Raw genomic sequence first — 57,671 nt, 5'->3', positions numbered from 1 at the left:
TCCTTAGGGGTCCGAGACGTAATAAAGTTACCGTCCACAACCGCCTCTCGATCCTCAAAATGAGCACCCGCATTAATTAAGTCATCTTTCAACGGAGGATAAGCAGTAATCGTCCGGCCTTGTAACAAATCGGCACTCGCCAAAATTTGTGGCCCGTGACAGATAGCGCCAATCGTTTTTTTGGCCTCGTTAATTTCAGTCACAAATTTCAGAACATGTGCATCCAATCGCAGATTTTCCGGGGAGGATCCGCCGGGAATAACAACTGCATCATAGTCACTTGATTTCACATCTGCAATGGCTTTTTCAATAGTGTAGCTTGCTTTACCTTGCTTACCGCTCACTTTCTCACCTTGCTTCAGCCCAACAATATCTGCCTCATGTCCAGCCTTTTTTAATTCATCATAAGGTACCTTCATTTCAGAATCTTCAAATTGGTCAGCTAATAAAAATGCAATTTTACTCATTAATGTTCAGATCTCCTTTCCGGTTATCCTCGAAAAAGTTAAAATTAAGTTTGTTTGTCTACCACGATTTGTTATTACCCGCTTGATCTGTTTTTATAACAATCGCAGCGGCGGAAAAGAAAAAGGAGCCTTTCGGCTCCTGCACTAATTCAATGCTACATATTTTATTTTTGGCCTCTTTGTGCTACTTTCGGGTAGCACCTCATAACGGTACAATTAACCCGATGTTACCTGCGTGGCAAAGCACCGCGTCCCGGCTTGTCGATGGCTGCTGCAACATGCTGTAATAACGTATCAGCATTACGAGTAAGGCTGATTGCCTCCTGCATGCTACCGGGAAAAAGCAGCACAGTGCTTCGAGGCCCGTCCATTTTTGGGGTTTGACGCATAGCTTCGTCTCTCCTGTCACCCTTAGGCTATCCGCCTGGCTAATCACCAATCGGGATGACATTATGGTCCCTCTGAACAGCTATTTTATTCTACTCAGATCACGCCATCAACGCATAGCTACGAACGTTCGGTATCCAAAATCAGTGTCACTGGGCCCCAATTCGTCAATGAAACATCCATCATAGCCCCAAAAATTCCCGTTTCGACCTCCAAGCCCTTGGCTCGAAGCTGACTGTTGAAGAAATCATACAGCTTTTCCGCTTCCTCAGGTTTGGCCGCCCCCATAAAGTTAGGCCTTCTCCCTTTACGGCAGTCACCATACAACGTAAATTGAGAGACAGACAAAATGGCTCCACCGACATCCAGAACGCTGTCATTCATTTTACCTTCAGCATCCTCAAATATACGTAATCCCGCTGTTTTATCCGCCAAATAGACGGCATCGGCTGCAGTATCTCCCTGACCAATACCAACCAGCAGCATTAATCCGGTTCCAATCTTGCCGACCACCTTTTGATTCACCGTTACCTGAGCGTCTTTACAGCGCTGAATAATGATCTTCATCGCCTATCCGATATCTCCTTTAACCTTCCCTTTTAAAAGGTGCTCACAGCCGTATTATGGCTCTTTTAGCAACCCATGGGTCTTTCTACCCAAGATGTGTTACAAAGGCTATAAACCTATCTGTACGCTTAATAAGGTTATTGCATAATCCGATGCACAGTGTATACATCCTTCACCCGTTTGATCCGTTCGACAACAGAATGCAAATGATCCGTGTTGCGAATGAGAATCGTGATGTGAATCATCGCCATTTTATTTTTATCTGTACGACCTGTAACGGCCGAGAAGCTGGTTTTGTTCTCAGAAATGGCCTGAAGCACTTCATTCAGCAAACCGTTGCGATCATGCCCCGTAATCTCAATATCGACACTGTAGTTGACTTCCGCTGCTTCTTCCCACTCTACTTCAATCACACGTGCCTGGTCTTCGCCCGTACCCGAAGGAATATTCGGGCAATCCGTCCGGTGAACGGATACGCCGCGTCCACGTGTTACATAGCCAATGATGTCATCTCCCGGTACGGGATTACAACATCGTGCAAAACGAACGAGTAAATTATCGACGCCTCTGACGCTGACACCGTTGGTCGGTGTTTTTTTCCGTTCGCCCTGCGGCTTGTACTCCTTGACCTCGGTCGTCAATTCGATCAACCGGGCCTCTTCTTGTTCCTTACGCAGCTTCTCTGTCAAACGTGTACAGACCTGCGCTGCGGTTATACCACCAAAGCCAATCGCAGACAGCATATCTTCGGAATCGTTAAAAGAGAACTTCTGTGCCACTTCCTGAAGCTTGTCGTCGCTCATCCACACCGATGGCTCGATATCACGTTTTCTCAGTTCGCGTTCCAGATTTTCGCGGCCTTTTTCAACATTCTCCTCACGCTTTTCTTTCTTGAACCATTGTTTGATTTTACTGCGCGCATGAGAGGACTGAGCAATTTTGAGCCAGTCCTGACTAGGTCCATAAGAGTGCTTGGACGTCATAATTTCGACAATATCACCGGTTTTAAGCCGATAATCCAAAGGTACGATTCTTCCATTTACCTTAGAGCCAATCGTTCGATTGCCAACTTCGGTATGAATACGGAAAGCAAAGTCCAGCGGAACGGATCCGGCCGGCAACTCAATGACCTCTCCCTTAGGAGTAAACACAAACACAAGGTCTGAGAAAAAGTCCATTTTGAGCGATTCCACAAATTCCGACGCATCCTTCGCTTCATTTTGCAGCTCCAGAATTTCTCGAAAAAAGGTGATTTTATCCTCAAAGTTAGTGTTGTTTGCTCCGTTGCCTTCTTTATAGGCCCAATGGGCCGCAATCCCGAATTCAGCGGTACGGTGCATATCCACTGTGCGAATTTGTACCTCGGTAGGCTCCCCGTTGGGACCTACTACTGTCGTATGAAGGGACTGATACATATTGGCCTTAGGCATAGCGATATAATCCTTAAACCGCCCCGGCATCGGCTTCCACAATGTATGGATAATCCCCAGTGTGGCGTAACAGTCTTTAATGTTATCCACAATAATTCGAATCGCCAGCAAATCATATATTTCATTGAATTGCTTGTTCTTCGTCGTCATTTTTTTAAACACACTGTAAATATGTTTAGGGCGTCCGGACAGATCAGCCTGAATGCCCATCTCTTCCAGCTTTTCTCTGATACGCTGTATGACATTATCAATAAACTGCTCCCGCTCTGCCCGCTTTTTATGCATCAAATTAGCGATGCGATAATACTGCTGAGGATTCAGATAGCGTAAAGCAATATCTTCCATTTCCCATTTAATGGCCGAAATACCCAGTCGGTTTGCAACCGGACAGAAAATCTCTAACGTTTCATAAGCAATCCGACGCTGGCTTTCCTCTGACTGATATTTCAAAGTACGCATGTTATGCAGACGATCTGCTAACTTAATGACGATGACACGAATGTCCTGCGCCATAGCAATAAACATTTTTCGATAATTTTCGTTCTGTTGTTCTTCCTTGGAACGGAACTGAATACGCTCCAGCTTCGTCAGACCATCGACAAGCATCGCACATGTATCGCCAAAATGCTCGCGAATCTGCGCCAAAGACACCGTCGTATCCTCCACAACGTCATGTAAAAGAGCGGCGATAATGGAGATGGTATCCATCTGCATATTAACGACGATATCAGCAACCGCAAGCGGATGCAGAATATAAGGTTCACCGGACTTACGAGTCTGGCCGGAATGGGCCTGCTCGGCAAAATCATAGGCGTCCCTGATGCGGATAAGATCTGCTTCTCTGGTATAGGCCCCGGCCTTTTTAAGTAATTGCTCTATCCCCATTCTGCTCTATTCCGTGTCCTTTCTATGCAAAATGGAACCCGCCGATCAATGTCGCGCAAAGGTTCCCTTTTAAAAGTGATTTCCTACAATTATGACGGTTAACACGTCACACGTCAACTATTACAGGTTTGGCATTGTCGCATTATTCTGTCACACATGGTAAGTAAAATCAGGATTGTTGACGAAATGAAACGAATTATATTGAAAAAATTACGAAAAGTAATTAATGTATATAAGAATAATTGAAAGAACTAAGGAGTGAACTGCGTTGCAACGCGAAATTCAAGTTAATGAAAAGCTTCCGGCAGGACCTGGGTTCCTGCTCAGCGTACAGCATTTGTTTGCCATGTTTGGCAGCACTGTGCTGGTGCCGAATATTTTCGGCGTCGATCCCGGCATGATTTTGCTAATGAACGGTATTGGCACATTGTTGTACATATGGATCTGCCGCGGCAAAATTCCCGCCTATCTCGGCTCCAGCTTCGCTTTTATCGCTCCCGTCAGTCTTGTGCTTAAAAACAATCCCGGCGGCAACGGCTATGCTATGGCCCTCGGTGCTTTCATCGTTACAGGTATTATTTTCTGCCTCGTCGCACTGGTGATCAAATATGCCGGAACCCGTTGGCTGGACGTCGTTTTTCCTCCAGCTGTTATGGGCTCCATCGTAGCCTTAATCGGTCTGGAACTGGTTCCGGTTGCAGCAGGCATGGCAGGCATTATCAATGCCGATCCTACTAAGGCCTGGACTCCAGATCCCAAAACGATTACTCTTTCGCTCGTTACACTCGGGGTCACTGTTCTGGGTGCGGTATTGTTTCGCGGGTTTGCCAAAATCATTCATATTCTGATTGGTATCGTAGTGGGCTATGTACTTGCTTATTTTATGGGCATGGTCAATACACAAGCCATTGCAGACGCTCCTTTTTTCGGACATCCTGCAATTACCACTCCAGTTTTTAATACCTCTGCTATGCTGACGATTCTTCCTGTTGCTCTGGTCGTCATCGTAGAGCATATTGGTCACTTGCTTGTGACTAGCAACATTGTCGGGCGCGAACTGTCCAAAGATCCTGGTCTCCATCGCTCTCTGCTAGGTAACGGTATTTCCACCGTCATTTCCGGTTTTGTGGGTTCTACACCTAATACGACTTATGGTGAAAATATTGGTGTCATGGCATTAACTAAAGTGTACTCTGTATGGGTCATTGGCGGAGCGGCTGTCATTGCCATCCTATTGTCCTTCTCAGGCACGTTCTCAGCGATTGTTTCTAATATTCCAGCTCCAGTTATGGGTGGCGTATCCTTACTATTATTCGGTGTCATCGCTGCCTCCGGTCTAAGAATCTTCGTTGAGCAAAAGGTTGATTTCGCCAAGCCAACCAACATGCTGCTTGCGACCATCGTGCTTGTTGTCGGAATCAGCGGTACTACGCTCACTTGGGGCGCTGTAACCTTGAAAGGTATGGCATTGGCTACAATCATCGGCATCATCCTCAGCTTGTTCTTTAAGCTGATTGACGTGCTCGGCTGGTCCAACGATAAATCGCAGGAACCTTTAACCGAGAAAACACCAGATTGATGTCTTTTTTTCAACTTTAAAACGCCGCTCCATGTAAGTTATGGGTCAACACGCTCAGAATGTATAGACAAGCGTGTAAAGATCCATATCTCATGGAGCGGCGTTTTTTTATGCACGGCCTTTTTTTCTAAAGATATCACACACGAAAGCGAGATACGACCTGATTAAGCGTATCAGAAACACCTGTAAGCGTCTTGACAGAGCTGTCCATACCTTCCAGATCCTTAAGTTGCCGTTCGGATCGTTCCGCGGCTTGCCCTGTACGTTTAGCTGAAGCTTTCGCAATGTCTGCAAGATATCCAATAGAGGCTGCAACTTCCTCTGAACCTGCCGACATTTCTTCTGAGGCAGATGAAACCTCCTGCACTTCTATCGCCACCTGCTGAATATCTTGATTCATCGCAATAAAACGTTCTTCCACCTCAAGCAAAATAGATACTCCTTCATCCATCTCCAGAGCACCCTGCTGCATTCCTTCCAAAGCTAATTTGGTTTCTTCCTGCATGGATCGGATTCGACTCGTAATTTGTTCCGCAGACTCGCTCACGTTTACAGCCAGCTTGCCGATTTCTGAAGCCACCACAGCGAACCCTCGGCCATGCTCCCCTGCACGTGCGGCTTCAATGGAAGCATTCAGTGATAGCAACTTGGTCTGCCCACTAATTTCCTGAATCATTCCAATTATGCTGCCAATTTGGACGGACCGCTCATTCAATGAGCTTACTACCCTGCCTGCCTCATCCATAGACATTTTCGCTTTATGCATTCCTTGGTTGACCACGGTCAACCGTTCATTTCCTTGTTGTGCCTTATGTTCAATCTCAGTGGTAGCCTCGGATACATGCTGGATAGATTCAGCAATACGCTGTATGCCAACTGCCATCTCCTCCATCGCTGTCGCACTCTCGGCTGCGGCAGCCAACTGAAGCTCGGCCCCTTCCTTCACCTTAGCCAGTTCTCCTGCATTGTGCTGGGCATCTTTAGTCGTCCCAGAAATCTCTTGGGAAATTTTTATAGATACGCCTGAGATAACATCTGACTCTTCGCTCAAACGTGATGCCATTCCTCTGGTTGCCGCAATCACCTTATTGATCCCGTCAGCCATTTGGCCAAATTCATCCTTACGTTGATGTGTTAGTTCAAGGTTATAATCCCCAAGAGCCATACGATTGGTTATCTGCATAATTTTTTTAATCTCTTTGATCATACCTGAATTGTTAAGTAATAACGCTCCCATAATTAGCAAGATGCCTATAACACTAACAATAAGAAGAAGTTTAAGCATTTCGTTCGCAGAGCGGTTCAAATCGGATTCTGGCAGTAATACGCCGATTTTCCATCCGGTTTGCGGGAGTGTTTCGTACATTATCCGGTAGTCCTCACTATCAATGGGTACGGATAGTTGTCCGGACGTACCAATTTGAATAGATTGTGCTGCTTCCGCATTCATCGTGTTTGTTAACGGCTCGCCTGCTTTTAAGGACGGAAGACCGGATGACAAAATGGCTCCATTCTTATCCATCAAGATCGCACTACCGTTAGCACCAAACTTCATTTTTTCAATAAACGTTTGAATGTTTGTCATGTTCAGGTCGCCAGTAATGACACCTAACAGCTTCCCTTCCCTATCATAAAATGCTTTCCCTGCAGTAATCATATTGATTTTCAGTCTGCTATCGTAAAAAGGCTCCGTAAAATTTATATCCTTACCACGTTCCACGGCTTCTGTATACCATGGCTGTGTTAAGTAGTCATATTGTGGATCATCATATTCAATCGTTTGCTTCACTAGCTGGCCATCTCTATGCACATATATGGAACGGTAAGTCACTCCCGGATCATACGCACCTTTAGCAAAATAAATGCCCAACCCGTATGACATATCATTTAAAGCCAGCTCTTGTTCAAAATAACGTCCATAACCCTCAATGTTCATTCCTGCTCCCAGTTGTTCCGCGCTCTTAGTCAGCATCGAAACAAGTAAAGCATGACGATCTACGTTAGCTGCAATATCCGCTTTAACCCTCGACAAGGAATGAGCAGCATTTTGGCTTATTTCCGTATCCAGCTTCTGCTTGGCAAAAAAATAAGACAAAAAGCTGATTAAAATCAGCGTTATAAGTACAAGCGGAATCAAGGTAGAAAATGTCCGTGCCTGTAAACTCTTAAATCGAAATAAACCCAATATAACCACCCCTGTTCCCTTTTAACTATTTATCGACAGTTATTTTTAGATTTTTTATTACTATTTCCAATAAAATGCATGGTAGTTTGAACCAATTAAACAAAGCCCAAACTTAAAACACTGCTAAACAAAATAGTCCGATGGAGCAACTCTTTAGATAAAGAGATGTTCCATCGGACTATTTAGGCGATCCGTTCATAATTATTTCCCGGGAAACCCAGGTTTCGAAATACTTAATACGTAATCAGAGTGAATACATCTACATCAGGCAGTTTCGCCCGACCGTTTAGATCAGACAGCTCGATAAGAAAAGCAGCCCCTGCCACATTGCCACCAAGCTGGCGTACCAAGTTCACGGATGTAGCAATAGTTCCACCTGTAGCAAGCAGGTCATCAGCAATCAGAACATTTTGGCCTGGCTCTATAGCATCCTTATGCATCGCCAGTGTATCTTTACCATACTCCAAACCGTATGCTTCCTCAATGGTTTCCCCAGGGAGCTTGCCACTTTTACGGATGGGAATAAAACCAACACCAAGCGCATAAGCCAAAGGAGCACCAACAACGAACCCACGTGCTTCTGGCCCTGCAATCAAATCAATTTTCAAATCCGATACCAGTTCCTTCATATCGTTGATAGCCTTGCGGTACAGTTCACCATTTTTCATCAGGGTCGTAATGTCCTTAAAACTAATCCCTGGTTGTGGAAAATCGGAAATCACCCGAATATATTCTTTGTAGTCCAACTTAGTTCCTCCTACTGTAACTTCAAATTAGTATATACATTTTACAACATAAATTGCGAAATAGTATCTCAAGACGCACCCTTCATAAGCGACATAATCCAGCTCGTCATCTGGGTAGTGTCCGCATCCAGCAAATACTTCTCCATTTCAGCCATATTATACAATTCCTGATAGCGTGGAGAAGCGGTTAAATCCCGCTTAGGCGGATTGGATACAAAACGGAATTGACCATCTGTACGCGTCATAAACTCAAGCTCTTCGAAGATGTCCAATACTTTGGATAACATGCGTACTGAACAGGAACACTGTCGGCTAAGAGCAGGCAGCATTGCCTTTTCATCAATAGGCTGTGTTCCCATTCGGGAAAGCACAACGTAAATGCGCTTGAACAGCTCTCTGTCGGGGCTTACGAGTCGACCGCCACGCTCACTGACCGAATGAAGGAGAAATACGTTCTCTACATTCTCAAAGGTAGACCATAATGCCTGAAACTGATCCGGTGTATCCGGCGGCTCCAGTACGAACAGCGACTTTACAGAGTGCTGTGCACCTCTTTGACCATCACTGGGAATAACACTGCCATCTTTATCGTATAACCAAAAGGATTCAGCATCCACGGAGCTCGATGGACGAAGCCTGGATGACGGATGAATCAACACCGCAACGTCTTTCTTTCTTTCCTCAATACGTGGATGAAAAATCTTCAGTCCCCGCTCTAATTCGGCAAAAGGGTCCGACACTCCACGATAATCAAAAATTTGTGGCGCCTGCACTCGAATGTCCTGCATCATTAGCTGAAGAGACCTTTTACCGTTCCATTCGTTAATTGACAATTCACCCAGCAGATCTATCTCCGTTTGTTGCTGTAAAAAATCAGCCAAATCGCCACGACGGAAGGCAATCGCGTCCAGCGATAAACCGTTCTGCTCCAGCAGGAGCTTCACATGATTTTTCTCACGTCCCATTTTACGAGCCTCGCGCAATTGCAGACCCTGTAATACGAATCGTGGAGAAGGATTCCCCATACCAAAAGGCTGAAGCAATTCCAGTTCTTCAACCACTTGCAAAGATACCTCGTCCAAACGACAGACCATATCAGCTTCAGCTACAGGAATGAGATCTTCTGGTGTCAGAATGGAACCCGCATAGCGGTTCAGCTGTTCTTCAAACAATTTCAGATTGTCACGGCACAGCGTCATACCCGCAGCCGAAGGATGACCACCAAAATGCTCCATAAGCTCATGGCTGTCCGTAAGAGCACTGTAGATATCCAATGCAGGAATAGACCGGGCAGAACCTTTGCACGTGCCTGTCTCAGCATCTATACCAAGAATAATGGTCGGTCGATAATAGCGATCCAGTAGCTTGGATGCCACAATTCCGACAACGCCGACATTCCAGCCTTCACCAGCCAACACAATAACTGACGGTAGCTTGCCTCCATTCAGTTTGGATGCTAATTGTTGCTCGGCTTGCTCCACAATACGTTCGACCACCTGTTGACGCTCACGATTGAGCAGATCCAGCGCATGCGCAAGTTGGTCTGCTTCTTCCTCTTTTTCTGTCGTCAGCAGAGAAACTGCTCGTCCCGCATGATCCAGGCGCCCGCTGGCATTAATCCGCGGAGCCAATGCAAATGCGATGTTGACTGAAGTCACTGTAGATATATCCACGCCCGCTACATGGAGCAACGCACGGATACCCGGAAATGCAGAGTTTCTCATGGATTGAATGCCTCTGCGTACCATCGTCCGATTTTCACCATGTAGTGGCATCAGATCGGCTACCGTGCCGATAGCGGCGATTTCAAACCATTCCTCTGGCACCTCACCCAACAGCGCCTGAGCGAGCTTCAGGGCAACACCAACACCTGCAAGACCTTTAAATGGGTATGGGCAACCAGGTAGCTTTGGATTAATCAAAGTATATGCCTCGGGAAGTACAGCAGGCGGCTCATGATGATCCGTCACAATAACATCTATCCCCAAGGAAGTTGCATAAGCAATTTGCTCGACTGCACTAATTCCCGTATCTACCGTAATGACCAGTGTAACTCCCTGCTGATGAGCCCAATCAAGGGCATGGTTATGCAGACCATATCCCTCATTAGAACGATGGGGAATATAAATATCATAAGAAGCCTTCAGAAAACGCATGAGCTGAATCATCAATGATGTACTGGACACGCCGTCCGCATCATAATCGCCATAGATTAATATATGCTCGCCACGTTCCAAAGCCTGGCGAATTCTCGGTACGGCCTCTTTCATACCAAGAAGCAGATAAGGGTCGTGTACATCGTCCACACTTCCGTACAAAAAGCGGTTTGCTTCCCCGGCGGTAGTGACGCCCCGGTTCACTAAAAGCCGGGACAACAATGGTGAAATCCCCAGCTCTTCTGTCAACAGCTGAGCCGCTTCCAGGTTAGCCTCTGGGGTCTTCCATCTGTACTGCGAATGAAGCAATCCTGTTCACCTTTCTTTCATAGTCGTCCTACTCTATTGAAGCAACGACGACACATCATTATCTGGCAGTTCATGATTGGATTTGTAAGGATACCCGGCTTGATAAGAAATGAACTGCATTTGTACATGGGTCACCTGTGGAAAACGGGCTAACAGTAAATTTTTTGCTCGATCGGCGATTTCCTGCGCTTCCTGTACCGTAATCCGCGGGTTCACACTTATCGTTACATCCACTGTTATGAAATGGCCTGTTTCCTGGGCATGTAAGTGCTCAACCGTTACAATACCATACACCCGTTGAATCGTCTCCATAAAGCGTCGGGAGTCTTCCTCCTGCAAGGGCTGTGCAGGAACCTGGTAAGCGGTATTCATTACCATCAAATATCCTTTGCGCAGCACCAGACAGGCTACCAGCAAAGCTGCGGTTGGATCAAGATATAATAATGCAGGCCATTCCATTGCTTCGCCAGTCATTGCACCGATCATGCCGATCAATGCAATCAACGATGCATACAGCGAGTAACGTTCATGGTTAGCGTACCGATCTGCTTCCGCTTTATGACCATGTTTAATCGAGTAGCGATATTGAAACTGAAATAACGCCTCTCTCAACACCAACGCAATAAATACGGTAATTAATGCATACAGACCGGGAGCCTGCGGTTCCGAACTGCTTAATGAACGAACCGCCGAAATAGCTAGCTGAAGACCACTCATCAGCACTAAAATAGCCAGCACCACAGATATGACCGTCCGAACTTTTTCACCGTTCCGCAACCGTGCCAGCATTCCGTGCCCTGTAGCACCCTTGGAAAACAGAAGCTCCTGCAAACGGGAAGCACTATCCGCAGCCGTGTGCAGTGCATCCCCCAACAACGCCTTGCTGTTTGCCGCATAACCGACGGTTCCCTTTAGAACAGCCAGCGCGAGATTGCCTACAATCCCGCTCAACGCCGCAGTTTCCAATGATCGGCTGCGTTCGCTATTCACAACGTTTCCCCCTCAATCCTGAACTAACCCTTTCCTAATAAAGCTCCATTCTAAAATAACCGAAATTTCTCAAAACAAAAAACCATTCACATTAAGTGTCCACTATTGTGCCCTTACTCAAGGTAAATCTCAAAACCTTAGAAAACCGCGCCCAAGCAGACGCGGCTTTCTCTTTAATTTATACTACTGGTATTTGCGTAACTTAAGACTTTGCAGTTTTGACCGCGCCCCCGCCAGCTGTCGGGGATTTTTGTTTTCCTTTCAATGCCACCCACAGCGGGCTGGCAATGAAAATGGAGGAATAAGCACCAAACAACAAACCAATGACCATTGCAAGTGAGAACATACGGATCGATTCGCCGCCAAATATGAACAAACATACGGAGGCAATAAACACCGTAAACACGGTTGCAAGTGAACGAGTCATTGTCTGCGCAATACTGTGATCAACTACCTGCTCTAAGTCGTCTCTGGACTTCTTCTTCGCAAATCGTAGATTTTCCCGAATACGGTCAAAAATAACGACGGTATCATTAATGGAGAAACCAACAATCGTTAGAATTGCCGTAATAAAGGTCAAATCCACCTCAAGCCGGAAAATCGAGAAAATACTGATAACGAGGAAGGCATCATGCAACAACGAAACGATGGCTGCAATGGCAAACCGCCATTCAAACCGGATCGAAATATAGACCGCGATGGCTACACATGCTAGCAAAATCGCCCATATTGCATTCCGCTCCAGTTCTTGTGCCATTTCCGTATCTACTGTATTGACCTCAAAGGAAGCCTTTGGATCAAGCTCTTTATTAAAGGAAGTCTTAAAGTCATTCACTTGCTGATCCGTCAAAACTTGTGAGAAGCGAATGCCGAAACGCTCTTTCCCCGGTGTATAATCCACCTCTTTACCGATCTTCTGCTTGTCCAGCAAAGTTTGAATCTGTTCCTGCGTAACGACTTTAGTCAAATTGACATCCACATTGGAACCGGAACGAAAGTCTACCCCGTAATTCAAGCCGAATATCGACAAGCTCAGAATACCAAGCAGTGTGATAATAATCGAGAACGTGTAAAACCACTTGCTCATCTTGATATATTTATAGTCCCAATTAAAGCGCACTAATATCACTCTCCTTCACACCAAAATACTTGGGCTTCTTCACAGCATCCGCTTTAACCAGCAGATTGAGCAAGAAGCGGGAGAAGAAGATATTCGTCAAGATACTGGTGACAATATCAACGATAAGCACCAGAGCGAAACCTCTAACGGAGCCTGTTCCGAGACCAAACATAACCGCTGCCGCTATAATTGTCGTAATATTGGCATCCATAACGGTACGGAACGAAGCCTTACTACCTGCGATAACGGAAGAACGAATCGTTTTGCCCGTCTTGATTTCTTCTTTAATCCGTTCATACGTAATAATATTGGCATCGACTGCCATCCCGATCCCGAGCACGAAGGCGGCGATACCTGGGAGCGTGAGCACGAATCCACCCAAGTAGAAGATCGCAAGCACCAGCCAAGTATGAACGATGAGACAAAAACTGGCCACTAATCCTGGTATACGGAACATCGCAATCATAAATACCAGAATAATGATTGAGCCGATCAACCCAGCACGAATCGTCTGATCCAGTGACAATTGACCCAGCGTAGCACCTACACTCTGAGAATATTTTTCCGTCAGTTTGAGCGGAAGGGCACCCAGATTAATCGTATCCGCCAGTTTATTCGCTTCATCACGAGTGTAGCTACCTGTGATTGACGCGCTACCGTCCGTTAATTCCCCACGTACTGTAGGTGCAGACAGCAATTCCTGATCCAGGAAAATAGCTAATTCTTTATTCAGAAGTCGCTTTGTGATTTCTGCAAATTTAGCTTTGTCCTTCACTTTGATACTAATCTCAGGTTGATTCAGCTGGTCATAGCCTACAACAGCGCCATTCTCCACAAAATCATTACCGCGGAGCTCAATTTTGCTGTATTGGCCTGGCTTTTTAGCATCTGCTGCCGTTGCACTGCGGAACGTTAATTCTGCAGGCTTTTTCAGCATGGAGCGGACTTCTGCCTCATTAGTGACACCAGCAAGCCGCACGCGAATTCGGTTGCTTCCCTCTGTTGTTACTTCCGGCTCAGTCGTACCGAGCGCATTAATCCGTCTCTCCAGACTTTGAGCTGTTTGTATAAGAGACTGTCTGGTTACACTCTGCCCGGCTTCCAAAGGCTGGGCTTCATATAAAATCTCAAAGCCTCCCTTTAAATCGAGGCCTAATTTTAAACTGTTCAGTAGGCCCGGGCTTGTCCCGATCATAACACCAGTAGTTATGAGCACGACCACGATGAAACTTAGAATTCTCTTCATTCCGTCCCATGTTCCCCTTTCATTCTCAATATTCCTATTATAGCTACCCCTCAAAAAGCAGTCAATTTGAACGCAAAAAAAGACCCCCTTCTATTCGAAAGTGGAGCCCCGTAATGCGGACATAGTCAAATAGTTCATAAAGCTCGTCGCTTTAAGGGAAAGTATATCGTTAACGAGCTTGTGCAGCGGAGGGATACCCTCCTTTTCATATTTATGGCTGACGCAATTCCACACGTCCTTACTTGTGACATGCTCATAGCCTACGAGAATCAACTCGTCCGCCTTACTTTGACAGAGCATCTCAATTGCGTCATCCCAATCCTGCTCATCCAGCTCTTCCATACCCACGATGGCCGTTCCTCCTCCCAGCGACTACCGGTTCCGCAGATCAGCAATTAGCGGGGTTATTGACTGCTTTGTAGAACATTTCTGTCCTGATCCTGGAAAACCCTTCTTTTCGTTGAAAATAGCCTTAAATCAACAATATATGCATTCATTTCGCTCGTCAATAGCAGAATTCACCACTCTCCCTCTTGTTGTCTAAATCACTTTGTTTCTGAACGGAAAAGCTTGTCATGAAGATGGACAGGTCCAGCATATCTTCTAAAGTAATGTATAGACGCAGAATTACATTTTGGGGAAGAGGGAGTTGCGATTGAAAAAGCAGACATTCATCCATGGAGCAATTATTTTATTGGCAGCGGGAATTATCAACCGGATACTAGGTTTTATTCCCCGAATCGCACTCCCGCGTATCATCGGCCCCGAAGGAGTTGGCTTGTACCAACAGGGGTATCCCTTTTTTATCGTTCTGGTGACGCTTATTACAGGGGGAATCCCTCTTGCGGTAGCCAAGCTAGTAGCCGAAGCCGAAACGGCGGGACAGCCCGAAATGTCGCGGCGTATTTTGCACACCAGCCTGCGCTTCACCATTACACTCAGTCTGATCGCCATGGTGCTCTGTCTTGTGTTCGCGCCTTGGATCACAAGCCATCTCCTGACCGACAGCCGCGTGTATTATACATTCGTGAGCATGAGCCCAATGATAGTCATTGTAGCTGTTTCCTCGGCTTATAGGGGCTATTTTCAGGGAAAGCAAAATATGATTCCTTCTGCCACCTCCTCCATTGCGGAGACCGTTATGCGCATTTTTTGTGTCATTTGGTTTGCTTACTTGTTACTTCCTCATGGGGTAGCCTACGCTGCTGCAGGTGCCATGCTCGGTGCTCTGGCGGGCGAATTCATTGGCATGATTGTGCTGCTATGGCAATACGTGTGTAACCATCGAAAAGATCGCATCCTTCAGCCGAAGTCGCCTATCCCCTCCTCTGAGGTTCAACCCGAGCAATCATCCGTTTTGTCACGTCTTATGTCTATATCCGTTCCCGTTACTGCTGGAAGGCTTGTTGGTTCCTTATCCTATTTGCTCGAATCTATCTTGTGCATGCGTAGCCTCGCCGTAGCAGGCATTGCAACTGGCGTGGCAACCGCACAATATGGAGCCATGCAGGGCATGGTCATTCCTGTATTATTACTACCTGGAGTTCTTACCAGTTCGCTAGCAGTTTCACTCGTTCCTTCGTTATCCGAAGCAGCAGCCAAGGGGCATATCACAGCCATTCACAAACGTTTACATCAATCGCTTCGGCTCGCTTTGGTTGCAGGAGCCCCATTTGCCGTTATCATGTATGTATTGGCAGAACCTCTGTGTCTGCTACTCTACAATAATGGCGATATTGCAGGCATGCTTAAGCTCATGGCACCTTTTGCAATTTTTATGTACATTCAGGCCCCGCTTCAGGCAGCACTTCAGGCGTTAGACCGTCCTGGAAGTGCCTTATTAAATACCTTTATCGGAGCCGTTTTCAAAATTGTACTGATTGTCTGGCTTGCTTCCCAACCTCAGTATGGTATCTATGGAGCTGTCATCGCCATTTGTATTAACAGTGCCATTGTTACTCTTCTTCACGGCTTCAGTGTCAGCAGACTGCTTCGCTTCCGCGTACGTTTGCTCGATTTCTGGAAGACTGGGATAGGCATGATCATCATGGCAGCAGCAGTATTATATACCTACAGACATCTAACGATGTTCAACCAAATGTGGCTTCAGTTTATTTTTGCTGCAGGCTTGGGAATTATACTGTACCTTTTCCTGATGACCTTGATCAAAATGATTGATTGGGACAACCTTACACGCATTCCAATCCTGAGAAGATGGTTTAAAGCATAAAAATCTAATCCAAAGATTTTCCATAGGCCGGTGGTGTAATGTACACATCACCTCTATGGTTAACCGAGCATAAAAAAACATCCTTAAAATCTTTGTGTCCCTTCGCTTGAATCTGATTTTTAAGCCAAAAACGGTTCATATCCATCCGTTCCAAATTTCGATCCAGCACCTTGCCATCCATGATTAATGGAATAGGCAGTCCCTCATATCTAAACTTTCCACCGATTTGTGGAGAAGGATGGACTTTATTCACCTGTTGCTCTTTGTTTGTCAAATCTGTTCCGTTTAATTCTTGCTTCATTTTTTCGTGTTCCACTCCATCGTTATCATCCTTACCTATAACCGTTAGCTTACCTGTCGTTTCCAAAATAACATATTCAACTTCGTCCAGACTTTCTATATTTTGTTCGCGAAGTTGTAACAGTAAGTCATCTAAATTGTAACGTTGTTTTACCATTTCATCCTTGTTTAATTGTCCATTAGAGTACAATACACTGGGCCTACCATCAAATAGTAAGCGCAGTCGCCGACTTTTCAGACTGAAAAATGAAATCCCGATTTGCAAAATTAACAGCACTCCTAAAGGAATCAACCCTTCATAAAGTGGACGTTTTATATCCTCCAGGCTAAATACAGCAATTTCTGCAATCATAATGGATATGACGAGATCGAAAACAGACAATTTGCCGATCTCCCTTTTACCCATCAAGCGCATCACCAGATATACAATAAAATACATGAGCAGCGTCCGAAAAATATGAGCAAAAATATCGTGACTCAATATGTTCGCCTCCTCTCCTGTACTTGCAATAAGACATTAGTCGTTCATTGTACACGTATTCTGACCGTTCCTCACTTGGCTCATACAAAAAACAAAAGGCTAAATTATTGAAATAAAGAGAAAGACTGCTTGCGACTTGGTACTAAGCCGGGAGGCTTGGCCATAGAATGATAATAGTTCAAACCTTGGTACAGGAGGAATTATCAATGGAGCTCATTCGCCGCTGGTGTTCGTTTCGTCTGGCCCATCCCATTTTATCCGGTTTATTTTATGCTTTTGCATGGATGCTGCTTGGCGCATTGATTCTTTCATTACTCTTGTGGCTGACACAGATGCAGGAACAGGACTTATCATTGTATACGTACATCGTCCATGCATTCGCCATGCTATCTGGCGGCTTCGTCGCCGGTAAAAGATCCACAAACAAAGGCTGGTATCAAGGCGGTATGACAGGCATCCTGTATGGACTAATCGTTCTTCTGGTCGGTTTTCTGGCATTGGATGCGGGCATGAACGGCAAGGACCTGTTACACTTAGGTTTCGCGTTTGTCATAGGCGCAGGTGGTGGGATGTTTGGCATTAATCTCAACAAGTAATCACAATGTTTGTATCCATGTAATAAAACAACACAAAAAAACCGAGCCTCCTCAAAGGCTCGGTTTTTGCATAACGGTCACCAGCATTTTACGATTTGGAAACAACTTCCTCAGATGCCGTGTCTTTTGCAATCGCGTTGCTGATTGCACTGCGGTCAAAGGTCAGCTTCGTGACATCATTCACACGCAAAACTACTACATCATCCGTAATCTCCATAATTGTACCGTGAAGACCTCCGATTGTAATTACTTTATCTCCCTTTTTCAAAGCTTGAAGCATCGTTTGACGCTGCTTTTGTTTTTTCTGATTCGGGCGAATCAGCAAGAAATAGAAGATTACAAACATCAGAGCCAGTGGCCAGATCATTTGGAAAAGTCCGCCAGTTCCACCGGGTGCAGCAGCGGCTGTAGCAAAATGAAACATGTTAAATCCCCCTTTCGTATACTCTCCCTAAAACTTAAAAGCCTTTATCATTATCATGAAGACCGTACTGCTCAAAAAATTCATCTCGGAAATCAAGCAGCCTGTCATCCATAATCGCTTGTCTGACATTACGCATCAATTGTATTAAGAAATGCAAGTTATGATACGTTGTCAGTCGGAGCCCGAAGGTTTCATCCGCTTTAATCAAATGTCGCAAGTAAGCACGTGAATAATTGCGACAAGTATAACAATCACAAGCGGGATCAAGCGGGCCAAAATCACTTGCATATTGGGCATTGCGAACGACAAGACGACCTTGGCTGGTCATCGTTGTCCCGTTGCGAGCAATTCGGGTTGGAAGTACACAATCGAACATATCCACACCACGGATGGAGCCTTCAATCAAAGCATCAGGCGAACCCACGCCCATCAAATAACGTGGCTTGTTGGTGGGAAGCAGAGGAACCGTATAATCGAGCACTTCATACATCAAATGTTTCGGTTCACCTACGCTCAGTCCACCAATAGCATACCCCGGGAAATCCATGGAAGTCAAATCCGCAGCGCTTTGCTTGCGCAGATCTTCATGCATGCCTCCCTGAACAATGGCAAACAGACCTTGATCATGAGGACGCGCGTGTGCCTCTAGACAACGCTCAGCCCAACGACTGGTGCGTTCCAGTGACTTTTTCACATACTCATATTCAGCCGGAAACGGCGGGCATTCATCGAAGGCCATCATAATATCTGAGCCAAGCGAGTTTTGAATTTCCATCGCCACTTCTGGTGAAAGAAACTTCTTATCTCCATTTAAATGAGAGCGAAAATGAACACCCTCCTCTGAAATTTTACGCATTTCACTTAAAGAAAACACCTGGAATCCGCCGCTGTCTGTTAAAATAGGGCGATCCCAATTCATAAACTTGTGCAGCCCACCCGCTTCACGAATAATATCGTGGCCGGGACGAAGAAACAAATGGTACGTGTTACTCAAAATAATTTGAGCATCCATCGCTTTCAGTTCCTCAGGACTCATCGTTTTAACAGTCGCTTGAGTTCCCACCGGCATAAAGGTTGGTGTCTCAATAACTCCGTGAGGTGTGTGTACACGCCCGAGACGAGCTCCCGATTGCTTGCAGGTTTTAATATGTTCGTATCTTATTGCTGGTGCCATATTTTCTCTACCATCCTTAATTAATAAATGAACATTGCGTCCCCGAAGCTGAAGAACCGATATTGTCGGTCAATCGCCTCCTGGTAAGCATGCATAATATTCTCCCTGCCCGCCAGTGCGCTGACCAGCATAACCAAGGTGGATTTAGGCAAATGGAAATTCGTAATCATCGCATCCACCACACGGAATTCGTAGCCTGGATAAATAAAAATCTGTGTCCAGCCACTGCTGGCCTGCAGCACTCCATCTGCGAATGTATTGCCCACCGTCTCCAGCGTTCGACAACTGGTTGTTCCCACTGCCACGATTCTCCCACCGCGCGCCTTGGTTGCATTAAGTACATCTGCCGTTTCCTGTGATAATGAATAATACTCTTCGTGCATGACATGCTCTTCAATCGTATCCACAGACATCGGTCTGAACGTCCCTAAGCCAACATGAAGTGTGATAAAGGCAACGGTAACGCCCTTCTTTTTAATCTGGTCCAGCAATTCTTCTGTAAAATGCAGCCCTGCCGTTGGAGCCGCAGCCGAACCTTCATGTCGAGCATAAACGGTCTGATAACGCTCGCGGTCATCCAGTTGTTCCTTGATATACGGCGGAAGCGGCATCTGCCCCAGACGGTCCAAGATCTCCTGAAAAATACCGTCATATGAAAATGAAAGCACCCTTCCGCCCATATCTCCTTCTTCCTCAATTACTGCTTTCAGCTCATCACCGAAAACAATAACAGCACCCTTTTTTAGCTTTTTACCGGGTTTCACCAATGCTTCCCATCGGTCCCCTTGCAGTTGCTTAAGCAACAAAACCTCAGCCTTAGCTCCCGTGTCTTCCTTGATGCCAAACAAGCGTGCAGGAATCACTCTCGTATCGTTTAATACCAGCGTATCCCCTGGGTGGAGATACTGCACAATATCCGAAAACGTATGATGACCCACTTCACCGTTATTTTTGTTTAACGTCAGTAATCTGGAAGCGCTCCGATCAAGCAAAGGTGTCTGTGCAATTAATGTTTCAGGCAGTTCAAAATCGTAGTCGTTTACATTCATATATTGGTCAGTCCTTAACTATATCCACATTTTTGTAATAGTGTTGCAAAATTTTCTTGTAATCATACCCCTGCTCGGCCAAACCGTTGGCACCCCATTGGGATAAGCCCAAACCATGACCATTCCCTTTACCTGTAAAAATAAAGCTTTGTGTTTTGTCAATGACTCGTGCATGACGATCTTCATTCATGACGATCACCCCGTTACCATTTGAAGTACTGCTGCCAGATGCGGACAGGATTTGAGTGCCTTGTGTACCACTTACATGAGAAGTAGCCCCATCAGCGCCTAATACAGTATAACTTCCGGTACTCGCAATATCAAACAGTGTGCTCGGGAGTCCGCCCATTGCTGAGCGAAACATATCCGGATATTTCACTTTCAAAGGGGATCCGTTCGCTTCAACCTCCAACACTCGCCCTGATGGACCACGTTTGGTGACATCGAGGTGATTAATAGAGGAAGGCACTGTGCCCGTTACTTTCCCTTGCAGGGATCTAGCAAGCTGAGCTGACGTAAAGGGCCCCCGCACCCATGCATAGTCTCCGGACTGAGGCACCTTTTCTAATACAATTATCTCTTCGCCCGGCTGCGCCTTAGCTATTGGTGTAACCGTCGATTGAATTTGGGGAATAGGACGCACATTTGTATTTTCCGCAGTGACGGTGATTTTGTCTAACCCCGCTTCTGTGACACCCTCCAGTTCCTTAGCATTATCCTCACGAATATACCCTGTCTTGCCACTGGAGAGAAGTACATGATACCACTCCTGTGCTCCTTTTTGCGCCGAAGTATCTCCCGAGCTGTCTACGCTGGCAAAGGCTTCGCCACCACTGTTCCACACCTCGGAAGCATCTGCTGTCACACCGCCCGCATTAGATGAAAATACAGCTTCGATCACTTTGCCGCCACTTTTAATGACTTCACCAGCTGTTGCATCTACAGCCTCATTGACATTTGCATGTTCCGAGCTCTTACCGTTGTAAGCCTGGCTTAACGTGCCATCTACTACATTGCCGATCTGAAACCGATTGCCTTGGGCAAGCGCGTAGCTGCGAGCCGCTACCGCTTGAGCCTTGAGCGCTTCATCTGGCCATGAGGAATAGACCTCTGCTCCTACCACGGAATACAAATACTGCTCCAAAGGAACTTCATTCACAAGCGCCAGCTGGCCTGACGTCATGCCAATCTCCATCTCGCCGCGATATGTACGCTGTGATCTTTCCATCACTTGTATTCCATCATTACCGCCGTTGACAATTACCTTGCTATTATCAGAACCACTTAGCATGTAATGAGACATCACCTGCGAGCCAGTCGTGACTCCTGCTTCCTGTCTTATAATGAGGCCGGTTTGAGTAGTATTAACTTTAGACAACGTGAGTCTCGGCTGCTTGCTCTCCAGCTCTGTTTTCAAAGCCGACAGCTTGCTGTCATTACTTTCTTCTCCAACCCATACAGCATACTGGCCTCTTGATTGAATTACAGTAAAAGCATCAAAGCCTGCCGCAGCAATTGTCGTTCGAACGAGATTAGCTTCCTGCTCGCTTCCGTAGCTACCTGTGGACCAATGCTTGTTTCCCTTAACCTCGGCCTGCGCTCCGGTTGCGGAGGAAATCCGCTGTACAGCAGCCTGCGCAGACTGTTCACTAGCATATATTCCCGCGTACACTTGATAGACAGAGCTACCGTTTTTTGAACCGATAAAAACCGTAGGTTTATCATTAGTCTTTTGCAGGGCTTGAGCCGCTTTTATCGCCGCTGCTTCATTTCCTTCAAGTACCTTCACCCGATAGCTGTCTACACTAAAACGAGCCGTACTGTCTGGCAGTCCCATCCAAGTTTGAAAACTGCCCCCACTGTTCTGTCCAACACTCAGACCTCCTGATGATTTCAAGGTTACAGCGGGGACTGTCGCTTTATATTTGCTACCTAGATCCGCAAAAATCACTACACGAATATCCTCTTGGGCGGCAGCAGCGTGAACGCCCGAAGACCAAGGTATGCACACTGTGGCTAATACCATAATCGCTGCTGCTCGTTTGGCCCGGCCCATCCATGCACCGAAATTACTTTTTCGGTTAAATGCTTCTCCACTCATTTCTGGCTCCCCCAATCTAGCTGTCTAGCACTTATATTGCGTAATTTATCGGGATCTCGACCCTTGTCTATCCCTTTAAATACATCGGCGGAATAAACCAAAATATGAACCCGCTCGAATCTTACTTACACTCTCACTTCCCTCAATCATCCGTCAGCCGATATCGTATTCACCATACTTGCGTGTAATCATGCAATGATTTTTTGAAAAGTGCATCATGTTTCCTAATCACCGTGGATCCGTTGGCATTGGGATTCCAAGGTGGCCATATGCCGCCGGAGTCACTGTTCGTCCCCGAGGTGTTCTTTGTAAAAGGCCAATTTGTAACAAATAGGGCTCGTACACATCCTCAATTGTCTGGCTCTCCTCACCAATGGTTGCAGCAATGGTGTCCAATCCTACAGGCCCGCCCCGGAATGAATGAATCATGGCCTTAAGCATTTTATGATCAATTTCATCCAGTCCGAGTGGATCTATTTGAAGTCTCTTTAGCGCCTCTGCAGCCAACTCAGAATGAATAATACCGTCTCCGGCAACCTGGGCAAAATCACGCACCCTTTTTAACAGTCGGTTAGCAATACGCGGGGTCCCCCGTGAACGCAATGCGATTTCCTCCGCCGCATCCCCAACAATCTCAATCTCCATAATATCCGCATTCCTGGACACGATGTAAGCCAGCTCGTCTGTCGTATAAAACTCTAATCGACTAATAACACCAAACCGGTCACGCAATGGCGCAGAGAGCAGCCCAGCGCGCGTAGTGGCCCCTATAAGGGTAAAGGGTGGCAAATCCAGACGGACCGAACGTGCACTCGGGCCTTTACCAATCATAATGTCCAGCGCAAAATCCTCCATCGCCGGATACATGACTTCTTCCACCGTACGATGAAGGCGATGAATCTCATCAATGAACAAAACATCACCCTCTTGAAGATTGGTCAGCAATGCTGCCAAATCTCCCGGCCTTTCAATTGCAGGACCTGAAGTCGTACGCAGATTAACCCCCAGCTCATTAGCGATAATATTAGCAAGAGTTGTTTTACCCAACCCAGGCGGTCCGTACAACAGTACATGGTCCAACGCTTCTTTACGCATTTTGGCCGCTTCAATATATACTTTCAGATTTTCCTTAACCTGATTTTGCCCGATATATTCATTTAGATAACGGGGGCGAAGGCTCAGCTCCGCCGTCTGGTCTTCCATCATCAAATTGGCGGAAATAATCCGGTCATCCATATTCCATCGCTCCTCTTTTCACCAGACATTTGTTAACGGACATCATCGTCCTATCCGGCAAACAACAGTTGCAAAGCCCGCTTCATCAAAATATCGGCAGATTCATCAGGTTTCGCATCTTTTTTCATTCTGCTCCATACCTTATCCAACTCAGCATCAGTGTAACCCAGCGCCTTGAGCGCCTCACGGGCCTCGCCCCAATATGAACCTTCGCCTTCTTCTACAACAGGCTCAGCAAACAATCCGGTTGCCATCCCCAACGAGCCAATACCGTCCAGCTTGTCTTTCAAATCCAGAATCATACGTTGTGCCGTCTTTTTACCGATCCCCGGTAACTTGGTGAGAAATGTGATATTCTCCTGATAAATCGCCGTTACCACATGAGCAGGCGTACCGCCTCCTAAAATACCAAGCGCAACACGCGGTCCAATACCAGATACATCAATCAGTTTCCGGAAAAGCTGCTGCTCCTCACGGGTCGCAAAACCGAACAGTAAAATAGCATCTTCCCTTACATGATGATGAATGTAAATAACCACTGGACCTTCAGTTTTGGCGAACGCGTAAGGATTCGGACAAAATACCCGGTACCCTACACCCTGCACATCTAAAACGACATATTCATTTTCCAAATGGGCCACAGAACCACGCAAGAAATCTATCATTTTCGCAATACCTCATTTAATTTTGAATTTAGTCCATAGGAGTGCGCATGACAAATAGCCACCGCCAAAGCATCCGCTACATCGTCCGGTTTGGGCACAACTTGAAGCTTTAGGAACATTCTAACCATTTCTTGTACCTGCTTCTTCTCAGCCTTACCATACCCTACAATAGCCTGCTTTACCTGCATCGGCGTGTATTCACCTATAGGCAAATTACGTTGTTTTGCAGCTAATACCAGCACCCCACGTGCCTGACTTACAGACATAGCGGTTGTAACGTTGCGATTAAAAAAGAGCTTTTCCAGTGCTACCGCATCAGGCTTATATTTATCTATTAATTGCAACATGCCTTCGTACACATGAAGCAGCCTTTCTTCTTCCGGTGTATGAGCCTCCGTCTGGATACAGCCATACTGCACAGGAACTACTTTACTGCCAATCTTGTCTACAAACCCGAAGCCCACAATGGCAATACCCGGATCAATTCCTAAAAAACGCAAAAAAATCTCTCCCCTATCGCTCAAACATGGCGTACCCAACCAAAAGCCAGCGTTATCCTGAATATAATCATGGTCAAATACCATATAAAGCGAACATATGTGTCGTTCTTTTCATTATAACAAAACTTTGTATCTAATAGAGGAAAAAATTTAAACGTGAGTAAAAACATAAAAAGAGACGCTTCAAGCCTCACCACATGGGCAATGCCTAACGTCTCGTAGTTGTAATCAATAGTGCTGCTTTAATACCCTTTGTGTTCGCTCCAGGGCAAAGTCACTAAAAGTGGAGATTACACTGTTATACTCATTTATATCCTGTACACGTATTCCCTGCTGAAGTTGTTTATATACCCCTTCTGGTAAGGCCGTCTCCATGGAACCCACATCCAATTGAAAAAAAGTGCGGATAACTTTTTCCTTTTTAGGTAGCCCTTCATACAATGTAAGCTGCCCGTCAGTGCTTAACCCCATGTATCCATGCTCTTTGCATGACTCTGACAAGTCTTCCACCCTGCGCTCCAGCCACACCTCTCCTTTGGTATTAAGTCGTCCCTTCCAATCGGGATGTTGCTTCAGTAAGGTCTCTAGCTGCTGTGAACTTAGCGTTCCCAAGGAAAGTGTTTCCGTACCACACACGTAGGTGGTTAACAGACGGGTCTTCCTGCTTATACCGGAAGCACGAATACTTTGCAATAGTTGCATCTGTGAGGAGTGATCTTCAGTTGGACTCAGATGTGGAGCCTCCTCCATGCTCTCCTCTGCCATGACGGTAGTAGCGAGTGGCTGTGACAACATAGCCTGCAAATAATTCGAAAACAGAATACCCAACCCTGCCAGCAAACAAGCCGCACCAAAAATGCTACAAGCCCACACTGTTCTTCTCCACTGTTTCCAGCGCCGTTTCATCTGTTTTTTCCAACTTAATCGCTTCACAGTAATCCCTTCCGTCCCACTTTTTGTGTTAGTGTGACCTGAGGATTACTGATTTATACAAAAAGATATGAATATAAAAAAAAGCCGCTGCTTCCAACGACTTTCCTTTTGAATCGGGATGACACGATTTGAACATGCGACCCCCTGGTCCCAAACCAGGTGCTCTACCAAGCTGAGCTACATCCCGAAATAGATGCCGGTGAGAGGACTCGAACCTCCACGGTTTCCCTCACGATTTTGAGTCGCGCGCGTCTGCCAATTCCGCCACACCGGCTTATGAAGTTAATGGCGCGCCCTGAGAGATTCGAACTCCCGGCCTTTTGATTCGTAGTCAAACGCTCTATCCAGCTGAGCTAAGGGCGCAAATATGGAGCGGACGACGGGAATCGAACCCGCGACCCTCGCCTTGGCAAGGCGATGCTCTACCGCTGAGCCACGTCCGCAATATCATTATATCCATGACATATAAGTTCATGAATGGTGAGCCATGAAGGACTCGAACCTTCGACACCCTGATTAAAAGTCAGGTGCTCTACCAACTGAGCTAATGGCTCCCAACAGGGTAATATAACTTTGTAAAAATGGCGGAACTGACGGGATTCGAACCCGCGATCTCCTGCGTGACAGGCAGGCATGTTAGGCCTCTACACCACAGTTCCATAGCAGTTTACATTCAAAAGTTAATTGGTTGCGGGGGCAGGATTTGAACCTGCGACCTTCGGGTTATGAGCCCGACGAGCTACCGAACTGCTCCACCCCGCGATAATATTAGGTACTGCTTTTTAAATAAATGGTGGAGGCTGAGGGGCTCGAACCCCCGACCCTCTGCTTGTAAGGCAGATGCTCTCCCAGCTGAGCTAAGCCTCCATACTACTTATGACCCGTAGGGGATTCGAACCCCTGTTACCTCCGTGAAAGGGAGGTGTCTTAACCCCTTGACCAACGGGCCATACAATAAAATAATTATGGCGGAGAGAGAGGGATTCGAACCCTCGAGACGCTTTTGGCGCCTACACGATTTCCAATCGTGCTCCTTCGGCCAACTCGGACACCTCTCCATATGGCTCCCCGAACAGGACTCGAACCTGTGACAACTCGATTAACAGTCGAGTGCTCTACCAACTGAGCTATCAGGGAATATTAATCATAAAGCTCTGCTTGGCGACGTCCTACTCTCCCAGGACCCTGCGGTCCAAGTACCATCGGCGCTGGAGGGCTTAACGGTCGTGTTCGGGATGGGTACGTGTGGAACCCCTCCGCTATCGCCACCAAACATGAATTTACATCGTAAATTCTACCGTACGGTTATTCAGTTCATCACTTATCGTGTGAATGAATAGCCATGCGCTTGTTGTATGTATTTCTACATACCTTCAAGGTTACACCCTGAAAACTGGATCCGAAACTCATTTGCGTTTTATTCTTAGGATAAGCCCTCGACCGATTAGTATTGGTCAGCTCCATGCATTACTGCACTTCCACCCCCAACCTATCTACCTCGTCGTCTTCAAGGGGTCTTACATACTGGGAAATCTCATCTTGAGGGGGGCTTCACGCTTAGATGCTTTCAGCGCTTATCCCTTCCGTACATAGCTACCCAGCGGTGCTCCTGGCGGAACAACTGGTACACCAGCGGTACGTCCATCCCGGTCCTCTCGTACTAAGGACAGCTCCTCTCAAATTTCCTACGCCCACGACAGATAGGGACCGAACTGTCTCACGACGTTCTGAACCCAGCTCGCGTACCGCTTTAATGGGCGAACAGCCCAACCCTTGGGACCTACTTCAGCCCCAGGATGCGATGAGCCGACATCGAGGTGCCAAACCTCCCCGTCGATGTGGACTCTTGGGGGAGATAAGCCTGTTATCCCCAGGGTAGCTTTTATCCGTTGAGCGATGGCCCTTCCATGCGGTACCACCGGATCACTAAGCCCGACTTTCGTCCCTGCTCGACTTGTAGGTCTCGCAGTCAAGCTCCCTTCTGCCTTTGCACTCTTCGAATGATTTCCAACCATTCTGAGGGAACCTTGGGGCGCCTCCGTTACTCTTTAGGAGGCGACCGCCCCAGTCAAACTGCCCACCTGACACTGTCCTCGCACCGGGTCACGGTACCAAGTTAGAACCTAGATACGATCAGGGTGGTATCCCAAGGATGCCTCCTCTCAAGCTGGCGCTCAAGATTCTACGGCTCCCACCTATCCTGTACAGATCGTACCCAAATTCAATATCAAGCTGCAGTAAAGCTCCATGGGGTCTTTCCGTCTTGTCGCGGGTAACCTGCATCTTCACAGGTATTAAAATTTCACCGGATCTCTCGTTGAGACAGCGCCCAAGTCGTTACGCCATTCGTGCGGGTCAGAATTTACCTGACAAGGAATTTCGCTACCTTAGGACCGTTATAGTTACGGCCGCCGTTTACTGGGGCTTCGGTTCATAGCTTCGCCCCGAAGGGCTTACCACTCCCCTTAACCTTCCAGCACCGGGCAGGCGTCAGCCCGTATACTTCGCCTTGCGGCTTCGCACAGACCTGTGTTTTTGCTAAACAGTCGCTTGGGCCTTTTCACTGCGGCCCCCTCGGGCTATTCACCCTACCGAGGCACCCCTTCTCCCGAAGTTACGGGGTCATTTTGCCGAGTTCCTTAACGAGAGTTCTTCCGCGCGCCTTAGAATTCTCTTCTCGCCTACCTGTGTCGGTTTGCGGTACGGGCACCTTCTCCTGGCTAGAGGCTTTTCTTGGCAGTCTGAGATCATGACCTTCGCTACTACAATTTTCGCTCCCCATCACAGCCCAGCCTTAACGATGTGCGGATTTGCCTACACATCAGCCTCACTGCTTAGACGGACATCCATCAGTCCGCGTCACTACCCTACTGCGTCACCCCATTGCTCATAACGGATTACGGTGGTACAGGAATTTCGACCTGTTGTCCTTCGACTACGCCTATCGGCCTCGCCTTAGGTCCCGACTTACCCTGAGCGGACGAACCTTCCTCAGGAACCCTTAGGCTTTCGGCGGATCTGATTCTCACAGATCTTTTCGTTACTCATACCGGCATTCTCACTTGAATGCAGTCCAGCGCTCCTTACGGTACACCTTCAACCCGCATTCAACGCTCCCCTACCCCTGATGCAAGCATCAAGCCATAGCTTCGGTGGTGTGTTTAGCCCCGTTACATTTTCGGCGCAGAGTCACTCGACCAGTGAGCTATTACGCACTCTTTCAATGGTGGCTGCTTCTAAGCCAACATCCTGGTTGTCTGTGCAACTCCACATCCTTTCCCACTTAACACACACTTGGGGACCTTAGCTGATGGTCTGGGCTGTTTCCCTTTCGACAATGGATCTTAGCACTCACTGTCTGACTCCCGGAACTAAATCTATGGCATTCGGAGTTTGACTGAGCTTGGTAACCCTTGCGGGCCCCGCACCCAATCAGTGCTCTACCTCCACGATTCTTTTTTCCGAGGCTAGCCCTAAAGCTATTTCGGGGAGAACCAGCTATCTCCGGGTTCGATTGGAATTTCTCCGCTACCCCCACCTCATCCCCGCATTTTTCAACATGCGTGGGTTCGGGCCTCCAGTGCGTGTTACCGCACCTTCACCCTGGACAGGGGTAGATCACCCGGTTTCGGGTCTACGTCCACGTACTCATTCGCCCTATTCAGACTCGCTTTCGCTGCGGCTTCAGCTCTTCACCTTAACCTTGCACGGGAACGTAACTCGCCGGTTCATTCTACAAAAGGCACGCCATCACCCATAGATCGGGCTCTGACTTCTTGTAAGCACACGGTTTCAGGATCTATTTCACTCCCCTTCCGGGGTGCTTTTCACCTTTCCCTCACGGTACTGCTTCACTATCGGTCGCCAGGGAGTATTTAGCCTTGGCAGATGGTCCTGCCGGATTCATACGGGGTTTCACGTGCCCCGCACTACTCGGGATCCGTCTCGGAGGGAACAAGTTTTGAATTACAGGGCTTTTACCTTCTCTGGCGGGCCTTTCCAGACCTCTTCATCTAACCGGTTCCTTTGTAACTCCATGTGAGACGTCCCACAACCCCAAGGAGCAAGCTCCTTGGTTTGGGCTAATCCGCGTTCGCTCGCCGCTACTGACGGAATCACTATTGTTTTCTCTTCCTCAGGGTACTTAGATGTTTCAGTTCCCCTGGTCTGCCTCTATTCTGCCTATGTATTCAGCAGAAAGTGACTGTCGATGAAGACAGCCGGGTTTCCCCATTCGGACATCCCCGGATCAAAGCTTGCTTACAGCTCCCCGAGGCTTTATCGTTGTTCGCCACGTCCTTCGTCGGCTCCTGGCGCCTAGGCATCCTCCGTGTGCTCTTTGTAGCTTAACCTAGACTTTTCTTTTAAAGAAAGAAAATGTCGATGTTCGATAAAGAATGATTTTTGCCAAAGGCAAAAGATCTTTCCTTACCCGCTACCTTTATTTCACTTGTTTACACAAGATCAGCTTAAAGGAATATTCTAAAACGCAATTTTGTTTCGGTATCCAGTTTTCAAGGTGCAAAGCTGTAAACAACCAGCCTTTTTGAGAGTTTGAGCTCTCAAAACTGAGCAACGAGTGAGTAGTTTTTGAAGCATACGCTTCATATTTGAATGTTTCCATTGCAGGAAACGATTCTCCATAGAAAGGAGGTGATCCAGCCGCACCTTCCGATACGGCTACCTTGTTACGACTTCACCCCAATCATCTACCCCACCTTCGGCGGCTGGCTCCCTTGCGGGTTACCCCACCGACTTCGGGTGTTGTAAACTCTCGTGGTGTGACGGGCGGTGTGTACAAGACCCGGGAACGTATTCACCGCGGCATGCTGATCCGCGATTACTAGCAATTCCGACTTCATGTAGGCGAGTTGCAGCCTACAATCCGAACTGAGACCGGCTTTTCTAGGATTGGCTCCACCTCGCGATTTCGCTTCCCGTTGTACCGGCCATTGTAGTACGTGTGTAGCCCAGGTCATAAGGGGCATGATGATTTGACGTCATCCCCACCTTCCTCCGGTTTGTCACCGGCAGTCTGCTTAGAGTGCCCAGCTTGACCTGCTGGCAACTAAGCATAAGGGTTGCGCTCGTTGCGGGACTTAACCCAACATCTCACGACACGAGCTGACGACAACCATGCACCACCTGTCTCCTCTGTCCCGAAGGAAAGGTCTATCTCTAGACCGGTCAGAGGGATGTCAAGACCTGGTAAGGTTCTTCGCGTTGCTTCGAATTAAACCACATACTCCACTGCTTGTGCGGGTCCCCGTCAATTCCTTTGAGTTTCAGTCTTGCGACCGTACTCCCCAGGCGGAATGCTTAATGTGTTAACTTCGGCACCAAGGGTATCGAAACCCCTAACACCTAGCATTCATCGTTTACGGCGTGGACTACCAGGGTATCTAATCCTGTTTGCTCCCCACGCTTTCGCGCCTCAGCGTCAGTTACAGCCCAGAGAGTCGCCTTCGCCACTGGTGTTCCTCCACATCTCTACGCATTTCACCGCTACACGTGGAATTCCACTCTCCTCTTCTGCACTCAAGCTCCCCAGTTTCCAGTGCGACCCGAAGTTGAGCCTCGGGATTAAACACCAGACTTAAAGAGCCGCCTGCGCGCGCTTTACGCCCAATAATTCCGGACAACGCTTGCCCCCTACGTATTACCGCGGCTGCTGGCACGTAGTTAGCCGGGGCTTTCTTCTCAGGTACCGTCACTCTTGTAGCAGTTACTCTACAAGACGTTCTTCCCTGGCAACAGAGCTTTACGATCCGAAAACCTTCATCACTCACGCGGCGTTGCTCCGTCAGGCTTTCGCCCATTGCGGAAGATTCCCTACTGCTGCCTCCCGTAGGAGTCTGGGCCGTGTCTCAGTCCCAGTGTGGCCGATCACCCTCTCAGGTCGGCTACGCATCGTCGCCTTGGTAGGCCTTTACCCCACCAACTAGCTAATGCGCCGCAGGCCCATCCACAAGTGACAGATTGCTCCGTCTTTCCTCCTTCTCCCATGCAGGAAAAGGATGTATCGGGTATTAGCTACCGTTTCCGGTAGTTATCCCTGTCTTGTGGGCAGGTTGCCTACGTGTTACTCACCCGTCCGCCGCTAGGTTATGTAGAAGCAAGCTTCTACATAACCCCGCTCGACTTGCATGTATTAGGCACGCCGCCAGCGTTCGTCCTGAGCCAGGATCAAACTCTCCATTAAAGACCAACCGAAGTTGGTTTATAGAAAGAGCGATAAGCTCATGTTGAAACTGACGAGATAAAAATATCTCTTGTTTGATTTTGCGAACAAAATCGTTTTACTCACTCGTTGTTCAGTTTTCAAAGATCAAACCTACATAATGCCTTGCTTTGTTTCACCACCGTATCTCAGCGGCGACTTAAATAATATATCATGTTTTCTACGTCTTTGCAACACTTTTTTTCAAAAGAATTTTTTAATCAATTCTGCTTTGTTTTCGTGTTGCTAACTATCTTGCAAAAGACAGCTATAAGAATATACCACAAAATCACGCTAAAAAGCAACACCTTTTTTTAGTTTTTTTCTCATCTTTAAAATCACTGCATTTAAATAAAGAGACCATTATTCCCACAAGCAGAATAACAGTCTCTTTAACATTCATTTCTTCCTCTTAATGAATAATAAAGCCGGGCACTACCAGGAGGTTCCTCTCCTTTTACATATAGCCACGTCAGTCCTTAATCCACGGATTTTTACGCGAACGTGCATTATAGGATGAGGAGCGGGATTTTTGCTTTTTATTAGTAGCATTTTTACTGGAAACCTTGGCTTTGGATGTCTCTTCTTTGGATGTACTGCCAGAGCTGTCTTTTGATTTACCTTTACGTACGCTACGATCCTTTGGTTTAGAAGAAGAACCAACTTCATTTTGGGATGCAATAGTCAGATTGTTACCAATCTCCTGCGTTCCTGGAATTGCTGGTGCCGACTGGACGTTCTCTTCCCGGCATCCACAGTCTGGCATAAACATATAGGGTGTTGTATATCCCTCTAATGGATACATAGGTGCATTCCCATGCGCAAACGGATGATAAGGGGAATTCGCAGATTGTTGTCCTTGTAGTTGGCTATAGTCGGACACGTGCCCACCCGCAGGCGAACCATATGGAGGTCCTCCCCATGCCTGGCTCCATTGACTGCCCTGGACTGTACTCTCTGGATACTGCTGTGGATGCCCTTGATGGATAAATGGAGGATAGACAGGGTAGGATGCATTTTCAGACGCCTCATGACTCGGATAATATCCAGGGGCGCAGCAATCTGAATAGGCAGGATAAGGTGTTGGATGGGCATTTATAGGTGGTGTCTGCACAGGCCCCCAGCACCATGGATGCTCACAATCATGATGATAGCCCTGATCAGAAACTACAGTAGGAGAGGCGTGTTCTGCTAAGGAGGTATTTATAGGCGCATTCCCCCAAGTTTGAGGAGACTCAATCCCCGGATACCACGAGTTCGGCATTGCATTTATTTGTGGGCTATAATCAAATGTCGGCTGTTGTATCGACCACTCGGAATTTACCATCGGCTCCGATTTTGTGCAGCCGCAAAATTTTTCAGCTACAGGTTGCTTCACAATAGTTGTAGGAAGCTGTGGCTTAGATGCGATGGGTTGGGTAACTATAGGTTGCATTTGAGGTGGAGCAGGTGGAGTAACTATGGGCTGCATTTGAGGTGGAGCAGGATTTACGGGTGCCATAGGAACTTCAGGCAGTTTTAATTCAGGAAGCTTAGGAGGATTCACTGTTTCTTTCGGCTGTGTCATCTCTTCTTTGGGGCTAGGCATATTCTCCTGCTTAGGCTGCGTCAACTCCTCCTTGGGCTGGGTAAGTTCTTGCTTGGTTGGGGATTCAGGTTTAGGCTGTGTCATCTCTTCTTTGACTGCGGTATTTTTTTTATTCTCAGTAAAATCAGACGCCTCTTCTTTGTAGTGTGGAATATTAACTGTTTCTCCAACCAGAAGTGCGTTCGGGTTTTTAAGCTGGGAATTGGCATCAATAATTAGCTTAAGCGGTACATTCCACGCCTTGGACAACTTCCACAATGAATCTCCTTGCTTAACCTTGTGTTGATATACCGTTGACGGCTGTGTTTCCATCGTAACAGGGTCTGTTGGAATTTTAATTTTCTCGCCGATACTCAACTGATTAGGGTCTGCCAATTGGGGATTGGCGGCAATAACTTTCTCCAGCGTCACATTATACTTCTGTGCCAGCAAGTACAGAGTGTCACCTTTTTTGACGATGTGTATTTTCACAGGTCACAAACCTCCTAGACTTTCGTTCGGGCGGGATAAACGCCCGGCTTCTGTTATTACATCCTATGCACCTCCCGGGCGAATGACCCCATACAAACAAAAAAATCCTCTCAACCGAATACTCTCGCGAGCATTCAGTTAAAAGGATTCGGTTTTATTTTAGTCCTGCCACACTTTGTAGCCATCCTGATCCACAATCTTACGGAACTCAGCCAGGAGCTCCAAAGTCACTGGGCCAGCAACGCCGGAGCCGATCGTACGACCATCCACTTCATAAGCTGCAATAACTTCTGCCGCAGTTCCTGTAAAAAACACCTCGTCCGCAACATATACATCATGCAGTGTAAAAGGTTGTTCCTTAAGAGGGTATCCAAGCTTAGCACACAAATCGATAATAGCATTACGAGTAATCCCTTCAAGCGCCCCTAAATAGCAAGGAGGTGTATATAACACTCCGTTTTTGACAATGAAAATGTTGTCCGCAGAGCCTTCCGTCACATACCCTTGGGAATTGAGCATAATAGCCTCACCTACACCAGCATAGTTAGACTGGATCTTCACGAGGATATTGTTGAGATAGTTCAATGATTTAATCTTCGGATTCAAAGCGTCTGGGATGTTGCGACGCTGAGAGACAGAAATTGTCTTCAGGCCAGTCAAGTAAGCTTCTTCCGGGTAAATGGCGAGCTGCTCCACGATAATGATGACACTCGCCTTCGCACAACGAAGAGGATCTAAACCTAGATTTCCTGCACCTCGGGATACAATCAGACGGATATATCCGTTACGCATTTCGTTAAGACGAATCGTTTCAGCCATTGCTTCCAATATTTCATCAGGAGACAAAGGAATGTTTAACTGAATGGATTTCGCAGAATCATACAGACGCTCCAAGTGCTCCTTACATTTAAAAATATTCCCGTTATAGATACGAATGCCCTCAAATATACCGTCTCCGTACAAGAATCCATGATCATATACGGAAACCTTTGCGTTTTCCTTAGTCACATGCTGCCCATCCAGATAGATCCATTGTTCTGCCATTAAAACCACACCTCCGATTAATGTTCCTTTAAAATAGGTTCGATCGCTGCATCAACATACTTGTAGCTTGGATAAGAGCCAAGAACACGTACATGGCACCCCAAAGCCTCGATCTCTGCAAAGGCTGCCGGAAGCAGAACGGAATGCAGAGATTCCAAAACTTCAATGTAAAAATAATAATTCCCCAATTGCTTTTTGGTCGGACGCGATTCAATACGGGACAGATTTAACCTGCGCCATGCAAATGCGGATAAAACCTGGTGCAGCGCTCCCGGGAAATCCTGCGGCGGCGTGACCAAAATACTGGTTCGTTGACCTTCAGGCGTACCCGGGAGACTTATAGGTTGATGACCGATCAAGACAAAGCGGGTAAAGTTGTTATCGTGATCCGTTACTTTGCTGGCCAAAATATCCAATCCGTGTTTGGCAGCCGCGAGCTTGGTTCCGAGAGCGGTCCAGCCTTTACCGGGGTTATGTTTAACAATTTCGACGGCTTCTGCCGTACTTCCTGCACCCTCCAGCTCGGCCTGAGGAGCGGAAGCCTGTATGAATTCTTTACACTGGGGAAGCGCTACAGGATGAGACATAATTTTGACCACTTTGCTCAAATCCAGCTTGTCCAAATCCTTCGTAAACTCACTACGATGTCCAATAAGATTTTGAATTGAAGGATATACCCATTCCGCCTGCATTTGAATGTCTACTTCATGTACAAGCCAGTCCATATGCAAACTTACAGAGCCATCAATCGTATTTTCAATGGGAATTACACTATAGTCTGCCTGTCCCTTGTCTACTGCCTGAAATACGTCCGCAATATGCTTGTAAAACAGTAATTCATGGGGCGTATCTCCTAACAAATACTTAATCGCTTCATGAGAAACGGTCCCCTCAGGAAGAAGTGCAATTCGTTTCATATCGTAAGTTCCCCTTTAATCATATCCATAAAAGGGAGTGTATTCCCTTCTGTATATACTTTAACTCCTTCACTCTCAGGGCGCAATTTTAAAACAGAAGCAGTGATCCCCTCTTTGTTCATGGTATCCGTTAAATACTGCTCCAGCTCCGCTTTCCGATTCACCCGTTGATCCGTCAATGCCAGCAGCGTCGGTCCAGCCCCACTGAGAGCCACACCCAAGGCACCATAATGGTGCGCATCCTGCAGGATCTCTGTCATACCCGGCACAAGCGCCGCACGGTAAGGCTGATGAAGCTGATCACGCATCGCTTCGGCAATTAAATCGGTTCTTCCCGACGCCAATGCTGCTACTAGCATGGAAGCATGACTTATATTATATACGGCATCCTTCAATGATACATGCGCGGGTAGAACCTCTCTGGCTTTCGACGTGGATAGCTGAAAATCTGGAATAACTACCATAACCTCCAGATTAGCATCCGGTTCAAGTCGTAAATGCCTAGCATGCTCGCCATCCCACATCGCTGTAATAATACCACCAAATAGGGAAGCTCCAACATTATCCGGATGTTTTTCAATGGCGCTTGCCATATCGAACAGTTTGGAATCCGGCAGAGGCGAGCCAATCAACGTATTGGCAGCGACCAAGGCGCCCACAATAGCAGAAGCGCTGCTACCCAAACCGCGGGTAAGCGGAATATCCGAGTACATCGAAATATCGAGCTCAGGAACAGATACACCTGCTTCCCGAAAAACCATTTGTGCTACCTTGAAAATCAGATTAGTTTTATCTTGGGGAACACCATTCATTTCATCTCCGTATAAATGAAAAGCCGTCTGTTCGGCCTCCTTCATTTCAATCCATGCATATAAGGACAATGCCATGCCCAATGTATCAAAGCCGGGACCCAAGTTGGCCGTACTCGCAGGCACACGCACTCTTGCTGTTTTTAAAACGGTCATACAGACAATTCCTCCTGCTTTTATTGACTATCCCTCTACTCGATATACGCTCTTGATGCGACGAATGACGTCTAAAGTTTCAAAATGCTCCAAAACCTTTTTCATACTCGCTTTACTGGCTAAATGAGTCACGATAATAATTTCAGCATCGGGGTTAACCTCATTCGGTTGCTGCACAACAGATGCCAGACTGACATTAAATTCAGCAAATACTTGCGTAATCCGTGCCAACACCCCTGCTTTATCATCCACATGCAGAAGCACGAAGTTTTTGAAATACACATCTTCGTCGTTACTAATTTTTTTAGGGTTGTAAGGAACGATGGCTTTAAGTCCATTGACACCAAGTTTGAGATTTTTCACTACAGCTACTAAATCAGCTACAACCGATGTTGCCGTCGGCATTTCACCTGCACCCGCACCATAAAACATGGTTTCACCCACTGCTTCACCATGCACATACACCGCGTTGAATACCCCGTTCACCGAAGCCAATGGATGCTGCTTGCGTACCATGGTCGGCTGAACGTTAATCGTAAATTCATCACCCTGACGCTCTGCAATGCCGAGCAATTTCATTTCATATCCTAGTTTTTTAGCAAAAGCAATATCTTCACTGGTTACCTTTGAAATGCCGCTGACACTTACATCCTTGAGCTCTACATTAGAGCGGAAACCGAGCGTGCCGAGAATTGCCATTTTACGAGCTGCATCCAGTCCTTCCACGTCTGAGGTCGGATCGGATTCAGCATACCCAAGCTCCTGCGCTTCCTTGAGAACTTCCTCGTACGAGGCCCCTTCCTGACTCATTTTTGTTAAAATAAAGTTGGTCGTACCGTTCACAATCCCCATAATGCGGGTAATACGGTCGGAGGAGAAACCTTCAATGAGTGTACGAATAATCGGGATACCGCCTGCTACACTAGCTTCATAAAAAATATCACATTGCTTTTCCTGCGCCTTTGCCAATACTTCAGAACCGTGCAAAGCCATTAAGTCCTTGTTAGCTGTTACGATGTGTTTACCCCGCTCCAACGCTTCAAGAATGTACTCCTTCGTCTGATCAACCCCGCCCATGACTTCGATAATTACATCAATTTCAGGGTCTCGAATAACTTCCCATGGGTCCTCAGTAAGCTTGGCCGTGTCCACTTCAATGGAACGATATTTTTCTATGTTTTTTACAGCTATTTTTTCAATGATGATCGGTGAACCGACTTGTCTGCTCAAATCTTCCTGATTGCCTTCTACGATTCGAACGACTCCCGTTCCTACCGTCCCCAAACCTAACAATCCTACTTTGACCGGTTTCATCCATTCCCCTCCCGCAAACTTATATCTAATGAACTGTATTGCCTTAACCTTGCCCAATCAGGCGAACACGTTTGACTCCAGAGATGTCCTCCAAGCCCTCCAGTAGAACACCCAACTCTTCACTGAGTCTGGACATTTCTACCGAGATAACTACGTTGGCTCTGCCTTGCAGTGGAATACTTTGCTGGATCGTCAGCACATTGCCTCCGAAATCAGCCACTCTGCCAAGCACCCTGGACAACATTCCGGATTGATGTTCTAAATCAATAGAGATATTGACAATTCGCTCACGCTCCAGCTGGTTAACCAAATGTATGCCATCCTTATATTTATAAAAGGCGCTTCGGCTTAGCCCAACTTGCTCCACGGCATCATGCACGGTTTTAACATCTCCTGAAGCCAGTAGCAGTTTCACCTGTATGGTCTTAACAATAGCTTCAGGCAAAATATCTTCCCGTACCAAGTAATAGCGCTCTTTCAAGAACGTCCTCTCCTCAAAGACTTATGTTTTTATATAGAGGACATTATATCGAAACTCATGAAAATCGGCAAGCTAACAATGCAAAAAACGGCTACTGCCTTCTATAGAGTTTCCTATAGTACAGTAACCGTTCAGGTTTTAGACCTTTATTTGATTTTTAGTAGTAGCTGCTGCCTTCAACAAATTCGAACTCGAAATCAGCAATGCGTACAGATGTACCATCTTTGGCGCCACGCTTGCGTAACTCAGCATCCACACCCATGTGGCGTAACGTTCTTGCTAATTTCAAAATGGCATCATGCGAGTTCAACTGCATGCGCTTCATCATGCGCTCAATTTTAGGGCTCTGCACCACGAATGTGTCGTTTTCACGTACAATTGTAAAGCCATCGTCTTCTGCTGTATCCAACTTAAATACCTTACGTTCATTGACTTCTGCTACTTCCTCAACAACTGGCTCGTCCGGTATTTGATCCAGCAAATCAGCAGCCCGGTAGAGTAGTTCCTTCACACCTTGACGTGTCAGTGAGGAAATAGGCATGATTTCAAGATCAGGACGTATAGAAGCAATCTGCTCTTTGAAGTGAGCCAAGTTTTCTTCAGCTTCTGGCATATCCATTTTATTGGCCGCCACAATTTGCGGACGCTCAGCCAATGCTGCATTATATTGCTTCAATTCGTCGTTAATCTTAGTCCAATCTTCAAACGGGTCACGTCCTTCAGAGCCAGCCATATCCACGACATGGATAATAATACGCGTCCGCTCAATGTGCCGCAGAAATTCATGTCCTAGCCCAATACCTTCATGAGCTCCTTCAATCAAACCAGGCAAATCCGCCATCACAAAATTACGATGATCACCCACATCCACAACGCCCAAATTCGGAGTAATCGTTGTAAAGTGGTAGGCCCCAATTTTCGGTTTTGCAGAAGATACAACCGACAACAAGGTAGACTTCCCAACACTAGGGAACCCGACCAAACCTACGTCAGCCATTACTTTTAACTCAAGCGTGATATAACGTTCTTGTCCCTCTGCGCCGTTCTCAGCCAACTCAGGCGCTGGATTATTCGGCGTAGCAAAACGGATGTTCCCGCGCCCTCCGCGTCCTCCTTTAGCTACGACGACTTGTTGACCATGACGTGTCATATCTGCTACTACTTCACCAGTATCATCATCTATGATGACCGTTCCCGGTGGTATACGTACGATCATGTGCTCCGCATTGGCTCCGTGTTGGCTTTTATTGCGACCTTTTACTCCACGCTGGGCTTTAAAATGACGTTGGTACCGAAAATCCATCAAGGTACGCAAACCCTCATCTACACGGAAAATTACGTCACCACCGTTCCCTCCGTCACCACCACCTGGGCCACCTTCAGGAACGTATTTCTCACGGCGAAACGCAATTAATCCGTCTCCACCGTCACCGCCTTTAACAAAAATCTTCGCTTTATCTACAAACATGGTTACACCTTCCTTATGTCTGGCACTGCATCCGAATTTGAAGCATTTCGCCCGTAGGAAGCTTCTCTGTTCGAATGCGTTTACTTCCGGGTACGGATCTGACCTGCTTTAGGATATTCAAATCCGCAGGTATGTCACTTCCTTCAAAACGGACGATAACATCATTCTGATCCATACCGAAAAAAAGTGTCAATCTGCGCACTTCTCCCCAGGACGACCGGCCCCCGCCATATTGATACGCACGCACCGTTTCTATGACGGCCGAGGCAAGCGACTCGCCGTCTTCGGGAGACATGACAGCGTCTAACTTTAACTGCTCCTCAACCTGTACCGACAACTGTAAATTACCGGCGTTCACGCGAAAAGACTGCAAATAAAACACCAGTGAGGGAATACCCAACTTAGATATTTTACTGTCTTCCGCCACGCGCCCTTTTATTGTTTCCACATAAGCAACAGATTTATCATGCTTATTCATACGAATATATCCATAAAGCACCTGCAAGTCATTCATCCAGTCATGCCGATGATGGTTAAGCATTGAAATCGCTGTACGTTCAAAAGAACGCAAAGCAGCTTTCCGTTCATACTCAATCTGTCTTTGCGTATACCAAATACCAAAGCATGCAGCAACTACAGACCATACTGCTAATAAGATAATCGTTAATACTTTAGGATAGAGCAGTGAAAAAACCAAAGGAATCAGAATGGAACCCAACGCCAGATAAGGCGCTCTTATCCGCTGGAACATGGCTTCTCTCCGTTCTGCGAAATTAAATGGATTATTAAAGAACCTTAAATCCAGTATAGCACAGACTAACTTTCCAGTTCATTACCATCATGCAAAAAAGCCTCCGACAAAAGTGCCGGAGGCTTTTCAGCGTGTCTAAGCCGCTATTAAGCTTCTACAGTAGCTGCTACTGGAGCAACGTCGATCGGGTAGATGCTCACCTTTTTACGATCACGGCCCCAACGTTCGAACTTCACAACGCCGTCCACTTTCGCGAACAGAGTGTCGTCCTTACCGATGCCCACGTTCGTGCCCGGGTGAATTTTCGTTCCGCGTTGACGAACCAGGATGCTACCGCCGGTAACTGCTTGACCGTCAGCACGTTTCACTCCAAGACGTTTCGATTTACTGTCACGTCCGTTTTTTGTGGAACCTACACCTTTTTTCGATGCGAATAATTGAAGATCCAATGTCAATTTCAACATGATGTCTACCTCCTTCTTTGATTATTTTCTATTTGAATATACTTACCGTATGATTCAGCAATACTTGTCAGCATAATCACCATGGACTCCAGCAACAGTTGAATCTGTGCGTTCGCATCATGATAACTTTCAGGAGAAAGATACGCGCTTAAAAAGCCGTTTTCCATTTCCGTTTCCATCTCAACGTCCGTAAGAGCTCCAATCGAATTGACAGTTCCTACTGTTACCGCCGAAACGCCAGCACATACGATATCCTCGCCAGATTTAGCGAAATTTGCATGTCCTTTAACGGAAAACCCCTGTATGCTGCCATCCTCCAGTCGTGTAATACGCACGATAATCACTTATCGCACCCTCTTACGCTTGGATTTTTTCAATCGTCACTTTCGTGTACGGTTGACGATGACCTTGCTTCACATGGTAGTTCTTTTTAGGTTTGTATTTGTATACGATGACCTTTTGACCTTGACCATGCTTCTCAACTTTAGCTGTTACAGAAGCTCCAGAAAGAAGCGGTGTACCTGCTGTCAAGCCATTGTCGCCGGACACTGCCAGAACACGATCGAACGTTACAGTTTCACCATCATTAGCTTCCAACTTCTCGATGAACAATACGTCGCCCTCTTGAACTTTGTATTGCTTACCACCTGTTTCGATAATTGCGTACATTTGCTTGCACCTCCTTATGTCTCAGACTCGCCTAATAGCAGGTGGCAGATTCCCTTAGGATGCTGCACTTCAGTACCTGATTGGAGCGGTTACAGCATGTGCAGCCAATCTTACGCATCACACATACTAAATGATTGTAGCACAAGCTTTGTACACATTCAACCTTTAGTTTTAAAATGATTTTTGGTTACGCATCGCTCTACACGAGCGTCTTTTCCTCACGCACTTTTTTGCGGGTCATTTCCAGCAAACCTAACCGCGTCCAACCGACAACATAAGATTTGGTCCGATCCTTCTTCAATCTTGCTTCCAGCACAGAGGATACTTCCCGACGGTTCTCCTCTTGTTCCATGTCAATAAAATCAATGATGATGATACCACCAATATCACGCACACGTACCAGGCGGGCAATCTCTTCAGCTGCTTCAATGTTAGTCCGGGTCACCGTTTCTTCCAGATTACTGCCTCCCGTAAACTTCCCGGTATTCACATCAATGACGGTTAATGCCTCCGTATGATCAATGACAATGTATCCGCCGCCCTGCAGCCATACCTTTCGCGCAAAATCGCGTTCCAGCTGCTCATGAACGCCATAAGCTTTGAAAATTGTTTCTTCTGGACCATGAAATATACTTACATGAGCTTTCGCAGGACCAATCTGTTGCAGCATTATTTCTGCATCCTTTGCTTGCTCTTCACTGTCAATGACCAGTTCATCCTGTTCAGGTGTAAACACATCCCGAATCAACCGCTGAACAATACTTAAATCCCGGTGTAATTCGCACGGAGCCGAGTGTTCACCAGCTTTACGCTGAATAGCCGCCCACTGCTTACGTAGTTGATTCAGATCATTTTCAATCGCCTCTATACTCATGTCCTCCGAAACGGTACGGATTATGAGTCCTTCCTCGCTTGTGCGTAGCTGCTCTCCCATTGCTTTCAAACGGGTACGTTCGCCCTCACGTTCGATCTTCTTGGACACGGCCACATAATCAGCACGGGGCATATATACGATCCAGCGACCCGGAAGTGAAAAATGAGTGGTGACCCTCGCTCCTTTGCTACCAACAGCCTCTTTTAATACCTGTACTACAATTTCCTGCCCTACCTTTAGCACTTCAGAAATGGATGGCTTTACCTCCGGCTGCTTGTCCAAATGAGCATGAAGTACGTCATCTACATACAAAAAGGCATTCTTTCGCTGTCCAATGTCAACAAAGGCGGCTTGCATACCTGGTAGCACATTGACCACCCTCGCTTTGAAAAAAGAACCTAGAATTCCCCGTTTTCGCGGTAGTTCAGCCGCATATTCAACCAATCGTCCCTCTTCCAACAGTGCCATTTGGGTCATCTGCTGCTGGCATTGTACAATCATTTGCTTCATGGTTTTTCAACCTCTCTGGATACAGCCTCTTCCTTAACTCATAAAACATTATTTGGGCTTGGGTTCTCCACCATCTGGCGGGCGTGTCGCAAAATAAGAGCGAATAAGACGTTGCTCCGGCAATACGGCTACAATCCGTCCCTGTTCATTCATAACATAAACCATATGATACCGATCTCTTCTGAAAAGACGCAAAATAGGCTCCAAATGTTTCACTGGCAGGGATACAATAGGTAAGGCAATACTTCCCTTAGCTACTTCGTGGTAAAAAAGCTCGTCCCTCCCCAGCAAAAACCGTATAAAACGGTAAGGGATATTCCGATAATCCACAATATTAGAATAAAGCAAAAAAATCCCTACCGCCAGCAGATTTAAATGGATAGGTCCATTTTGCCTTAACAACGGCGAAATACCATATATACAAAATAGCAAACTCGTTACGATACTGGCTCTAAAAGTCCACACTAATGTGCGGTGATAAGAACAAGATAAGCTAATCAGTGCCTGCAATATTTTTCCACCGTCAAGTGGTAAAATGGGCAGCAAATTAAACAGTGCAATAACTGCATTCCCCTGAATGATATAATTTACATAATCATACTCCAGTCCACTCACATTTCTGAACCACAAAAGGATGATGATCATGATTCCGTTTTGCAGGGGCCCCGCTAGCGCAATGACAATCTCCTTCCACGCATTGAGCTTCCCCTGATCCTCAATGACCGCCACTCCTCCAAAGGGTAACATCTGTATGGAAAGCACCCGCGCACCCAACAACGAAGCAGCTGTCGCATGACCTAGCTCATGAATAAACACCAATGTAAATAAAGTTATGATCTCGATAAAATGTCCTGTTAATATAGAGGTCAGCATAACCAATACAAACAGTGGATGTAGTGATAAGGTCACCCCTCGGACATTAATCAAGGGCTACCACTTCCGACGGGTCAATGTATTGATCCCCTCTCTGAACTGCCAAAAACAAAGTCGCCGCCTCGCTGCCGCTGTGACTTGCTGGCAGTACACCGATCTCATCTCCCTCCTGAACCCAGTCGTTCACTTTTAAGGTAGAGCGGGAAAGCCTTCCGTAAGTTGCTGTGATACCGCCAGTGTGTCGAATTGTAATCGAAATCCCGCTTTTGGGATGATTTAATATGTCTAATACTCGACCTGCATCTATACTTTTAACAGCGATTGCCCCGTTATCGGTAACATTCGGCGTAATTTCTACCCCTTTAAGGCTCAGTACAAAAGGCTGTGTTATATTGCCTTCAATCGGTGGAGAGCCCTTTCGACTTGCGTCTACCTTGTGCGTTTCATGCTCCTCGCCAAAAATCGGCAAAAAGGAAGGTGCTCCGTCAAAATAAGTTTCATACCATTGTCCGACGGCTGCAAAATCCATATCCTTATTCAAGGCATCCGCAATAAACATTCTCAAATTCACTGCATAGGGAATATCCCAACGAAACATTCCCCATACCATTCCAAATAACACCGTTGCTATGACTGATCTTCGCCAAAAGGAAGTCCAAAAAGACGGACCACGATTCGTCTCAAAAGATTGCTGCCAGCGTTGCCGTTCATTTTTCCACTCAGTTTCTGGGTCTCTGGGCGAGTTGGCACTGACTATAGGCATCGACTTCATATCTTTATCCCCGTGCCTGTTCTGATATATGCCAGAGGGATACATCTCCGCTTTGCTTCCCGCGATTAGCTGCTGTATACGTTCTTCTCTGCGCTGCTTGATTCCGGAATTTTTATTCATCCTGTTCAGCCCCCTCAGCGAGGTATGTTTGATACATCTTATGAGGACGGGCTTCAACTTATGTTGTCCGGTTCGGGATTACGGACCTAAAAATCAAAAAAACCGGCGCTAGCGCACCGGATATGTTTTGTATTTATGATATTTATGTAGTGACTCTAAATTTTGAGAAACCGTATTATAGGAATTTAAAAAGATAAACCAAAAACACTTAAATAAGATTATCACTTATTTAAGTGTCTAGTATTACAATTTTCTCATCCACCCATACCAAAAAACTTCTTAAAGCGTGTCATCACGCTTTTCTTCTGGTCCAGCTGCATGAGGGGCACTGTATCGCCCAAGATTCGTCTCGCAATGTTACGATAAGCAATCGCGGCCTGTGAATCTGGATTCATAACGGTAGGCTCCCCTGTATTAGCGGCTTTAATTACCATTTCATCATCCGGCACAATCCCAATAAGGTCTATGCTAAGCACTTGTAAAATCCCATCAATATCCAACATATCTCCGGATTTAACCATGCTATTGCGAATGCGGTTAACCACCAGCTTGGGTGATACCACATGTGAGCTTTCCAGTAAACCAATTACCCGGTCTGCATCACGTACGGCTGCATTTTCCGGGGTGGTCACAACAATGGCCTGATCGGCCCCGGCAATGGCATTTTTAAAGCCCTGTTCAATACCCGCAGGGCAGTCGATCAATATATATTCAAAATCCTTTTTAAGCTCCAAAATAATATCCTTAACTTGCTCCGGCGTAACAGCACTCTTGTCCTTGGTTTGAGCGGCTGGCAGCATATACAGCTCCTCAAAACGCTTGTCCTTAACCAGTGCCTGATTTAAACGGCAACGACCTTCCGCTACATCAACAAGGTCATAAATAATCCGGTTTTCCAGACCCATCACAACGTCTAGATTACGCAAACCGATATCCGTATCCACCAAACATACCTTTTTGCCGAGCAGTGCAAGCGCTGTTCCTATATTGGCTGACGTCGTCGTTTTGCCGACGCCGCCTTTTCCTGAAGTGACGACGATAGCCTCTCCCATGTGCTACACCCCTTTGAACACGTTAAAATCGCGGCCCAGACGCACAATATTGCTCATTTTATCTATTTGCATAGCGCCATCCTTGAGATACGCAAATTCCATACCGGATTCACGTGTCTCCCATTCGTCTGGTGGACGGCTGATCATTTCGGAAATTCGCAGCTGTGTCGGTGCAAAATAGGAAGCCGCAATGATCGCTTCACTATTTCCCTCCATCCCTGCATGCGCCATGCCTCGCAAAGCGCCGAGGACATAAATATCACCAGTACATGTTATAATTCCACCCGGGTTTACATCTCCCAAAAAGAGTAGGTTCCCATTGTGATGAAGCACTTGACCAGAACGGATAATCCCTGTCACCGTGTGAATAGGGGGCTTTCCCTGCACTTCCACAGGCAGTCCAGGTGATTCTACAGACCTGATGAGCAGATTCCCCTTTTGCTTCAAGATCTCCAGAATACTTTCCTTCTGTTCCTCTGTCACTTCTCGGCTTCCCAGCTTAATATCCACATGAATGATCGGGCCTGTTAAAATATTTTGATGACTGTGCTCCAGCTTAAAACGCAGCTCACCTAGCAAATCCTCAAACTCGCATTGATCGTCCAGCAGGAATACCAGGCCATCTTTGATGCCTTTAATCGTGACATGATTCGATTTCACCGCCATTAGCCTGTCCCTCCTATCTCAATCATTTCGTCCCCGGGACGTCAAATCCCTGCTAACCCGGACAAAATGTGTGTAAAAAGACCTAGACGGCCTCTTCCTTTTTCACACGGGTACCCAAACGCTGCAATTGCTTGCGAACCGGGACATAAATGATGAGGGCGAACAGAAAATGGATAAATAAATCAGGAATCATATACTGAGCAAGTGCCCAATTGAAAGTCTGATGATTCAGCTGGAACAGCTGATCAATAGCAAAAAGCATAGAATCCAGCAGGAAACTACCAATCAACACGGCTGCCATCATAATGGGCATCGGCGCACGTCGTGCTGTAAAAACAAGCCCCAATAAGTATGCAGACAACCCCATTGCAAAAGAGTAAGGCCCAATGATAAACCCGTAGAACACTACATCATGAATAAGTCCAAAAACAATACCTAGCACCAATGCTGTATGACGGCTGTAATACACAGACACAAACAAGATCACGACATATACAAAATTCGGAACCATTCTTGAATGCCAACTATCCGGAAGAAGCCACGGAAGAATCGTCCCTTCAGCTATAAACAGTACAAACAGCAGCAGTATTAGAACCTGACCGCGCATCTTCATTATTCCGGTACCTCAGGAGTATAAAGGATGAGCAGTTCTTTCCAATCCACAAAGCTGGCTGCCGGTTTAATAATCGCTGTTCGTGTTTTGCCAAATTCCCCAACCTGAATCTTCTCTACCGTTCCAATCATTAGGTTTTTGCGGAATTTCCCACCTGCACCAGATGTAATAATCTGATCGCCCTTTGCGATTGGGTCTTTTTCTTCAATGCGAGTCATTTGAAATCTGTTCGTACCCGGATCATAGCTTTCAATCATACCAAACGATTGATTTTCCTTGCCCAAGACTGTCGCTGCAATGGCATAAGAATTCGGATTTTTAGGATCCAATGTAGTCAACAACGTAACGGTGGACGTAAAATTCCCCGTACGACTAATGACTCCTACAAATCCTTCAAGCGAACTGACTTCCTGACCAACCTTCGCTCCGTCCTTCTCACCAATATCAATCACAAGCGTTTTGGAATCATTGCTGACGCTGTTCACTTGAGCAACGCGATAATCATAATTATTTTTCGCTTTTTGCGTTTGGGTGAACTTCAGTTCATTCTGCAGTCTGGCATTTGTTTCAACATAATTATGGGTCTGAATCTGGTCACGAGTCAGCTTTGCCACAGCAATTTTTAATCGTTCATTTTCTTCGTAGATGCTGCGCATATTTCCGATATCTTCAAAGAAGCCCGCTATTGCTGAAGCGGGCCTGTAAAAGATACCTTGCACAAAGCCAATTGAATCTCTGGCGAACTTCTCGGGCCAGGTTAAGGAATTTCTCTGTCCAAGTGTAATCCCCATAAGGGCAATAAACAGAACGATTCCGATCAATAGAACAAATAGTCTTTTATTGCCAAACAGCTTAAACAGTTCCTACACCCCCGATTCAACGTTTGGAACGGACGGCAGAACTGCTGCGCGATTTGAACAAATGAATATTTTCCAGCGCTCTGCCTGTACCGATTGCCACACAATCCAGAGGATTTTCTGCTACGATCACCGGCATTCCGGTTTCACCTGCCAACAGCTTGTCCAGATTACGCAGAAGTGCTCCACCACCAGTCAGTACGATTCCTCTATCCATGATGTCCGCTGCCAACTCGGGAGGGCATTTTTCCAGTGTTACTTTGACCGCATCCACGATTGCATTGACTGTATCCGATAATGCTTCGCTAATTTCATCAGAAGTAATCGTAATTGTCTTCGGCAAACCTGTTACCAGATCACGTCCGCGGATTTCCGAGGTTTCCACTTGCTCTAATGGCATAGCTGAGCCAACTTCCATTTTCAGTTGCTCTGAAGTCCGTTCACCAATCATCAGATTGTATTGACGCTTTACGTATTGGATGATGGACTCGTCCATTTCATCACCTGCCACACGCACAGAGCGGCTTGTTACAATCCCGCCCAGGGAGATGACTGCCACCTCGGTTGTACCTCCGCCGATATCGACAACCATACTTCCTGTTGGCTCCCATACAGGAAGATCAGCGCCAATTGCTGCTGCAAACGGCTCCTCTATCGTATATGCCTCTCTTGCACCTGCTTGCTTCGTCGCATCTTCAACAGCACGCTGCTCCACCGCAGTAATGCCTGAAGGCACACAAACCATCACGTTCGGATGACGTGGAAACAAAGAGCGTTGGGCTTGCGCCTGACGGATAAAATATTTGATCATCGTTGCTGTTGTATCAAAATCAGCAATGACACCGTCCTTCATCGGACGAATCGCACGGATATTTCCCGGTGTGCGACCGATCATTTTTTTCGCAGATTCACCAACAGCCTCAATGGTTTTTGTATCTGTACGCAAAGCAACTACAGATGGTTCACGAACCACAATTCCTTTACCTCTTACGTATACAAGCGTGTTTGCCGTCCCCAAGTCTATTCCCAAATCTTTTGTAAAGCCACCCAGCATGATGTAATCTCCTTTTCTCTTCCCTGAAATCTGTTATCCATGTATAAACGGTTTATTCAGGCCGGATTATCCGGTCGTGTTTAAATGTTTGATTTAAATATTATATTATATCAGACCTTGTTCCTTCAAACTTACAAAGGTCCCGTCCCCGATCACAATATGATCAAGCACGTCGATACCCACGATGTTGCCCGCTTCCATCAGGCGGCGAGTCAACTGAACATCCTCCGGGCTTGGCTTCGGATCACCGCTCGGATGGTTATGAGCGCAAATTATTGAAGCACTGCTGCATTTGATTGCTGCCCGAAATACTTCACGAGGATGCACGATGGCAGAATTCAGGCTACCCATAGATAGTGTTTCCTGAGCAATGACATGATTTTTAGTATTAAGGAACAAGCATACAAAATGCTCTTTCTGCAAATAACGAAGCTGCTCAAACAGCAGATCTGCCACATCCCGCGGGCAACTAATCACCGGAGTCTCCAAATGGCGAGACAATGCTAATCGACGCCCCAGTTCGATACCCGCTTTTAGCTGTATCGCTTTAGCATCCCCAATGCCCTTAATCTGGGTCAACTCGCTCAAGCTCATATCCACCAGTTGACGCAAATTTCCTGCCTGCTGCAAAATACGCTGCGCTAAATGCACCGAAGACTCATTTTGCGTTCCTGTACGCAGCAATATTGCCAGCAACTCCGCGTTGCTTAAGGCATCCGCCCCATATGTCATCATGCGCTCTCTTGGTCGTTCTTCATGGGGGAGGTCGCGAAGCATCAGTATTGGCGACTCCAGCATATGTTTATCCCCTTTATGGACGCAACACATTCACTCCAAAATCGGACAGCATGTCCGACAGCAAGGAAAGCGGCAATCCTACGACGTTAAAATAACAACCCTGAATAGATTCCACCAGCGTAGCACCCATGCCTTGAATGCCATACGCTCCTGCTTTATCAGACGGTTCACCAGTATTCACGTATGCCACAATTTGCTCTTGACTCAGAGGCTTCATTGTAACCTCCGTTTGGCGATGTCTGACAAGCATTTCGCCGGTTCCGGTATGTATGCAGGCTACCCCGGTGTACACACGGTGTGTTCTTCCCTGCAATGCAGTCAGCATGCGAACCGCGTCCGCATGGTCGGCAGGCTTGCCCAGTACCGAACCATCCAGCACGACAATGGTATCACTGCCAATCACCAGTCCGGCTTCCTTCGACTGAGTGGCGGTGTTCACGACCGCTTCGGCTTTGCGTGCCGCAAGGGTCTCCACGATTTGCTGAGGCGTCCAGCTCTCAGGCGTGCTCTCATCCGCATGACTCGGCACCACCTCAAAGGGGAGTCTCAAAAATGCGAGTAATTCCTTCCTTCTTGGTGAAGTCGATGCCAGAATAATGCGGGGCGTAATTTTCCCGTCCATAAGGGAAGCTCCTTTTCATCAGTTAGAGCCTGCGGTACAGCCAGAACGCGGCAATGATGCCGATCAGACTAAGCAGGCTCAATTCAAAATTTATCGTTATGTTGTAGCTGATAATATCCAGGTCCGCTCTCGGCGACCAAGATATCCTAGTGGGGTGGGTCAGAAAGGAAAGGAACTTGATCGATTGAAGAGCTTTGGCAATCCATGCACCCAAGAGCCAACCGAGCAACAAAAACAGTATAAGCATTCCTACATTTTTTTTCATCCTGATCTTCCCTCGCCATTTTTTGACACCTTCATTATTATACGGTGATTTGTACTGCAATACAAACAGAAATCCGGCAAGGGGAACTATTTCCAGTTCCTTGCCGGAAAATATGGTTAGTCTATTGTTTTATGAATTGGATAAATTCCTTCTCACGCAAAACATATTCCATCATGGAGGACTGAATCTCCCAAATGTGTTCCTTGGCTGTATTCTTATTGTATTCCCCAAGTGCAGAGATCGCGCTGTTCATCGCCTTTTCAAGTGAGGTTGCGGAAGCAACCGCTTCCTTTGGAAGACCGGTAGGAAGTGCAGTGATATTTTGTGTCCACTGCTGATGCAGGTCGTTCAGCTCCTTCATGTCGGAGGCTGGCACCGTATTCGCACCTCCTTCTCCCAGCAAGGTTGAGGAAAGTCCGCTCAACTTACCCACCAATGAACTACTTAACTGAAAAAAGCCAGTGAGTTTATCGCCTTCGCCTCCGTAAGCCGCTTTTTCGAATCCAGGCAATTCAAGCTCACGAACATACAATTCGACTCCTTGTGTTTTCAACTGATTGCTGAGTAACTTAGCTTGCTCCCTATCCGGTGATATTCCTGCATATACCCGGTTTTGGTCCTCGGTATCCCCTCCTGCTGCAATGCCTGCCTTCAACAGTTCTTCTTTTGCTTGTAAGGCCCGTTCTGGAGTGCTGAAAACCCCATATTGCAGCAAATAGTAGGTTTGTGGAGGTACCTGAGCCTCTATGACAGTGACAGGGACAGAATTCTCTTTTGCAGATATTGCATCCACACCAACGGATTCTTTAAAGACCGGTACAGCCTCCTCTACTGAGGGATCTGCTCCCGGGACCATGCCTCCTCCGTTAAACAGTAACAACATAATATATCCAAACATACCCCCGGTCACCAGTGCGCTGGCTACAGAACCAACCAGTTTCCATCTAGAAGGGTGGGGCGGACGTTTTCTGTACTCTTGGCCAGAACGATAAGCTTCCTCATTCTCTTCTAGGCTATCTGGTAGAACGTCCGCATCTGACCAAGAAGCCGCCGAACGGCCAAAGGGGTCATCCCATCCCTCTTGTACTCTTAATGTCGGAGCAAAGCGCCGACTTGAAATGCGTTTATTCAGATCCTCAGGCTCATTGAGCTCTGCTTCTTGCGTAGTTACAGCATTTTTATTCATTCCTCTAATTCGATCCGTTCCTTTTTGCGGGTTATCAGCTTGATGAAGCTTATCTTTTTGATATAACTCCTTATCTCTAATCGTTTCACGCTGTTCGTTCGTAATCGACTCGTTTTTGTACGGAAGCACCTGTAGCTTATCCTCCCGGCTTGTCTCCGGCAACTGTTGGTCGAACCGGAATGTCATCTTGGTCTTGTTCATGGATGCACTCCCTCCTTGTCCCATACTTCCTCATAGTCTGTTGTATGAGTCAAGCTAAGAATATATGCCCCAGCATTACAAAAAAAGGTATCCCGAAACACAGTCGTGTTCGGAATACCCTTGAATAAATGTAATTCATTGGCGTAACAGCTCTTTTTTATACGTATTACACTTGCTGTCCGCGAAGATGGCGCGCTAACGCGTCACCTGCTTTCCAGATATCTCCCGCTCCCATCGTCAGCACAAGATCACCCGGCTGTAATCGATCTTTCAACTCCTCGATCACGGCTTCTTTGGTCGGCAAATAGATTGCATTAGCATTGCTGTTTTGGACGATTAAATCCACGAGCTTGGAAGAATGCACGCCTTCAATCTGTTTTTCTCCCGCTGGTGAATAAATATCGGTAATGATGACTTCACTAGCCTCGCTAAACGCACGGCTAAACGCATCGAGCAGGAAAAAGGTGCGGCTATAGCGTTGCGGTTGGAATACAGCAATAATACGCTTGCCAGTCGCTCTCGCTGCGCTAATCGTAGCCTCAATCTCTGTTGGGTGATGCGCATAGTCATCAATAATCAGTATGTCATTGCTTTCACCTAGTACTTGAAAACGACGCTTCGCTCCGTGAAATTCTACAATAGTAGCAGCGATTTGATCGAATGGAATCCCTGCTTCCAAACAGGAAATCACAGTAGCCATCGCATTATACATGTTATGTTTACCTGGTACAGATAGTTCGATCGTTCCGAGTGCTGTTCCCTTACGGCTCATAGTGAAGCTTAATCGACGGTCACCTAATTGGATATCTGTCGCCATATAATCCGCTTCATGCTCCACTCCATAAGTAATGACCCGAGTCTGGAGCTGAGGAAGCATTTCCCGGATGTTCTGATCATCTGCACATACAATAGCCGCCCCATCCGGTCGAATTTGACTCAAAAACTGTACATAGGCACTTTTCAGACGATTAAAGTCGCCATCGTAATTTTCCAAATGATCCGCTTCAATATTGGTTACAATGCCTTGCCAAGGATGATATTGCAGGAAAGAACCATCACTCTCATCCGCCTCAGCAACGACAAACTCGCTTTTACCTGCTTTGGCATTCGTCCCCAAATTCGTGATTTCGCCGCCAATAATATACGTTGGATCAACGTTACATCTTTCCATAACCAGAGCGATCATGGAAGAGGTTGTCGTTTTACCGTGCGCACCCGCAACAGCTATTCCCTTCCGTTCGTTAAGCAAGCGAGCCAGCATTTGCGAACGATGCAGAGTTGGAATATTCAATTCCTCCGCTGCCACCCGCTCCACATTGTCACGTGACAATGCTGTTGAATAGACGACGATATCCGCGCCTGCAATATGCTCAGGTGTGTGTCCAATATATATTTTTGCGCCTTTTGCCGCCAGTTTTTCTGTCAGCTCCTGTGATGCCACATCTGAGCCAGTCACAGTATAACCCATCTCCAGCATGACCCGAGCAATCGCGCTCATCCCGTAGCCGCCGATACCGATAAAATGAACATGTTCCGAAGTAATCAACAAATTTCACCAACCTTTTTCCGAATCGGTTTGATACATAAGGGTAGCCCGTACATCCGCAATAAGGTACAGCGTGCCGGACACCACCCCCAGATCTTCCGCTTCCGTATGTGACTGAAGCAGGCCTAGAGCCTTTTTCCAGTCACCTTCTACAATTATTTTTAAATCCGTTTTGGCATAAGACGGCCGCAGCTTCTCCACGAGATGAGCCAATTCAGCGGCATTCATTTTGCGGCGAAAATCGGGCTCGGTCAGGATAAGCGTATCCACTAGTGGCAGTATATGCTGCAAGTATGCTTCATGATGCTTGTTTGACAGCATTCCCATCATTAAAACCAATTTTTTGTACGAATACACTTGAGGAAGACTCTTGGCCAGCGTCTGTGCTCCTTCTGGATTATGAGCTCCATCAAGGACAATCCTCGGCGAGGTACTGACTTGTTCGAGACGCCCTGCCCAGGCAGTTTGCCTAAAACCCTCCAGCAATTCTGCATCATCCAACACAAAAGCCATATACTGACGTAGGACCTCAAGTGCCATCATAGCTCCTGCCGCATTAGAACATTGGTGCTCGCCTAACAACGTGATGTCAATTTCCATATGTCGGAAGGGCCCCGCGAATGAAAAGGTTTGAGCTGTTTCATCCCCTTTTAGCCGTTCATACGTAAACTGTTCTCCTGCCAGGTACAAGGTAGCTCCTTGCTTTGTCGCCGTTTCACGTATGACCTGAATAGCCTCGGGTTGGGAAACACAACTGACAACAGGTACACCCGGTTTGATGATACCGGCCTTTTCCCTTGCAATCTGTTCGAGCGTATCTCCCAAGATATCCGTATGGTCATAGCCGACATTCGTAATAACCGAGACGATTGGATTCACGATATTAGTTACATCCATCCTTCCCCCGAGACCTGTCTCCCATACCACAACATCTGGGAAAGATACCGTAGCATAGTATAAAATAGCCAATGCTGTCGATACCTCAAACATCGTAGGTGATCCCAATTCACTATCTGCGATTTCTTTCACCAACGGATACAAGCGATTGGCAAGCAAAACCAGCGTTTCATCGGGAATATCGGTCCCATTGAATTGAAAACGGTTCGTAAATCGGGTGATGTACGGAGACGTAAAAGTTCCGACATCGTACCCACATTTCAGTAGCACAGAGGTCAGAAAGGCACAAGTTGAGCCTTTACCGTTGGTTCCCGCAATATGCACAAATTTCAGATGTCGTTGCGGATCACCCAATTTACTCATTAGCTGTTCAATTCGTTCCAATCCGGGTCTGATACCAAACGGAATCAAGCCGTTAATCCATTCCACTGCTTCATCATAGCTTTGTAAAGGAGCCGTGTCTCCGCCCCTGATCGTATCTGACATCCTCTTCACCTTCAGGTCATTTTAGTGTGAGTGAAATTATCCCTTGAGTTCTTCAATACGTGCGATAACTTTAGCGCGCTTATCTGAGTAATCGGCTTGCTTGGCCTTCTCTTCCTCGATGACTTTAGCTGGTGCCTTCGCCACAAAGCCTTGGTTAGATAACTTTTTCTCCACGCGCTCCACTTCACTGTTCAAATGCTGAAGTTCTTTTTCCAGTCTGCTAATTTCCTGGGCAATATCAAGCAGTCCGGCCAGCGGCAGGTATAGCTCTGCGCCGCTAACTATAGATGTCATCGCTTTATCTGGAACGGTGAATTCTAATCCCGCGTCGAATTCAGACGTATTACAGAATCTACGTACATATTCCCCATTGCGGTTAATGATATCGAGAACGGCTTGATCACCGGGTTTTATGAGTAATTCAATTTTTTTACTCATCGGCACGTTGACTTCAGCACGGATATTGCGCACAGCGCGAATTACGTCGATCAGCAAATTCATTTCTGCAACTGCATCCTTATCCTCAAAAGAAGGATCATAAACAGGCCAAGCGGCCAGTGTAATCGTCTCTCCCTCATGCGGAAGATGCTGCCATATTTCCTCAGAGATAAACGGCATGAACGGATGAATCATGCGCAGTGTCCGATCCAATACATATGCAAGTACGGACTGCGTTTTCTTTTTCGCCTCTGCATTTTCGCCATATAGGGAAAGCTTCGCAAACTCGATGTACCAGTCGCACAAATCATCCCAAATAAAGTTATACAGAAGGCGGCCTGTCTCGCCAAATTCATAAGCATCTATTAGACGCGTGATGTCGCGTGAAGTTTCGTTTAGACGATGCAAAATCCAACGATCAGCAGTGCTTAAGTCACCAGTAATGTCTATATCTGCCGAAGTGACGCCTTCCAGGTTCATCAGCGCAAAGCGTGACGCGTTCCAGATTTTATTGGCAAAGTTTCGGGCCTGCTCCACCCGCTCCCAGCGGAAACGAAGGTCTTGCCCAGGCGTGCTACTGGTGGAAATCATATAACGCATGGCATCGGTACCATATTGGTCAATCACGTCAAGCGGATCAACACCGTTGCCGAGGGATTTGGACATTTTTCTACCGTCCGCATCACGAACCAACCCGTGCATAAGTACGTCCTTGAACGGAATCTCTTCCGTAAACTCCAACGCGGTAAAAATCATACGCGATACCCAGAAATAAATAATGTCATAGCCTGTAACCAAGACATTAGTCGGATAGTATCGTTTGAGGTCCTCTGTCTGCTCAGGCCAGCCCAGTGTCGAAAACGGCCATAAAGCCGAGCTGAACCAAGTATCCAGCACATCCTCATCCTGTTTTAGCTTTCTGCCAGCATACTCAGGCAAAGTTGTAGGGTCCTCCGCCGATACAATAACTTCTCCGGTTTCTTCATCGTACCAAGCCGGAATACGGTGTCCCCACCATAATTGACGGGAAATACACCAGTCACGCACATTTTCAATCCAATGCAGATAAGTACGTTCAAAGCGATCCGGTACAAAGTTTACGCCGTTGCCAGCCTTCTGCACTTCAATCGCTTTAGCTGCAAGAGGCTTCATTTCCACAAACCATTGTGTGGACAGATAAGGTTCTACAACTACACCTGTACGTTCGCTGTGGCCTACTTGATGTACGTGCTCTTCAATACGAATCAGTACACCCTGCTCTTTCAGATCAGCGACGATTTGCTTACGGCAATCGCTACGATCAAGGCCCTGATATTTGCCTGCTTCGGCATTCATCGTTCCCGTTTCGTCCATCACCGTAATTTGTGGCAGCTGGTGACGTTGTCCCATTTCAAAGTCATTCGGGTCGTGAGCCGGTGTAATTTTAACCGCGCCGCTACCGAAATCTTTATCAACGTAGTCATCCGCAATGACCGGAATTTCCCGTCCGATGATTGGGAGCACAAGCGTTTTGCCGATCATTTGCTTGTAGCGTTCATCTTCCGGGTGTACAGCTACAGCTGTATCGCCCAGCATCGTTTCAGGACGTGTAGTGGCTACCGTAATAAATCCGCTACCGTCTTTCAGTGGATATTGCAGGTGATACAGATTTCCGTTCACCTCTTTGTATTCCACCTCAATGTCCGATAATGCAGTACGTGCAGCAGGGTCCCAGTTAATGATGCGTTTACCGC

General features: G+C 46.7%; 49 protein-coding genes, 11 tRNA genes, 3 rRNA genes and 1 other annotated feature (2 of these 64 running past the window's edge). Of the genes, 3 read left to right on the top strand and 60 right to left on the bottom strand.

Annotated elements, in window-relative coordinates:
- From MHB46_RS21235 to MHB46_RS21220, 4 genes are all read right to left on the bottom strand, one after another.
- Positions 1-467 carry the 5' portion of a type 1 glutamine amidotransferase domain-containing protein gene (locus tag MHB46_RS21235; protein WP_103049309.1) on the bottom strand. It extends 40 nt beyond the left edge of the window, so the window shows 467 of its 507 coding nt (coding positions 1-467); it begins with the start codon at positions 465-467; the stop codon falls past the left edge of the window.
- Positions 468-694: 227 nt separating this feature from the next.
- Complete coding sequence (locus MHB46_RS21230; protein WP_165178728.1) at positions 695-856, bottom strand: hypothetical protein; 162 nt, start codon at positions 854-856, stop codon at positions 695-697.
- A 118-nt stretch (positions 857-974) separates the two neighbouring features.
- Positions 975-1,421: a D-aminoacyl-tRNA deacylase gene (gene dtd, locus MHB46_RS21225; protein ID WP_023989923.1), complete on the bottom strand. Its 447-nt coding sequence runs from the start codon at positions 1,419-1,421 to the stop codon at positions 975-977.
- Between the two features lie 137 nt (positions 1,422-1,558).
- Positions 1,559-3,736 (bottom strand): RelA/SpoT family protein, encoded by a 2,178-nt coding sequence (locus MHB46_RS21220; RefSeq protein ID WP_025720225.1) that lies wholly within the window; start codon positions 3,734-3,736, stop codon positions 1,559-1,561.
- Between the two features lie 268 nt (positions 3,737-4,004).
- On the opposite strand from MHB46_RS21220, the gene uraA reads away from it, so the two are divergent.
- Entirely contained in the window at positions 4,005-5,315 is a 1,311-nt protein-coding gene (uraA, locus tag MHB46_RS21215) for a uracil permease (RefSeq protein WP_061829372.1), read from the top strand.
- A 136-nt stretch (positions 5,316-5,451) separates the two neighbouring features.
- On the opposite strand, the gene MHB46_RS21210 is transcribed toward uraA, so the two are convergent.
- From MHB46_RS21210 to MHB46_RS21180, 7 genes are all read right to left on the bottom strand, one after another.
- On the bottom strand, positions 5,452-7,509 hold the full coding sequence (locus MHB46_RS21210) for a methyl-accepting chemotaxis protein (RefSeq protein WP_238808102.1): 2,058 nt from the start codon (positions 7,507-7,509) through the stop codon (positions 5,452-5,454).
- 224 nt (positions 7,510-7,733) lie between these two features.
- Entirely contained in the window at positions 7,734-8,246 is a 513-nt protein-coding gene (locus MHB46_RS21205) for an adenine phosphoribosyltransferase (RefSeq protein ID WP_023989926.1), read from the bottom strand.
- Between the two features lie 68 nt (positions 8,247-8,314).
- Positions 8,315-10,711, bottom strand: a complete 2,397-nt coding sequence (gene recJ / locus MHB46_RS21200; protein ID WP_341163308.1) for a single-stranded-DNA-specific exonuclease RecJ — start codon at positions 10,709-10,711, stop codon at positions 8,315-8,317.
- 33 nt (positions 10,712-10,744) lie between these two features.
- Positions 10,745-11,701, bottom strand: coding sequence for a cation diffusion facilitator family transporter (locus MHB46_RS21195; protein WP_023989928.1), 957 nt, complete (start codon positions 11,699-11,701; stop codon positions 10,745-10,747).
- Positions 11,702-11,903: 202 nt separating this feature from the next.
- Entirely contained in the window at positions 11,904-12,821 is a 918-nt protein-coding gene (secF, locus tag MHB46_RS21190; RefSeq protein WP_023989929.1) for a protein translocase subunit SecF, read from the bottom strand.
- Positions 12,811-14,067: a protein translocase subunit SecD gene (secD, locus tag MHB46_RS21185; protein WP_023989930.1), complete on the bottom strand. Its 1,257-nt coding sequence runs from the start codon at positions 14,065-14,067 to the stop codon at positions 12,811-12,813. Before secD ends, secF begins: the two co-directional genes overlap by 11 nt.
- Positions 14,068-14,157: 90 nt before the next feature.
- Complete coding sequence (locus MHB46_RS21180; RefSeq protein WP_013311570.1) at positions 14,158-14,415, bottom strand: post-transcriptional regulator; 258 nt, start codon at positions 14,413-14,415, stop codon at positions 14,158-14,160.
- 307 nt (positions 14,416-14,722) lie between these two features.
- On the opposite strand from MHB46_RS21180, the gene spoVB reads away from it, so the two are divergent.
- Positions 14,723-16,297 carry a stage V sporulation protein B gene (gene spoVB / locus MHB46_RS21175; protein ID WP_341163307.1) on the top strand — a complete coding sequence of 525 codons (1,575 nt, stop codon included), beginning with the start codon at positions 14,723-14,725 and terminating at the stop codon, positions 16,295-16,297.
- Positions 16,298-16,301: 4 nt separating this feature from the next.
- On the opposite strand, the gene MHB46_RS21170 is transcribed toward spoVB, so the two are convergent.
- On the bottom strand, positions 16,302-17,078 hold the full coding sequence (locus MHB46_RS21170; RefSeq protein WP_341163306.1) for a DUF421 domain-containing protein: 777 nt from the start codon (positions 17,076-17,078) through the stop codon (positions 16,302-16,304).
- Between the two features lie 206 nt (positions 17,079-17,284).
- Here MHB46_RS21170 and MHB46_RS21165 point away from each other — a divergent pair, with 206 nt between their 5' ends.
- Positions 17,285-17,674 (top strand): TIGR04086 family membrane protein, encoded by a 390-nt coding sequence (locus tag MHB46_RS21165; RefSeq protein WP_341163305.1) that lies wholly within the window; start codon positions 17,285-17,287, stop codon positions 17,672-17,674.
- 88 nt (positions 17,675-17,762) lie between these two features.
- Here MHB46_RS21165 and yajC read toward each other — a convergent pair whose 3' ends face one another.
- From yajC to MHB46_RS20925, 48 genes are all read right to left on the bottom strand, one after another.
- Positions 17,763-18,098 (bottom strand): preprotein translocase subunit YajC, encoded by a 336-nt coding sequence (gene yajC / locus MHB46_RS21160; protein ID WP_061829379.1) that lies wholly within the window; start codon positions 18,096-18,098, stop codon positions 17,763-17,765.
- A gap of 34 nt (positions 18,099-18,132) precedes the next feature.
- Complete coding sequence (gene tgt / locus MHB46_RS21155) at positions 18,133-19,272, bottom strand: tRNA guanosine(34) transglycosylase Tgt (protein ID WP_039275028.1); 1,140 nt, start codon at positions 19,270-19,272, stop codon at positions 18,133-18,135.
- 20 nt (positions 19,273-19,292) lie between these two features.
- Entirely contained in the window at positions 19,293-20,321 is a 1,029-nt protein-coding gene (queA, locus tag MHB46_RS21150) for a tRNA preQ1(34) S-adenosylmethionine ribosyltransferase-isomerase QueA (RefSeq protein WP_341163304.1), read from the bottom strand.
- 7 nt (positions 20,322-20,328) lie between these two features.
- Positions 20,329-22,422, bottom strand: a complete 2,094-nt coding sequence (locus MHB46_RS21145; RefSeq protein ID WP_341163303.1) for a SpoIID/LytB domain-containing protein — start codon at positions 22,420-22,422, stop codon at positions 20,329-20,331.
- A gap of 228 nt (positions 22,423-22,650) precedes the next feature.
- The gene (ruvB, locus tag MHB46_RS21140) at positions 22,651-23,658 is read right to left on the bottom strand and encodes a Holliday junction branch migration DNA helicase RuvB (RefSeq protein ID WP_023989937.1); all 1,008 of its coding nucleotides are present in this window, start codon (positions 23,656-23,658) and stop codon (positions 22,651-22,653) included.
- Positions 23,659-23,708: 50 nt separating this feature from the next.
- Positions 23,709-24,323: a Holliday junction branch migration protein RuvA gene (gene ruvA / locus MHB46_RS21135; protein ID WP_061829382.1), complete on the bottom strand. Its 615-nt coding sequence runs from the start codon at positions 24,321-24,323 to the stop codon at positions 23,709-23,711.
- Positions 24,320-24,823 (bottom strand): crossover junction endodeoxyribonuclease RuvC, encoded by a 504-nt coding sequence (gene ruvC, locus MHB46_RS21130; protein ID WP_013311580.1) that lies wholly within the window; start codon positions 24,821-24,823, stop codon positions 24,320-24,322. Before ruvC ends, ruvA begins: the two co-directional genes overlap by 4 nt.
- A gap of 228 nt (positions 24,824-25,051) precedes the next feature.
- Positions 25,052-25,756 (bottom strand): BofC C-terminal domain-containing protein, encoded by a 705-nt coding sequence (locus tag MHB46_RS21125; RefSeq protein WP_165178740.1) that lies wholly within the window; start codon positions 25,754-25,756, stop codon positions 25,052-25,054.
- A 113-nt stretch (positions 25,757-25,869) separates the two neighbouring features.
- A tRNA-Pro gene (locus MHB46_RS21120) sits at positions 25,870-25,943 on the bottom strand.
- A gap of 7 nt (positions 25,944-25,950) precedes the next feature.
- Positions 25,951-26,030, bottom strand: a tRNA-Leu gene (locus MHB46_RS21115).
- Between the two features lie 12 nt (positions 26,031-26,042).
- Positions 26,043-26,119 (bottom strand) — tRNA-Arg (locus MHB46_RS21110).
- Between the two features lie 5 nt (positions 26,120-26,124).
- A tRNA-Gly gene (locus MHB46_RS21105) sits at positions 26,125-26,199 on the bottom strand.
- Positions 26,200-26,234: 35 nt separating this feature from the next.
- Positions 26,235-26,310: transfer RNA gene (locus MHB46_RS21100), tRNA-Lys, on the bottom strand.
- Between the two features lie 28 nt (positions 26,311-26,338).
- A tRNA-Asp gene (locus tag MHB46_RS21095) sits at positions 26,339-26,415 on the bottom strand.
- Positions 26,416-26,441: 26 nt separating this feature from the next.
- A tRNA-Met gene (locus MHB46_RS21090) sits at positions 26,442-26,518 on the bottom strand.
- 29 nt (positions 26,519-26,547) lie between these two features.
- Positions 26,548-26,623, bottom strand: a tRNA-Val gene (locus MHB46_RS21085).
- A gap of 10 nt (positions 26,624-26,633) precedes the next feature.
- Positions 26,634-26,705, bottom strand: a tRNA-Glu gene (locus MHB46_RS21080).
- 17 nt (positions 26,706-26,722) lie between these two features.
- A tRNA-Ser gene (locus tag MHB46_RS21075) sits at positions 26,723-26,814 on the bottom strand.
- Positions 26,815-26,817: 3 nt separating this feature from the next.
- Positions 26,818-26,893: transfer RNA gene (locus MHB46_RS21070), tRNA-Asn, on the bottom strand.
- A 19-nt stretch (positions 26,894-26,912) separates the two neighbouring features.
- Positions 26,913-27,029 (bottom strand): 5S ribosomal RNA (gene rrf / locus MHB46_RS21065).
- A 151-nt stretch (positions 27,030-27,180) separates the two neighbouring features.
- Positions 27,181-30,108 (bottom strand): 23S ribosomal RNA (locus tag MHB46_RS21060).
- A 294-nt stretch (positions 30,109-30,402) separates the two neighbouring features.
- Positions 30,403-31,958 (bottom strand): 16S ribosomal RNA (locus tag MHB46_RS21055).
- The 16S, 23S and 5S rRNA genes sit together here with 11 tRNA genes alongside, the layout of an rRNA operon.
- A 490-nt stretch (positions 31,959-32,448) precedes the next feature.
- Positions 32,449-34,035 (bottom strand): LysM peptidoglycan-binding domain-containing protein, encoded by a 1,587-nt coding sequence (locus tag MHB46_RS21050; RefSeq protein WP_341163302.1) that lies wholly within the window; start codon positions 34,033-34,035, stop codon positions 32,449-32,451.
- A gap of 159 nt (positions 34,036-34,194) precedes the next feature.
- Positions 34,195-35,079: a branched-chain-amino-acid transaminase gene (ilvE, locus tag MHB46_RS21045; RefSeq protein WP_341163301.1), complete on the bottom strand. Its 885-nt coding sequence runs from the start codon at positions 35,077-35,079 to the stop codon at positions 34,195-34,197.
- Positions 35,080-35,096: 17 nt separating this feature from the next.
- Entirely contained in the window at positions 35,097-35,996 is a 900-nt protein-coding gene (gene pheA / locus MHB46_RS21040) for a prephenate dehydratase (protein WP_341163300.1), read from the bottom strand.
- Positions 35,993-36,961, bottom strand: coding sequence for a homoserine kinase (thrB, locus tag MHB46_RS21035; protein ID WP_341163299.1), 969 nt, complete (start codon positions 36,959-36,961; stop codon positions 35,993-35,995). The genes pheA and thrB overlap by 4 nt, the downstream gene beginning before the upstream one ends.
- A gap of 27 nt (positions 36,962-36,988) precedes the next feature.
- Positions 36,989-38,275, bottom strand: a complete 1,287-nt coding sequence (locus MHB46_RS21030) for a homoserine dehydrogenase (protein WP_069290208.1) — start codon at positions 38,273-38,275, stop codon at positions 36,989-36,991.
- A 43-nt stretch (positions 38,276-38,318) separates the two neighbouring features.
- A complete protein-coding gene (locus MHB46_RS21025) occupies positions 38,319-38,756 on the bottom strand; it encodes an ACT domain-containing protein (RefSeq protein ID WP_013311587.1) in 438 nt (145 codons plus the stop codon).
- 157 nt (positions 38,757-38,913) lie between these two features.
- A complete protein-coding gene (obgE, locus tag MHB46_RS21020) occupies positions 38,914-40,224 on the bottom strand; it encodes a GTPase ObgE (RefSeq protein ID WP_341163298.1) in 1,311 nt (436 codons plus the stop codon).
- Between the two features lie 13 nt (positions 40,225-40,237).
- Positions 40,238-40,975: a Spo0B domain-containing protein gene (locus tag MHB46_RS21015; protein WP_165179235.1), complete on the bottom strand. Its 738-nt coding sequence runs from the start codon at positions 40,973-40,975 to the stop codon at positions 40,238-40,240.
- A 146-nt stretch (positions 40,976-41,121) separates the two neighbouring features.
- Positions 41,122-41,439 (bottom strand): 50S ribosomal protein L27, encoded by a 318-nt coding sequence (rpmA, locus tag MHB46_RS21010; RefSeq protein WP_039272574.1) that lies wholly within the window; start codon positions 41,437-41,439, stop codon positions 41,122-41,124.
- A gap of 5 nt (positions 41,440-41,444) precedes the next feature.
- Entirely contained in the window at positions 41,445-41,783 is a 339-nt protein-coding gene (locus tag MHB46_RS21005) for a ribosomal-processing cysteine protease Prp (RefSeq protein ID WP_341163297.1), read from the bottom strand.
- A 13-nt stretch (positions 41,784-41,796) separates the two neighbouring features.
- Entirely contained in the window at positions 41,797-42,108 is a 312-nt protein-coding gene (gene rplU, locus MHB46_RS21000; protein ID WP_013311592.1) for a 50S ribosomal protein L21, read from the bottom strand.
- 13 nt (positions 42,109-42,121) lie between these two features.
- Positions 42,122-42,209, bottom strand: a sequence feature (ribosomal protein L21 leader region).
- A 98-nt stretch (positions 42,210-42,307) separates the two neighbouring features.
- Positions 42,308-43,492 carry an Rne/Rng family ribonuclease gene (locus MHB46_RS20995; protein ID WP_341163296.1) on the bottom strand — a complete coding sequence of 395 codons (1,185 nt, stop codon included), beginning with the start codon at positions 43,490-43,492 and terminating at the stop codon, positions 42,308-42,310.
- Between the two features lie 48 nt (positions 43,493-43,540).
- Positions 43,541-44,419: a M50 family metallopeptidase gene (locus MHB46_RS20990; protein ID WP_165179233.1), complete on the bottom strand. Its 879-nt coding sequence runs from the start codon at positions 44,417-44,419 to the stop codon at positions 43,541-43,543.
- Positions 44,412-45,257 (bottom strand): M23 family metallopeptidase, encoded by an 846-nt coding sequence (locus tag MHB46_RS20985; RefSeq protein WP_341163295.1) that lies wholly within the window; start codon positions 45,255-45,257, stop codon positions 44,412-44,414. Before MHB46_RS20985 ends, MHB46_RS20990 begins: the two co-directional genes overlap by 8 nt.
- 254 nt (positions 45,258-45,511) lie before the next feature.
- Positions 45,512-46,309, bottom strand: coding sequence for a septum site-determining protein MinD (gene minD / locus MHB46_RS20980; RefSeq protein ID WP_061828810.1), 798 nt, complete (start codon positions 46,307-46,309; stop codon positions 45,512-45,514).
- Between the two features lie 3 nt (positions 46,310-46,312).
- Positions 46,313-46,975, bottom strand: a complete 663-nt coding sequence (gene minC, locus MHB46_RS20975; protein WP_013311597.1) for a septum site-determining protein MinC — start codon at positions 46,973-46,975, stop codon at positions 46,313-46,315.
- 82 nt (positions 46,976-47,057) lie between these two features.
- Positions 47,058-47,588 carry a rod shape-determining protein MreD gene (mreD, locus tag MHB46_RS20970; protein ID WP_069290212.1) on the bottom strand — a complete coding sequence of 177 codons (531 nt, stop codon included), beginning with the start codon at positions 47,586-47,588 and terminating at the stop codon, positions 47,058-47,060.
- Complete coding sequence (mreC, locus tag MHB46_RS20965) at positions 47,588-48,409, bottom strand: rod shape-determining protein MreC (RefSeq protein ID WP_043882320.1); 822 nt, start codon at positions 48,407-48,409, stop codon at positions 47,588-47,590. The genes mreD and mreC overlap by 1 nt, the downstream gene beginning before the upstream one ends.
- Before the next feature lie 55 nt (positions 48,410-48,464).
- The gene (locus MHB46_RS20960; protein WP_013311600.1) at positions 48,465-49,499 is read right to left on the bottom strand and encodes a rod shape-determining protein; all 1,035 of its coding nucleotides are present in this window, start codon (positions 49,497-49,499) and stop codon (positions 48,465-48,467) included.
- Positions 49,500-49,604: 105 nt separating this feature from the next.
- On the bottom strand, positions 49,605-50,297 hold the full coding sequence (gene radC, locus MHB46_RS20955; RefSeq protein WP_025722728.1) for a RadC family protein: 693 nt from the start codon (positions 50,295-50,297) through the stop codon (positions 49,605-49,607).
- A 13-nt stretch (positions 50,298-50,310) separates the two neighbouring features.
- Positions 50,311-50,919 carry a Maf family protein gene (locus MHB46_RS20950; protein WP_061828812.1) on the bottom strand — a complete coding sequence of 203 codons (609 nt, stop codon included), beginning with the start codon at positions 50,917-50,919 and terminating at the stop codon, positions 50,311-50,313.
- Between the two features lie 22 nt (positions 50,920-50,941).
- Entirely contained in the window at positions 50,942-51,184 is a 243-nt protein-coding gene (locus MHB46_RS20945; protein ID WP_023989955.1) for a DUF4321 domain-containing protein, read from the bottom strand.
- Positions 51,185-51,305: 121 nt separating this feature from the next.
- The gene (locus MHB46_RS20940; protein ID WP_341163294.1) at positions 51,306-52,571 is read right to left on the bottom strand and encodes an SPOR domain-containing protein; all 1,266 of its coding nucleotides are present in this window, start codon (positions 52,569-52,571) and stop codon (positions 51,306-51,308) included.
- A gap of 166 nt (positions 52,572-52,737) precedes the next feature.
- The gene (gene murC, locus MHB46_RS20935; RefSeq protein ID WP_013311605.1) at positions 52,738-54,117 is read right to left on the bottom strand and encodes a UDP-N-acetylmuramate--L-alanine ligase; all 1,380 of its coding nucleotides are present in this window, start codon (positions 54,115-54,117) and stop codon (positions 52,738-52,740) included.
- A 6-nt stretch (positions 54,118-54,123) separates the two neighbouring features.
- A complete protein-coding gene (locus tag MHB46_RS20930; protein ID WP_341163293.1) occupies positions 54,124-55,500 on the bottom strand; it encodes a bifunctional folylpolyglutamate synthase/dihydrofolate synthase in 1,377 nt (458 codons plus the stop codon).
- 36 nt (positions 55,501-55,536) lie between these two features.
- Positions 55,537-57,671: the 3' portion of a valine--tRNA ligase gene (locus MHB46_RS20925; protein ID WP_039272580.1), read on the bottom strand. It continues 532 nt past the right edge of the window; 2,135 of the gene's 2,667 nt are visible here — the last part of the coding sequence; its start codon lies off the right edge, out of view; the stop codon is at positions 55,537-55,539.

The sequence above is a fragment of the Paenibacillus sp. FSL H7-0703 genome, from assembly GCF_038003485.1.
Classification (GTDB): domain Bacteria; phylum Bacillota; class Bacilli; order Paenibacillales; family Paenibacillaceae; genus Paenibacillus; species Paenibacillus polymyxa_B.
This window is presented reverse-complemented; position numbering and strand designations above follow the sequence as displayed.

What these genes read in the sequence shown, in the direction of transcription:
- MHB46_RS21230 (WP_165178728.1), bottom strand. Translation starts at nt 856, where the DNA reads ATGCGTCAAACCCCAAAAATGGACGGGCCTCGAAGCACTGTGCTGCTT.
- dtd (WP_023989923.1), bottom strand. Translation starts at nt 1,421, where the DNA reads ATGAAGATCATTATTCAGCGCTGTAAAGACGCTCAGGTAACGGTGAAT.
- MHB46_RS21220 (WP_025720225.1), bottom strand. Translation starts at nt 3,736, where the DNA reads ATGGGGATAGAGCAATTACTTAAAAAGGCCGGGGCCTATACCAGAGAA.
- secD (WP_023989930.1), bottom strand. Translation starts at nt 14,067, where the DNA reads ATGAAGAGAATTCTAAGTTTCATCGTGGTCGTGCTCATAACTACTGGT.
- MHB46_RS21165 (WP_341163305.1), top strand. Translation starts at nt 17,285, where the DNA reads ATGGAGCTCATTCGCCGCTGGTGTTCGTTTCGTCTGGCCCATCCCATT.
- yajC (WP_061829379.1), bottom strand. Translation starts at nt 18,098, where the DNA reads ATGTTTCATTTTGCTACAGCCGCTGCTGCACCCGGTGGAACTGGCGGA.
- tgt (WP_039275028.1), bottom strand. Translation starts at nt 19,272, where the DNA reads ATGGCACCAGCAATAAGATACGAACATATTAAAACCTGCAAGCAATCG.
- queA (WP_341163304.1), bottom strand. Translation starts at nt 20,321, where the DNA reads ATGAATGTAAACGACTACGATTTTGAACTGCCTGAAACATTAATTGCA.
- MHB46_RS21145 (WP_341163303.1), bottom strand. Translation starts at nt 22,422, where the DNA reads ATGAGTGGAGAAGCATTTAACCGAAAAAGTAATTTCGGTGCATGGATG.
- ruvB (WP_023989937.1), bottom strand. Translation starts at nt 23,658, where the DNA reads ATGGATGACCGGATTATTTCCGCCAATTTGATGATGGAAGACCAGACG.
- ruvA (WP_061829382.1), bottom strand. Translation starts at nt 24,323, where the DNA reads ATGATAGATTTCTTGCGTGGTTCTGTGGCCCATTTGGAAAATGAATAT.
- ilvE (WP_341163301.1), bottom strand. Translation starts at nt 35,079, where the DNA reads ATGGCAGAACAATGGATCTATCTGGATGGGCAGCATGTGACTAAGGAA.
- pheA (WP_341163300.1), bottom strand. Translation starts at nt 35,996, where the DNA reads ATGAAACGAATTGCACTTCTTCCTGAGGGGACCGTTTCTCATGAAGCG.
- thrB (WP_341163299.1), bottom strand. Translation starts at nt 36,961, where the DNA reads ATGACCGTTTTAAAAACAGCAAGAGTGCGTGTGCCTGCGAGTACGGCC.
- MHB46_RS21030 (WP_069290208.1), bottom strand. Translation starts at nt 38,275, where the DNA reads ATGAAACCGGTCAAAGTAGGATTGTTAGGTTTGGGGACGGTAGGAACG.
- obgE (WP_341163298.1), bottom strand. Translation starts at nt 40,224, where the DNA reads ATGTTTGTAGATAAAGCGAAGATTTTTGTTAAAGGCGGTGACGGTGGA.
- MHB46_RS21015 (WP_165179235.1), bottom strand. Translation starts at nt 40,975, where the DNA reads ATGTTCCAGCGGATAAGAGCGCCTTATCTGGCGTTGGGTTCCATTCTG.
- rpmA (WP_039272574.1), bottom strand. Translation starts at nt 41,439, where the DNA reads ATGTTGAAATTGACATTGGATCTTCAATTATTCGCATCGAAAAAAGGT.
- rplU (WP_013311592.1), bottom strand. Translation starts at nt 42,108, where the DNA reads ATGTACGCAATTATCGAAACAGGTGGTAAGCAATACAAAGTTCAAGAG.
- MHB46_RS20995 (WP_341163296.1), bottom strand. Translation starts at nt 43,492, where the DNA reads ATGAAGCAAATGATTGTACAATGCCAGCAGCAGATGACCCAAATGGCA.
- MHB46_RS20985 (WP_341163295.1), bottom strand. Translation starts at nt 45,257, where the DNA reads ATGAATAAAAATTCCGGAATCAAGCAGCGCAGAGAAGAACGTATACAG.
- minD (WP_061828810.1), bottom strand. Translation starts at nt 46,309, where the DNA reads ATGGGAGAGGCTATCGTCGTCACTTCAGGAAAAGGCGGCGTCGGCAAA.
- minC (WP_013311597.1), bottom strand. Translation starts at nt 46,975, where the DNA reads ATGGCGGTGAAATCGAATCATGTCACGATTAAAGGCATCAAAGATGGC.
- mreD (WP_069290212.1), bottom strand. Translation starts at nt 47,588, where the DNA reads ATGAAGATGCGCGGTCAGGTTCTAATACTGCTGCTGTTTGTACTGTTT.
- MHB46_RS20960 (WP_013311600.1), bottom strand. Translation starts at nt 49,499, where the DNA reads ATGCTGGGTGGCTTTACAAAAGATTTGGGAATAGACTTGGGGACGGCA.
- radC (WP_025722728.1), bottom strand. Translation starts at nt 50,297, where the DNA reads ATGCTGGAGTCGCCAATACTGATGCTTCGCGACCTCCCCCATGAAGAA.
- MHB46_RS20950 (WP_061828812.1), bottom strand. Translation starts at nt 50,919, where the DNA reads ATGGACGGGAAAATTACGCCCCGCATTATTCTGGCATCGACTTCACCA.
- MHB46_RS20945 (WP_023989955.1), bottom strand. Translation starts at nt 51,184, where the DNA reads ATGAAAAAAAATGTAGGAATGCTTATACTGTTTTTGTTGCTCGGTTGG.
- MHB46_RS20940 (WP_341163294.1), bottom strand. Translation starts at nt 52,571, where the DNA reads ATGAACAAGACCAAGATGACATTCCGGTTCGACCAACAGTTGCCGGAG.
- MHB46_RS20930 (WP_341163293.1), bottom strand. Translation starts at nt 55,500, where the DNA reads ATGTCAGATACGATCAGGGGCGGAGACACGGCTCCTTTACAAAGCTAT.